This window comes from Streptomyces similanensis, from assembly GCF_039543625.1.
GTDB classification, from domain to species: domain Bacteria; phylum Actinomycetota; class Actinomycetes; order Streptomycetales; family Streptomycetaceae; genus Streptomyces; species Streptomyces similanensis.
This window is the reverse complement of the sequence record NZ_BAABKC010000002.1, coordinates 113205-169295: the sequence shown is the minus strand read 5'-3', so window position 1 is coordinate 169295 and position 56091 is coordinate 113205. Positions and strand designations below refer to the sequence as shown.

Here is a 56091-nt window from a genome sequence, read left to right as displayed (position 1 = left end):
CGGCCCCACCGGAGCGGTGCTCGCAACTGACATCGACACCTCCTGGCTGGAGGGCGTCGGCGACCTCGGCGGCGGTGTCGTCGAGGTGCGCCGCCACGACGTGGCCGCCGACCCGCCGCCGCCCGGCGGCTTCGACCTGGTGCACGCCCGGCTGGTCCTGGTGCACGTCACCGACCGCGCCGAGGCGCTGCGCCGGATGATCCAGGCGCTGCGACCGGGCGGCCGGCTGCTCCTGGAGGACGCCGACCCGGCGTTGCAGCCGCTGCTGTGCCCGGACGAGTCGGGACCCGAGCAGCGGCTCGCCAACCGGTTGCGCTCCGGTTTCCGCGCCCTGATGGCGGAGCGCGGCGCGGACCTCGCGTACGGGCGGACCCTGCCGCGGCTGCTGCGCGAGGCCGGTCTCGCCGACGTGCGGGCGGACGCGTACTTCCCGATCACCTCACCGGCGTGCGCCGTCCTGGAGGCCGCCACCGTGCGGCAGATCCGCGGCCGGCTGGTGGCCGCAAGGCTCGCCACCGACGAGGAGATCGACCGGCACCTGGCGAACGTCGCCACCGGCCGCCTGGATCTGGCCACCGCCCCGATGGTCTCCGCCTGGGGCCGCCGCCCGTAGCGGCCGCTCCGGCCGGGACCCGCAACACCCCTTCGCGCGCACGCGGTTCGACGAGAACGCGCCTGCCCCCGCGCTCGTTGTCACTGGGAAGGTGACCGCACACTCGACGGCCGAAGGGGTTTCTCCATGACGGGTCTCACGGAATCGATCGAATCGATGGAACAGCTCGCCACCGTCTGGCGGGCCATGGTCCTGGACCGGGATCAAGACGCGGATGTGCGGGACCTGCCGGGTCTCGCCGTGCGCTGGGCGGACTGCCGGTTCGCGTTCTGGAACTGCGTCACGCTGACCGAGGCGGGGGCGGACGAGGCGCTCGTGGCGGAGCGGCTGCGCCAGGCGGCGGAGCTCATGCGGTCCAAGAAACGGCCCGGCTTCCTGTGGCTGTTCGAGGACCTGCTCGACGGCGGGGCCCGCGCGGGTCTGGCCGAGGCGGCCGAACGGGCCGGTCTCCAGTACGCCTTCCCCGGCACCGGAATGGCCGGGGACCTGCTCCCCGTCCCCGATCCGGTCCACCCGGACCTGACGTTCGAGCGCGTCCGCACCGACGCACACCTGCGGGCGTACGCGGACATCAACGCGCGCGCCTACGGCTTCACCTCGGAGGACGGCCGCGACGGGCTCGTCGGCTCCACGCTGTGGAAGAACGAGGTGTACGCCTACCTCGGACACCGGGACGGCGTTCCGGTCACCTGCGCCGGGACGGTGGCGGCGGCGGGCCGCCTCTTCGTCGTGCTCGTCGCCACGCTGCCCGAGTGGGAGCGCCGGGGGTACGGCGAGGCGGTGACCCGCAAGGCGCTGCACGAGGGCGCCCGGGCGACCGGACTGACCCGCGCCACGCTGCACGCGACCGCCGCCGGGGCGCCGGTCTACCCGCGCATCGGCTTCGAACCGAACTCGCCGATGCGCTTCTACACCCTGAAGGACTGACCTCGGTCCTCAGCCTGAGGGACTGACCTCGACCCTCCTCCGAGCGGGTCCGCGCCGCCCTGCCCCGGCGCCCCGGCCGCCCTCGCACTCCGCTCGCGTCACCGCCTTGACAGGTGACGTGAGCGGGTGGGACGCTGCCTTCATCGGCATGGGCGCGGAGCGATCCGCCCCCCGGTCAGACGGAGGTTGAACCGTGGAAAGCAACAGCACTTCGGACGTCGCCGCCCAGATCCGCCACGCGCGGTTCGGACAACTGCCCGAGCGCGTCGCGTACGCCGACATGGTCGAGGAGCGACCGTCCGACCCGAAGGACCCGTCCGGCGGCTACAACCCCGAGGGCTCCTGGAACCACTTCTCCTGCCTGGCCCTGGATCTGGGGCTGTAGCGGAGCGCCGGGCGAGAGCGGCGCGCTGCTCCGCCCGGCGGGTTCCCCTGGCGCGGCGCACCGGTGATCGGGCACGTCGATGCCATGCTGGTGCGCCGTGGGCGCGACGCTGCCGCCGGCAGTCGCCGTGCCCTCACGCATGCACTCCGCCGACGGTGAACAGGGGACCGGCTTCTCATGGCAAAGCGAGGACGCACTTCTCCACGGCAGCGCGCGGCCCGGGAGGCGGCTCGGCGAGCCGCCGCCGCCGTACGTCTCGCCGCGGCGGGGCCGCCCCGTCCGCGTCGGCACGAGCAACGGCACGATGCGGTGGCCGAGTTGGCCGGGTTGGCCGAGTTGGCCACGGTGCCCGCACCCGCCCGCGCGGCCGACGACCTCACCGGCGGTACACCGTCCCCCGCGCCGGCCTGCGCCGCCGGGTGCCGGGTCTGCGCCGAGGCCGCCGACGGATTCGGCGCCCTGCGCGCCGGGTCGCTCGCGCAGCGGCGCCGCTTCGCCGGGTCCGGCCGCCCGCCCTACGCCGCCGAGAAGCAGACACTGCACCGCGGCGACTGCAGGAAGGTCGAGCAGTCGGTCGGCCGGGTGGCGGGTGACGAGCGGACCGCGCCGCCGGCCGAGGAGCTGACCCGCTTCGCACACGACGGCCGCCTCAGCCCCGAGTGGGCGACACACGTGCGCCTGCTGGACGCCGCCGAGGCCACGGGGTGGGTCGAGGAGCGGATCGGCCCGCGCGGCGGCGCCCGCTACCGCCTGTGCCGGACCTGCACACCCGAACTCCCCTGAGCCCACCGCACCGCACCGCGCCCTTCAGGCGGTCAACTGTGCTGCCATGCACGCAAACTGATGGGGCATCCGAAAAGTGACAGCGGTATTCCGTCACTTCCGAGGAGGCACGCCGTGCACGCCCTGAGACGTCGGCTCGCCGGCAGCCTGATCGCACAGGCCGCCCTGCTCTTCCCGCTGGCCGTGGGCATCGCGGCCCTGTTCCGCCGGCACGAACACCCGCTCGTCTGGGTGATCAACGGCGCGTTCTACACCGCCGTCGGCATGGCGGCGGCGGCCGTTCAACGGCGCAGGTACAGCCGGAAGGCCGGCGTCGAACCGGGCCGCGTCGCCGACCTGAACCACAAGATCCGCCACCGCGAGGTGCCGCGCGACCCGGAGGAGCGCACGGTCATGCGGCGGCTGGTGGACGCGGAACTGGAGCAGATGCGGCGCTCCAAGCGGTGGGTGCCGTACTCCATGGGCCTCTTGGGACTGGTCGCGGTCGGCCTGCTGGCCCTGGGCGTGGCCACCGGCTCGCTCACGTTCCCGCTGGTCTTCGCGGCGGCCGTGATCGCGTTCGTCTGCTGGATGTTCTGGATGCGCCGCCGCTCGATGGACCGCCTGCACCACATGGAAGCGGCCCTCGGCGGCCGGAACGAAGAGGTCCCGGCGTCCCACGTATGACCCCGCCGTCCGAAGTGGGCGAGGGCGACGCGCGGCCGGTGGGAGCGGGGGAACCGGCCGTGCGCCGCCGGCGCGGGGACGGCCCGTGCGCACGGGCCGTCCCGCCGGGTCACGCGGTGGTGCAGGCGGCGCCGTTCAGGGTGAAGCCGGACGGCTTGGCGAACGTACCGCCGTAGGTGCCCTGGAAACCGAAGGACGCGGTGCCGCCGGGGGCGATGCTCGCGTTGTACGACTGACCGGCCGCCGTGACCGCGCCCGACTGGCCGGACAGCGTGGCGTTCCAGCCGTTGGTGATCCGCTGCCCGGAGGGCAGGGTGAAGGCCAGCTGCCAGTGGTCGACGGCGGCCGAGCCGGTGTTGGTGACGGTGACGTCGGCGGTGAACCCGTCCTGCCACACGTTCGTCGCGTACGCCACCTTGCAGGCGCCCGGGTTGCCCGGGGTGCCCGGGTCACCGCCGCCGCCGGTGTTGACGGACGAGGAGAAGGACGTCACGGCGAGTCCCGCGCCGTTCTGCCAGGGCTCGAAACCGGCCTGCACACTGGTCAGGTACCAGCTGCTCTGGGCCAGGCCGCGGGAGATCGCCTCGCGGGCGAAGTCCATGACGTCGAAGCTCCAACTGGCGATCGCCGACGGGGCGACGAAGGACAGCACGTCGTTGCCGCCGTTGTTGCCGGACCACACCTGCCACTGGCGGCCGGCCACGGTGGCGGTGCCGACCTGCGAGCCCACCGGCTGGACCGAGCCCACGTGGTTGAACCAGACCATGATCTCGGTCTTGTTGACCCCGTCGGTGCGGGGTGTGGGGTCGAGCCAGATGTCGTACGCGGCGTCGTAGACCGCGCCGCTCACATAGCTGTACGAAATGCCGGTCGGCGCACTGGAGATGGTGCTGAGCCGCGCCGGAAGGGCCGTGCCGGGCGAGCAGTTGGTGTAGTGACAGCCGTTGTAGACCGAGGGGTACGACTTCGGGGCGCCGTTGGTGGGCACCGAGCCGTCGGCCTGGGTGACCCGGAAGCCGGAGTCGGTGGCGGTGACGCACTGGGTCTGGTCGGTGCCCCAGCGGTTGTTCTGGACGACGTACCGGCCCTGGATCGTGGTCGATCCGAAGGCGTCGCAGATCTGGGTGTCGGCGCGGGCGGCCGGGGTGGTGGTCACGAGCGCCGCGAGCGCGGCGAGAACGGTCAGCAGCGCGCCGAGCAGGACATGCGTACGGCGCGCATGATGCGTTGACGGGGACATGCGGGTCCTCTCCGAACGGGACGGTGCGGTGCGGTGCGGCGTCACGAGGGGTGCGCGTCCGCTGTCCTCCCTCCGTTTTGGGAGCGCTCCCAACGTGACTCGGTGGGGACTGTAGAGACGCAATCATGTTCCTGACAAGACTGCGGACGGCAGCAGCGCCGACGGGTTTCTAAGGCGCAGGTCATCGACGGGCGCGGGGGTACCGACCTCCGCCACGGTGGCCGGAAGCGCTCCCGCGACGGTGACGTTTCGTCCACGCGGTCGAGGGGGACACCGGACAGATCCGGGCCGACGATCATGCGATCGCGCTCCTCATGGCCCGGGAGGGCTGTCCAGGGAAGGGACACGGGACATGACGTGGGACGAGGCGCCCGCTACGGCCGTGGTGACCGGGGCGTCGTCGGGCATCGGCGCCGAGTACGCGGAGCGGCTGGCCGACCGGGGCTGGGACGTGGTGCTGGTCGCCCGGCGTGCCGACCGGCTCGCCGCGCTGGCCGACCGGCTGCGCCGGGACGCCGGGGTGGGCGTGGAGACGGTGGAGGCCGACCTCGCCCGGTCGGCGGACCTGGCCCGGGTGGCGGAGCGGGTCGCCGCACCCGATGTGGCGCTCCTGGTCAACAACGCGGGGATCAACGGGTACGGACCCTTCACCGAGGTCGACGCCGCGCTGCTGACGAAGGTCGTGGACGTCAACGTCGTCGCGCCCACGGTGCTGACGCGCGCCGCCGTCCCGGGGATGCTGGCGCGCGGCCGGGGTGCGGTGGTCAACGTCGCGTCGCTGCTGGCCTTCGCCGGCTCCCTGCCGCCCGACCGCCTCCCGCAGCGGGCCGTCTACGGCGGCACCAAGGGCTACGTCGTGACGTTCACCAGGACCCTCGCCGCCGAGCTGGCCGGCACTCCGGTACGGCTCCAGGTCGTCTGCCCGGGACTCACGGCCACCGAGTTCCACCTCGGGACGGGCGAGAGTCCGGTGCCGGGCGAGCAGCGGGTCCACGACGAGGGCGGGATGCCCGTGGCCGACGTGGTGAGCGCCTCGCTGGCGGCGCTGGCCACCGGCGAGGTGGTGTGCGTGCCCGGTCTGGAGGACGCGGAGGCCGTGGCGCGGCTGGCCGCGGCGGAACTCGGCCTGCGCGACGGCGCGGGTACGGCGCTGGCGCCGCGCTACCGGGCGGAGACGGACACCGGGGGCTGATCGAGCGGTGGGGACGCCCGTGCGGGTGTGTCGCCGTTCGAGGCCGTGCGGGTGTGTCGCCGTACGGGTCCGCGTAGGTGTGTCGCCGTACGGGTCCGCGTAGGTGTGTCGCCGTGTGGGTGTGTGCGGGGTGGGGCGCTGGGTAGGCGGCTCGACCTGGGACCGCGGCGGTGACCGCCGTCCGTGCTCCCGGGAACACGCGCTGTGCAAGGAGGAAGACCATGAAGAAGCTCACCCGGCAGGCCAGGACCGCAGGTGTCTGCGCCGCCTTCGTCGCGGGCGCCGTACTCTCGGCCGGCGGCTCCGCGGCCGCGGCCACCGGCCGGCCGTCCGCACCCGCCCCGGCCCGGACCGCCGTGACCGGCGCCGCGCCCGCAGCGTCCTTCTCGGTCCACCACTTCCACCACCCCCGGCACCACCACCTCGCCGACCCGCGCACGGACCCCTGGGTGGCGGGCCAGCTGGCGACGTTCGGCCTGACGGCCGACAAGCGCTCGGCCGTCTACGACCCCTGGGTGAAGGACCAGATCGCCCTGTTCGGCCCGAGCGGCCGGTAACCGGCCGGCCGTCTCCACCGCCGGCCGTCTCCACCGCCGGGCGACGATTCTTGCCGGGTGCGTACGTCACCTGTCAGGATGGTGATATGAACCTCGACCATGTCTTCGTGTGCGGGAACCCGGCCCTGGACTTCGCCGCGACGTTGCGTGCGCGCCGTACGGCGCGGTTCGAGATGTTCGTGACGCCCGACCGGCTGGACGCCTGGTTCCTGGAGTCCGGTGTGGTGGACGCGCTCACCCCGAGCACCGAGGCGGACGTCGAACGGGCCAAGGAGCTGCGCGAGGCCGTCTACCGAACGGTCACCGCGCGCCGGCTCGGCGAGGCGTACGACGCCGAAGCGCTGGACCTGCTGAACGGCACGGCACGCGAGCCGGCCGCCGTACCGCAGCTCACCCCGCGCGGGCGGCACACGGAGGCGACGCCCCGGGAGGCCCTGGCCGCCCTCGCCCGGCAGGCGGTGGAACTGCTCGGCGGCCCCGACGTGCCCCTCCTCAAGGAGTGCGGCAACCCCGAGTGCACCCGCGTCTATATCGACCGCTCGCGGGGGACGCGCCGGCAGTGGTGCGGCATGGAGTCGTGCGGCAACCGGATCAAGGCGGCCGCCTATCGCGCCCGGAAGCGGAGCGCGCCCGCCGTCGGCCTGGGCTGAACCGGCTGCGGCGGCGCGGCGCGGTGGGCGCGTTCCACGGACTGGCCCCAGTAGGTTCCGGCGACCATGAGCACGGCGCCGAGCGAGGCCCACAGAGTGAGCCGTTCGCCGCCGAGGCCGATGCCCGCCGCGACGGCCCAGACCGGCTCGGTGCCCAGCAGGAGGCTGGCCCGGCTCGCCGAGGTGCGCTGCACCGCCCAGGTCTGGGCGAGGAAGGCGAACACGCTGCAGAAGAGGGCCAGATAAACCAGCTGACCCCAGGTGGCGGCGTCGGCGTGCGCCAGCGCGGAGGCGTGCACAACGGCGGCCGGCAGGAACAGGACCGAGCCCACGGCGGTCTGGACGGTGGTCAGGTGCAGTGGGTCCACCGGCCGCCCGGCGGTGAGCCGTCCGACGAGTGCGACGTGCCCGGCCCGCACCACCGCGGCGGCCAGCACCAGGGCGTCCCCGAGCCGGGGTGCGTGCAGACCGGCGCCGGCGGTCAGCAGCCCGACGGCCACCACGCACAGGCCGGCCGCGCCGAAGAACGCCGGGGGCAGCCCCGGCCGGCCTCCGGTGCGGTCCAGCAACGGCGTCAGCACGATCGTCAGGCTGATGATCAGCCCGGCATGGGCGGCGCTGGTGTGGGCCACCCCGTAGGTCTCCAGCACCAGCACGGCCGCTTGTGTGACGCCCAGCAGCCCTCCGGTGCGCAGTTCCGCGCGGGTCCAGCCGGGCCGGCGGGGGCGGGCGGCGACCAGCGCGCCGCAGGCCAGTGCGCAGGCCAGGGCGGAGACGGCGTACCGGGCGAACAGCACCGCCAGGACCGGCAGGACGTCGGTGGCGGACTTGGCCACGAGGTAGCTGGAACCCCAGACGAGCGCGACCAGGAGGAGGACCGCGTCGGTACCGCGGCGGGCGAGTGGCATGGGCCCACGCTGCACCAGCCCGAACGCTGTAGGCCAGCACCAACTTCTACACCGACCATGTAGCGGGGCTACAGCGTCGCCCTAGACTTCCGGCATGGACGAACGGCAGCTGCGCATCCTGCGGGAACTGGGCGAGCTGGGGAGTGTCACCGCCGTCGCCGACGCGCTCCAGGTGACGCCCTCGGCGATCTCGCAGCAGTTGCGGCTGCTCCAGCGCGCGATCCCGGTCCCGCTGACCGAGCGCTCCGGACGCCGGGTGGTGCTGACCGAGGCCGGGCAGGCCCTGGCCGGCGCCGCCATCGAGGTGGAGAGCGCGCTCGCCCGGGCCCGGCACACCATCACCGACTTCGCGGGGCGGGAGGACGGCGAGGTGTCGGTGGCGGCGTTCCACAGCGCGGCCGCCACCCTCTTCCCGCTCCTGCTGCGCGCGCTGTCCGGGCCGGACCGTCCCCGGCTGAGACTCGGCGACGAGGACGTGGCCCAGGACCGCTTCCCGGCGCTCACCCGCGACTACGACCTCGTCCTCGCGCACCGCCTCGACCACGGCCCGCCGTGGCCCCGCACGGTGACCGCGGCGACCCTGCTGCGCGAGCCCCTGGACGTGGCGCTCCCGACCGGTCACCCACTGGCCGGCCGGCCGCTGCTGACACCGCGGGAGGTGGCGGAGGAGCCCTGGATCACCGTCCACGACGGCTTTCCGCTGATGGCGACCGTCGAGGCCGTCGCCTGCGTCGCCAACCGCCGGCTCGACATCGTCCATCGCGTCAACGAGTTCTCGGTGGTCGCCGAGATCGTGGCGGCCGGCGGCGGCATCGCGCTGCTGCCCCGCTGGACCGCCCGCGCCCACCCGGGTGTGGTCCTCAGGCCGCTGAGCGGAGTGCACACCCGGCGCCGCATCGACGTACTGCACCGGCCCGAGCGCACCGCGCGCAAGGCCGTCCGGACGGTCCTCGCCGCACTGCACCGGGCCGCCGCGACGATCCGCGTGTGACCGCCCGCGCCGATCCTCACACGCTCGGGCGCGGGAGCGGACGACGCGTCAACTTCTTGCGGATCCCGGTCCCTTCGGACCCTTCGGACCCTTTCCCGGCGCGCTCGGCCGACGGAGCGCGTCGGCGTCCTTCCCGCCCGCTACCCTCGTGCGGACGGACGACGACGCTGAGGAGGCGGTGGCGTGCCGCAGGATCTGCCGGCCGGCGGGGGCGCGCTCCCGGCGGCCCTGGCCGAGGAGCGCCGGCTCCGCCGCGACCTGGGCTTCTGGGCGCTGACGGCGATCGCGTTCTCCAACATCGTGGGCTCGGGATGGCTGTTCGCGGCGATGTACGCGGCGCAGACGGCGGGCCCGGCGGCGCTGCTGTCGTGGGTGGCGGCGGGAGCGCTGTGCGTCCTGGTGGCGCTGGTGATGATCGAGCTGGGCGCCTCCCGGCCCGAGGGCGGCGGCACGGTGCGCTGGCCCCTGTACGCCTCGGGGCGGCTGGTGGGCACGCTGGTGGGCTGGTCCGTGCTGCTGTCGGTCGGCGGCACCGCGGCGGAGATCAGCGCGATCATGCAGTACGCGGGGCACTACCTGCCCGGCATCTACCGCGGCGGTTCGCTGACCGTCACCGGGCTCGGTGTGGCGACGGCGCTGAGCGTGCTGCTGACGGCGCTGAACTGGTTCGCGGTACGGCTGTTCGCGCGGCTGAACAACCTGCTGTCCGTCTTCAAGATCGCGGTGCCGGTCGTCACGGTGGCGGCGCTGCTGGCCTCCGGCTGGCACTCCGGGCGGCTCACCGACCACGGCGGGTTCGCGCCGTACGGGTACGCCGCCTGCCTGTCGGCGCTGGCCGGCGGGGGCATCGTGTACTCGGTGAACGGCTTCCAGGCGCCCCTGGACTTCTCCGGCGAGACCCGCGACCCGCGGCGCACCGTACCGGCGTCGGTGCTGATGTACCTGGCCCTGCAGGTCGCGTTCCTGTTCACGGTGCCGGAGAGCCTGCTCGGGCACGGCTGGCACGGGGTGGACTTCGACTCGCCGTTCGGGCAGCTGGCGCTGCTGCTCAATCTGCACTGGCTCTCGGCGCTGCTGTACGCGGACGCGGTCGTCTCGCCGGGCGGCTCGGCCTACGTCGGGGTCGCGCTGGACGCCCGGCACACCTACGCGCTCGCGAAGAACGGCACGCTGCCGCGCCGGCTCATGGCGGTGGAGGAGCGCTCGGGCATCCCGCGCCGGGCGCTGGTGCTGAATCTGCTGGTCATCGTGGTGTTCCTGCTGCCGTTCGGCGGCTGGCAGGACATCGTGAGCGTGATGGGCGACATGTATCTGCTGATCTACGCGGCCTCGGCGGTGGCGGCCGGGGTGTTCCTGGCCGATCCGGGCAGCGGCACGGCGGGCTGGGTGCCGGGGCTGCGCTGGATCGCGCCGGTGAGCTTCGTGGTGGCGGCGGAGTTCGTGTACTGGTCGGGCTGGCACGATCTGCGGCTGGCGCTGCCGCTGGTGCTGGCCGGACTGCTGGTGTTCCTCGGCATGCACCGCACCGCGATGGCCGGCCGGCCGCTCGCCGCCGAGCTGCGGACGGGGGCGTGGCTGGTGGTGTTCCTGGTCCTGCTCACCCTGCTGTCCTGGCTCGGCTCGTTCGGCGGCTCCGGGCGGCTGCCGGCGCCCTGGGACTCGCTGACGGTGGCGGCGTCGGCGTTCGCGGTGTTCTTCTGGGCGGTGCGCGCGGGCACGGCGTGGCTGCGGGACTCCCGCGGGGCGGGCGGCGGTCTGCCAGGTGGCGGTCTGCCGGACAGCGGTTCGCCGGGCGGCGGTCTGCCGGGTTCGGCGGCGGGGGCGTAGACGCGCCGTACCGGCGGGCGCCGTGGGCGCGTTGTCAGTGGCGGGCTCTACGATCCCGGGCATGAGAGCTTCAGGTACGTTCGACGTCACCGAGTTCACTCCGGCCCCGGTGCCGGCTCCGCCGGTCGAGACCGCCGTGCCCGTCGGCGTGGCCACCATGAGCAAGGAGTACGCCGGCGAGGTCGTCGGCCGCTCGGCCACCTTGTTCACCGCGGCGTTCGACCAGTCCACCGCCACCGGCACCTATGTGGCCATGGAGTCCTTCGAGGGCTCCCTCCACGGCCGTACGGGCTGCTTCAACTTCGCCCACTCGGCGACCACTTCGGGCGAGAGCCGGGAGTCGGAGTTCTTCGTCGTGGTCCCCGGCAGCGGGACCGGCGAGCTGAGCGGCATCACCGGGACGGGAGGCATCGCGATCGACCCGGACGGCACGCACCGCGTCTGGTTCGACTACGCACTCCCCTCGTGACCCGGGCCCGCGGAGAGGCCGGCACGGCCAGGACCCGGCGGTGGGTGTCTGGCGGGTGTGCGGGAGTGACAGCGGGCATCAGATGCGGTCGCCGAACGGTCCGTATCTGACCCGCCCCGGTCAACACAGGTCATTGCCGAAGACCGTCACTCGAACGCCGGTCGGACCCGCCTACGGTGCGGTCACCGGGCGGGACGGGCTCGCCCGCTCCGCCGGACGGGGCGGCGTCGCCCGTCCCGTCCCGACCAGTCGACGATCAAGGGGAGGCACCATGGCGAGTGTGGAAGTGTCGCTGAAGGAGATGATGACCGCGGTCGAGGGGGCGTTGGGCGCGGCGGTCGTCGACTACACCAGCGGAATGGCGCTGGGCACCCTGGGCGGGGGCAAGGACCTGGACATGACCATCGCGGCGGCGGGGAACACGGACGTCATCCGCGCCAAGGTGCGCACCATGGAGCAGTTGGGCCTGCAGAGCCAGATCGAGGACGTACTGATCACGCTCGGCGGGCAGTACCACCTGATCCGCCTGGTCACCGGGCGCAACGGCAACGGCCTGTTCCTCTACCTCGTCCTGGACAAGGGGCGTTCCAACCTGGCGATGGCCCGTCACCAGCTCCGGCGGGTCGAGGAGCAACTGGAGATCTAGCGCCCTCCGGGTCCCGGCCGACGCGTGCCCATGATGTGAAGAGTTCTTCAAGTCACCACATCAACATGCTTCCAATCCATGGCTGCGCCCGGCCGGGGCCGAGAAGGATGGGCCGTGCGGGCCCTTTCCGCGGCGGCGCCCTCCGGGGCGCCGCCCCACATCCGGACCGTCGCGACGCGGCAGGGAGCGAGCACCCATGCAGGTCCCCCTCTACCAGGCCAAGGCGGAGTTCTTCCGCATGCTCGGGCACCCCGTGCGCATCAGGGTCCTGGAGCTGCTCCAGCACGGCCCGGTGCCGGTACGGGACCTGCTGGCCGACATCGAGATCGAACCGTCCAGCCTCTCCCAGCAGTTGGCCGTGCTGCGGCGCTCCGGCATCGTCGTGTCCACCCGCGAGGGCTCCACGGTCCGCTACGAGCTGGCCGGCGGCGACGTCGCCGAACTGCTGCGCGCGGCCCGCCGCATCCTCACCGAACTCCTGGTGGGCCGCACCGAACTCCTCGCCGAGCTGCGGCAGACGGACGGCGCCCCGCCGGAGCCGGAGCCAGGGCCGAGGCCGGAGCCAGGGCCGGGCCCCGCGTCCGTCGGCCGCACGGCCGTCCCGTAGCGCACACGTGTGCCGTGCGGCCGCGTTCCGTGCCCCCGCGGCTTCCGCGACCCTGCGACTTCCGGCCATGCGTTTTACGCATGATGTGTGAGTACCGAGTGCTAAAGTGGCTGCCGTGGGCTTGGGTCTTGACGAACGGGTGCGATCGGCGGTGGCGGCACTCCTGCATGCGACGGGTGAGGCGCAGACCGACCTCGCCCTCGTCCTGGGTGTGAGCCAGGCACAGGTCAGCCGCCGGCAGTCGGGGGCGACCGCCTGGAGCCTGGCCGACTGCGAACGGGTGGCCGCGCACTACGGCATCGATGTCCTGGAACTCCTGGCCGGGCCGACCCGCGCCGTGGAGTCGCTGCCCCCGGACCGCCGGCGCACCCCCGGCCGACAGGCCGGCGGCGAGGTACGCGGCACGGCCGTACGGGACGACGCCGTGCCGGGTGGTGGAGCGCGATGACCGACTTCGAGGCGATCGACGCCCTGCTCGCCGGGGCCCGGCAGGAAGTCCCGCTGCCGCCCGTCGAGGAGCGGCGCGCGCTGCGCGAGGGACTGAACCTCTCGCGCACCCAGGTCGCGCAGGCGCTGAGCGTCAGCCCGTCGACGGTCGGCGGCTGGGAGTCGGGCCGGGACCCCGGCGGTGAAGTGCGCGCGAAGTACGCGTACTTCCTCGACGGCGCGCGCACCAGGCTGGCCGCGATCACGGGCGAGGAGGCCGCAGCGACCGAGACGGACGCGGCGGACGCCACGGACGGGCCGGAGGAGGCCGACACAGTTCAGCCGCCCGGGCAGGACGAGGATGGTCAGGACGACATGGAGGCGCTGGCCGTGCCGCAGCCGTGCGTGCTGTGCGGGCAGCCCGCCGCGCACCAGGTCGCGGGCTTCCCCCAGCACCTGGACCCCGCGGCCTGCGGCACCGCTGACTCCGGACGGATGACCGAACCCGCGGAGACGGCGGAGGCGGTCGCTCCGCAGCGACCGCGCCACCGTCCGGCGCAGCCCGGCCAGGAGGGCGCGGCGGGTCGGGAAGACGCGGCGCGCCGGGAGGGAACAGCGGGCCGGAAGAGCGCGGTGGGTCGGGACGGTGCGGCAGGCCGGAAAAGCGCGGCGGGTGGCGGCCTCAAGGTCGTGCCCGTCGGCCGGCGGGTGCGCGAGGCCGACACCCCGGACCCGGTCGCCCGCGCCGTCGCGGACGCGCTCGCCGAGCACTCCGGCGACGTGGAGGCGGCGACCGCCGCGCTGGTGAAGCGGGCGATCCCGGACGCGATGGCGTTGCTGGACGCCTCGCGCAAGGGCGGCCGCTACGACGTCGTCGCACACCCGTGGCTGCCCGAGATCCTGCGCAAGCAGACCGCCCGCGGCGCCGACCAGATCTGGGAGGCACGCCCGAAGTGGACCCGGCCGGAACTGCCCGCCGGCCGGCACGAGGTGACCGCCCTCGACATCAACGGCGCCTATCTCTCCGCGCTCAAGACTCACCTTCCGCTGGGCCAGTTGGAGCACTCCACCGGCGACCACCACGACCGCCGCCGGGCCGGCGTCCATCTGATCACCCCGCCCGCCTGGGACCACGGGGCGGTCCTGCCCAACCCGATCGGCAACCGCGACGAACCCGGCCCCCTGTGGGTCACCGAACCCACACTGCGTCTGCTGCTGCGCCTGTCCGGGCCGAAGTACGGGCTGTGCGACCCGCCCGTGATCCACGAGTCCTGGACGTCGGGGGCGACGGAGAGCCTGCTGGAGAAGTTCCGCACCGCGCTCAAGGACGCCCGGGACCGGGCGATCGCCGAGGACGACGAGGTGACGCTGGAGTACGTGAAGGCCATGTACTCCAAGTTCGTCTCCACCATGGGCGAGTCGAACTACAACCGGGAGCTGTACCGCACCGACTGGATGCACCTGATCCGCTCCCAGGCCTTCACCAACCTGTGGTGGAAGGCCCACCGGGCCTACGATCAGGGTCTGCTGGTCGTCCGCGTCATGGGCACCGACGAACTCCATGTCACCGGCGACTGGCGGGCGGTCTTCCCCGAGGGCCGCGGCGTCGCCGAGGTGAAGCTCAAGGACACGTATGCCGTGGGCGGCGAGCCCGACCACCCCGACGGCGGCTGACCGAGGCCGCACGCCCGGACCGACGGACGGCGGCCGACCGAAGACCGCACGCCCGGCCAGACCCAGGAACCGGAGACCATGCCCGAGCGGAACAAGCAGTTCGGCCTCTACGGCGCCCAAGGCATCAAGGGCCACCAGGCGGTCGCCCGTCAACTCGACGCGCTCGCCGGGTACATCGCCACCCCGGTCACGGCACGACGCGGTCTGCTCGCCCGGCTGCACTACCTCACCCGCAGCGACCACGCCCGCGCGCGGGCCCACGCGGCGGGCCTGACCGTCACCGACCGCACCCTGAGGGCGTGGCTGGCCGGGAAGAGGTCGCCGTCGAAGGCGAACATCGAACGCGTCGAGCGGGCCTACCGCACGGTGCGGCGCGAGAACGTCGCCCGCTACCTGCTCGCCCGCCTCAACCGGCAGGGCCGCGGCACCCGGGTGGAGATCCACCCGCTGAACCAGTCCCAGGTCGACCGGCCCCGTCAGCGCGCCGTCGAGTTCCGCACACTCAACATCCGGCACTGGGACCGCATCGTGCAGGCGTGGGTGGCCGACGACGAACGCGGGATGGACGACGCCTGGGTCGACCAGATCGTCGACCTCGGCTCGCAGTGGGGACAGTACGAGTACGTCACCAACGTCGGGTTCGCCGCGTAGGACGCCGGGCACCGGACGGCTGGGAGAGAGGTGAGCTGTGACATGCGTCACGGCCGTTCCGCCACCTATGCCCCCGGAGTAGTAGTCGGCGCGCCGTCGACATGGGGGACTTGTCCGTCTTGATCCAGACATGCGCGCCGCGCGGATCCATGACGTTCCCTGCGGTCACTCATCTCGTCGCTTCTGCAAAGCATGGCGGCCTTCTGACGGGCAGCCAGTGAGGTGTGCGGGGCGGGGGCAGCGGGGCAGCACGTTCGCTCGTGACTCCGCAAGGGCAGATCGATCTACGAGTCGCGGTAGTAGCGAGGCCCTTTGCGCTCCATGTGAAGGCTTCCTAAGAATGACGCTCCACAAGGCATCGCCGCAGTTCAGAAGCGCATTGCATACGAGCGAGCCGTATGCGGGGCGCGTGGCGACCACCGAGTGAGGTCACGCATGGGCAAGCATCGTAAGAAGCAGTACTACCGGCGCATAGCCATCGCCGCCGTCGCGGTCGGCGCCGTCGGCATCCCGTCCGTCGCCCTGGCCTGCGGCGACTGGCCGGGCGGCGGGACGGACCAGGCCGCCCCCTCGGGGTCGCCGCTCGCCGACAGGCAGAGCGCCGCGGCCTGGTGGGCCCAGGCCGCATGGCACCGTCCGAGCGGCGAGAGCGCGGGCGCGACGCCGACCGCGCCCGCGTCGCTCACCGTGCCGACGTCGCCCGCCTGGGCCGCCGTGACCGCGACGCCGAGCGCGCCCGCGTCGGCTCCCGCGGCCACGGCGCAGTCGCCGAACACCGCCGCCGGCACGCCGAGCGCCACCGCGTCGAAGACGAAGGCCGCCGCCACGGCGCACCAGAAGCACCAGAAGCACCAGAAGCAGCCGGCGGTCGCCAAGCCCCGGGCGAGCGTCTCCCCGAGCACGCCGAAGCCCACCGCCAAGCCGACCGCCGAGCCCACCGCCACGGCTTCGGCCACCGCGGCCGCGACCACCGCCCCGTCCGTGCCGACGGCCCCCGCCGCGACCACCGCGGCGCCGAGTTCCCCGGCGGCCCAGGCGCCGGCGTCCGGCGACGCCGCACGTGTCGTGCAGCTCGTCAACGCCGAGCGGGCGAAGGTAGGTTGTTCGCCCCTGACCCTGAACGCGACGCTGACCAAGGCCGCGCAGGCGCACAGCGACGACATGGCCGCCCACCAGAACATGTCGCACACCGGGTCCGACGGGTCCGCCCCGGGCGACCGGATCACCGGCGCCGGCTACATCTGGAGCAGCTACGGCGAGAACGTCGCCTACGGCTACGCCACTCCGGAGGCGGTCATGGCGGGCTGGATGGCCAGCCCCGGACACAAGGCGAACATCCTCAACTGCTCCTTCAAGGAGATCGGTGTCGGCCTCGCGCAGCCCGGCTCCTACTGGACGCAGGACTTCGGCACGGCCCGCTGACCGACAGACGTCAGCCGGGCCAGACGGCAGACGAAGGAGCCGAGGGAGCATCCCGGTCGGCCGGCCCCTGACAACAAGGGCCGGCCGGCTCCGGCACGCCGAGGGTCCGCCGCACCGACGGTCCGGCGCCCCGGCGGTCCATCGCGCTCAGCAGCTCTGCGGTGTCGAGCCGAGTGCCACGTCGTCGTACCAGAGGGTGTCGTCGCCCGTGCCGTAGCTCTCCCAGCCCAGCCGGAAGGTGGTGGGCCGGGGGGCGGTGGTGCGGCTGAGCCACTGGGCGTCGACGTCCTGGGTGGGGCTGCCGTCCACGTGCAGCCCGGCGATCTGCTGGTCGTCCAGCCAGGTGTCCATGCTCTGCCGGGTGGTGTCGACGGCGAACCGCAGACACACCCAGCGGCCGGTGGGCAGCGGGGTGCTCAGCGCCACGCCCGCCGGGCTCTGCGCGGGCAGGGTCGCGTCGTCGGACTGGCGGTTCCACTGGAGGGCGCCGTTCTGGCCGCCCATCCTCAGGTCGCGCCCGCCGTCGCGCGCGTCGGCGAGGGTGAGCATCGCGATGTGCGCGGCGGGCAGCGGCGTGGTGTGCCGCACCCACACCCGGCCGTACACCACGGGGCCCACCGCGGAGACGTCCTTGGTGGTGGCCACGAAGACGTGGTTGCAGTAGCCGGCGGCTCCGTCCACCCGCACCGAGCGGCTCCCGCTGTGGGCGACCGAGGTGTCCACCGTCGCCTTGCCGGAACCGGCGCAGTCGGGGGCCGCGACCGTCCAGTCGCCCGACGGCGCGCTCCCGGTCTGGTCCTCGAAACCGGAGCACACCACCGCACCGCCGCACCCCGGCGTGGGAGTTCCGCCCGACGGCGTAGGAGTTCCGCCCGACGGCGTGGGCGACGGCGAACCGGGCGGCGGCCCCGAGGGCGTCGGGCTGCCCCCCGAACCCCCCGCGCACGAAACGCCGTTGAAGGTGAAGTCGGCGGGTGCGGGATTGGCGCCGGACCAGGTGCCCTGGAAGCCGAAACTCGCGGCGGCGCCGGTGGCCAGTGTCCCGTTGTAGTCGAGACTGCCCGCGGTGACCGCCGCGCCGCTCTGGCTCACCCGGGCGTTCCACGCGGAGGTCACCCGCTGACCCGCGCCGAACGTCCACCCCAGCTCCCAACCGCTCACCGCGGGCCCGAGGTTGGTCACCGACACCTGCGCCGTGAAGCCGCCCGGCCACTGGTCCGCCGTCCACGCCACCCGGCACACCGCGCCGCCGTCCGCCGCCCGAGCGGTGCCGCGCACCCCGTAACCGGCGAGACACGCCAGCACCGTACCCACCACGGCCAGGAGAGCCGCCACCCGTAACCCCCGCCTGCCCGGCGGCCGGACCGTCCTCGTCATCGTCCGTTCTCCTTCCACCACGGGATTTGATGATCAGAGCATGACAAAAAGAGGAGACTATGGGAGCGCTCCCATAAACTCACGGTAGCGATCCGGGAGACTGATGTAAACGGCTCACGAAGCCTCGGCCTCCGTACAGCCGAGGGCCTCCGTACAGCCGAGGGCCTCCGTGCAGCCGAAGGCCGCCGCGGCGCCGACGTCTCCGACGGTCACCGGGCGGCCGGGCTGACGGACTGACGACCCGTCAGATATGCGCCCTTTTCAGAGCGCTCCGCCGGAGATGCCGCCGGACGTACCGCCGGCGTCCGCGTCCCCCGGCGTGATCCGTCCCCGCCAGGCGCCGCTCTCGCCACCGCGCTTCTCGATGTACTCCTTGAAGCGCTTCATGTCTCCCTTGATCTGCCGGTCCGTGACCCCCAGCAGATCGCCGGCCTTCTCCGCCATGCCGCTGGGTTCGATGTCCATCACGAGCTCGACGCGGGTGTGCCCGTCGTCCACCCGCTCGAAGCGGACGGTGCCCTTCTGCTGGGTCTCACCGCTGGTCGTACGCCACGTGATCCGCTCGTCGGGGAGCTGGTCGACGATCTCGGTGTCGAACTCCCGCTTGACGCCGGAGACCTTCGTGACCCAGTGGTTGTGGCGGTCGTCCAGCTGCCTGATCTCCTCGACCCCTTCCATGAAGTTCGGGAAGGACTCGAACTGCGTCCACTGGTTGTACGCGATGCGGACGGGGACCTCGACTTCGACCGTTTCCTTGACCGTGCTCATGTACAGGTGCCTCCAGTTTCGTCGATCGGCCGCGGCGGACCGCAGCCCGCCGATCGGCTCTCGGCACCGCCGCGAGTACCCGTCGGGCACGGCTTTACGACTCCGTGTCCGAAAACCGGCCGTCACTCCTGTCCCGCCTGGCCTGCGGCGGGGCGTACCGGGCGGTCGTCAGGGTCGCTATGCGGACGCTCATGTCCGGTTTCCGCTCTTGACCGGGGGTCGGCCGCCCCGCCACGATCCCAGGCACCTCACACCGATCGTGGACATGTCATGCACCAGGTACCGGCACTCCCCGCCGGTCCCGCATGCCGCCACCTCGAACAGACGGAGCCCCACATGACCCACTCCGTTCGCCCCCGCAGGCGTGCCGCCACCGCCCTCGCCGCCACGGCCGCCGTACTCCTCGTCGCCGGCGCCACCACCGGGGCAGCGTCCCCGGCGTCCCGGGCGGCGGCCGCCGCACCCGACATCGCCGTGGCCGACGTCAAGGCCGACCTGGCGCAGTTGCAGTCGATCGCGACCGCCAACGGCGGCAACCGCGCCCACGGGCGCGCCGGCTACCAGGCCTCGCTCACCTACGTGCAGAACAAGCTGAACGCGGCCGGCTTCACCACGAGCGTCCAGCAGTTCACCGCCTCGGGCCGTACCGGCTACAACCTCGTCGCCGACTGGCCCGGCGGCGACACCAGCCGGGTCCTGATGGCCGGCGCCCATCTGGACAGCGTCACCGCGGGACCCGGCATCAACGACAACGGCTCCGGCTCGGCGGCGCTCCTGGAGGTCGCGCTCGCCGTCTCCCGCACCGGCTACCAGCCCGCCAAGCACCTCAGGTTCGCCTGGTGGGGCGCGGAGGAACTGGGCATGGTCGGCTCCCGGAACTACGTCAGCGGCCTGTCCAGCGCCAACCGCGCGAAGATCAAGGGCTACCTCAACTTCGACATGATCGGCTCGCCCAATCCCGGCTATTTCGTCTACGACGACGACCCCACGATCGAGAAGACGTTCAAGGACTACTACACCGGGCTGGGCGTCGCGACCGAGCCGGAGACCGAGGGCGACGGCCGCTCCGACCACTCACCCTTCAAGAACGCGGGCATACCCGTGGGCGGCGTCTTCAGCGGCGCGGACTACATCAAGTCCTCGGCGCAGGCGGCGAAATGGGGCGGTACGGCCGGTCTGGCCTTCGACCGCTGCTACCACTCGTCGTGCGACACGTCGGCCAACATCAACGACACCGCGCTGAACCGCAACGCGGACGCGATGGCGTACGCGGTGTGGACACTGTCCGCGTAGCCGACCGGGCAGCCGGGCCGATCGACCCCGCCGGGCCGACCGCGTCAGTTCGCCGGGGTGCCCGTCCGCCGCGTCAGGTGGGCGGGGGCCTCGGCGTCCTCGGGCAGCAGCGGGTCCGGCTCCAGCTCGCCCCACGTCGCACGCAACGGCAGGACGCCCGCCCACAGGCCGAGCCGGGCGTCCTCGCCGTCGCCGTCGTCCGGGCCGCCGGTGCGGATCTTGACGGACGCCTCGTCCAGCGGCAGGGCGAGCAGGGCCGTGGCGGCGAGTTCCCGGGCGCTGGGGCGGCGGGCGTAGTCCCACTGGCCGGGCGTGGCCTGCTCGGTCAGGCACCGCAGACCGGCTAGCTTCTCCTGCGGGTCCGTGACCGGGCGGGGGACGCCGAAGATCATGGCGCTGCGGTAGTTGACCCCGTGCTCGAAGACCGAGCGGGCCAGGACGAGACCGTCGACATGGGTGACCGTCACGCAGACCGTGGCGTCGGGCGACGCGACCAGGCTGCGGCTGGCGACCGAGCCGTGGAAGTACAGGGTGCCGCCGTCGGAGCCGTACACGGTGGGCACCACCAGCTGGTTCCCGTCGACGGTGACGCCCAGGTGGCAGAGGAAACCGGCGGCGAGGATCGCGTCGAGCCGGTCGCGGTCGAGGCTGCCCTGCTGCCGCAGCCGACGGTGCCGGGTCCGCTCGGTAACCGTCAGCCGCCGCTCGGGGGAACCGGAGTCCATGGGGAGCCGCCTCTCTCACATCCGGCGTGGAACAACGGCGGCCACACTACTGTTTCCGTCACCTAGACGCCATATATCTACGCAATCAGTTGCCAGAAGCCAGCGTGTCAACGAATTCCATCGCCCTCCTGACATCACCGCCGTCCGGCCGGTACCACGGGTCCCGGGCCTCTCCCCCTCGCCTGGTCGAGGCATCCCGGTGGTGCGACGCTGAGATGTGCAGGATGTCCGTCGAGAGGCAACCCGGGAGGGCCGATGGGACGCGACGTCCCGGCGCTCGTCTTCACCCGTGAGGACCGCCGCCGCTACCGGATCAAGATGCAGGAGTGCCTCGACACCTTCGCTCAGATGCTGCGCGACGCACGGTTCGATGCCGAGCGGCCGCAGGTCGGGCTGGAGATCGAACTGAACCTGGTCGACGGCCGGGCCGAGCCGACGATGCGCAATTGCGACGTACTGGAGGCGATCGCGGACCCCGCCTGGTCCACCGAGCTGGGCCGGTTCAACCTGGAGACCAACATTCCGCCGCGCCGGCTGACGGCGGGCGGCCCCGACGCCTGGGAGTCGGAGATCCGCGCCGCGCTGAACCACGCCGACCACCGGGCCGGGACGGTCGGCGCCCACCTGATCATGATCGGCATCCTGCCGACGCTGCGGCAGGAGGACGTCGGCCACGCGGCGCTCTCGGAGAACCCGCGCTACCGGCTGCTCAACGACCAGGTCTTCGCCGCCCGGGGCGAGGACCTGCGCATCGAGGTGGACGGGGTGGACCGGCTGCGGACGTACGCGGACACCATCACGCCGGAGGCCGCCTGCACCAGCACCCAGTTCCATCTCCAGGTCTCCCCGGAGGAGTTCGCCGGCTACTGGAACGCGGCCCAGGCGGTGGCCGGCGTCCAGGTGGCGCTGGCGGCCAACTCGCCGTTCCTGTTCGGCAAGGAGCTGTGGCACGAGACACGTATTCCCTTGTTCGAACAGGCCACCGACACCCGCCCCGAGGAGATCAAGGTGCAGGGCGTGCGGCCCCGGGTGTGGTTCGGGGAGCGGTGGATCAACAGCGTCTTCGACCTCTTCGAGGAGAACCTGCGCTACTTCCCGGCCCTGCTCCCGCTCTGCGACGACCAGGACCCCGGGGAGACCCTGGACCGCGGCGACATCCCCGAACTGGGCGAACTGACCCTGCACAACGGCACCATCTACCGCTGGAACCGGCCGGTCTACGCCATCGCCCAGGACAAGCCGCACCTGAGGGTGGAGAACCGGGTGCTGCCCGCCGGACCGACCGTCGCCGACACCCTGGCCAACGGCGCCTTCTACTACGGGCTCACCCGCGCCCTGGTGGAGGAGGACCGGCCGGTGTGGTCGCGGATGTCCTTCTCGGCCGCCGAGGACAACCTGCACACGGCCGCCCGGCACGGCATCGAGGGACGGCTGTACTGGCCCGGCATGGGCGAGGTGCCGGTGCCCGAACTCGTCCTGCGCCGGCTGCTGCCGATGGCGCACCGGGGACTGGAGCTGTCCGGCATGGACGACGCCTGGCGGGAGCCGCTGCTCGGCGTGATCGAGCAGCGGTGCGTGACCGGACGCAACGGGGCGGTCTGGCAGAAGGAGATGTTCCACCGCCTGGACGCCACCGCCCGCTCCGGCCGCCATGAGTCGCTGCGGCGGATGACGGAGCAGTACATCGAGTACATGCACCTCAACGCCCCGGTCCACACCTGGCCGGTCGACTGACCCCGACACGGGGCCAATTCCACCCGCCGCAGGCCGTGACGGACAGGGGACGGCCTGCGTTGTTCCTATTACCTGTTACCTGTCCGCAGCACACTCCCCGGAGCAGCAGCATGGACCCCTCGCCCCGCACCGCTGCCGTACCCCGCCCGCACCGGGGCGGCCGGGTCTGGCTGCCGCCCGAGCAGTACGCGGAGACGGTGATGAAGGCGACCGGCTTCTCCGCCGTCCTCCTCACCGACGAGTGCGACCGGCCCGTCCAGCTGCACTCCGTCTACAGCCCGACCCACCCGTGGCAGCTGGCGGGCGGCACCATGGACCCCGGGGAGCGCCCCTGGCAGACGGCCGTCCGGGAGTGCCGCGAGGAGACCGGCATCACGGTGGCCGGGCCGCCGCGGCTCCTCGCGACGGTGTTCGGGCTGCCGGGCGCGGAGTGGCCGTACAGCACGATGGGCACGGTCTTCGACGGCGGGCGGCTCACCGGGGAGCAGATCCGCGGCATCGTCCTGGACCCCGAGGAGCACGACGAGGTGCGGGTCCTGCCGTTGCGGGAGTGGCGGTCGCTGATGCCGCCGCGGGACTTCGAGCGGCTGGAGGCCGTGATGGAGGCCCGCCGGACGGGTGTGGGCGCCTACTTCGACACCTGGGACTGGGACCAGGAGTGAGCGGCGTGCGGTGTCGGCGGGGTCAGGGGCGCCGGCGGCGGCGTGAGGTGTGCTCCTCGTAGGGCTGGGGGTCCGGGTAGGTGATCAGTTCGAGGGTGCTGCCCCATGGGGTGTGCGTGTAGACCATGCGGTTGCGCGGGCCCGCTTCCGGCCCGGGCAGCGGGCCGGGTTCGGACAGGGCGCGGCCGCCCGCCGCCTCGACGCGGGCGACGGCGTGTTCGAGGTCGTCGACGTAGACGGCGAGGTGCTGCCAGCCGAGGTCGCACGGCAGTGCCGGGGGCCGCTGCTCCAGCGCGTCGAACTCGAAGAGTTCGAGGCCGGGGCCGTGCGGCAGGGACAGCATCCGGATCGCCCGCTGGGCGGTGCCCGGCGGCACACCGAGCCGCTGTTCCATCGCGGCCCCGCTGTTCGGCCCGTCCGCCCGGCGCAGGGTGTCGTAGAGCACCTCGGCGCCCAGGGCCCGGGTGAAGAAGTCGGTCGCGGCCTCGATGTCGGGCACGGTGACGCCGACGTGGTCGATCCCGCGTACGGGGGGCCGCCCGGGGGCGGGGGCGCGGCTGTTGTCCATTCCCCCACCGTCGCATCCGCCGCGACCGGCCCGGTACCCGAAGGGGGGCCGATCGGCCCTAACCATCGGTGCGGCGGCTGGGGACGATGGAGGGATGCTGACGAACGACGGCTTTCGCTCCCTGGACCGGCCGGAGTGCCTGCGCCTGCTGGCCGAGGTGCCGGTCGGCCGGGTGGTGTACACCCGGCAGGCGCTGCCCGCCGTACTGCCGGTGAACTTCGCCCTGGACCCGGACTCGTCCGTGCTGCTGCGCACCTCGGCCGGTTCCGACCTGGTGCGCGCGGTCGACGGGGTCGTGGTCGCCTTCGAGGCGGACGCGTTCGACGCGCGGAGCCGGTCCGGCTGGAGCGTGGTCGTCACCGGGCAGGCCGGCGTCGTCACCGATCCGGCCGAGCACGAGCGTCTGCTGCGGACCGGGCCGCACTCCTGGATGCCCATCAGGGACGACGTGTTCATCAGGATCGAGTCCGCGATGGTCACCGGCCGCGAACTCGTGGACCTGCGCACCACGGCGGGCTGAGCCCGGCGCCCGGCGGCGTGGGAACCGGTGCCGCCGGGTCAGCCGGTCGCCTGCCCGGGCAGCAGCCGTACGGCGGGCTCCCAGCCCAAGTGCGCTGCGGCCACCCGCAGGTTGAGGACGGCCGCGCCCACCGCCAGGTGCTGGGCGCGCTGTCGCGGATCGGACAGGGGCAACCGTCGCGCCCGGTCGGCGCGGACGTGGATCGAGCAGGTGTCCGGCTCCAGGCCGAACCGCCAGGGCTGGGTGTTGTGCATCGACGGCGCCGCCACGGCCGCGTACAGCAGGTTCTCCACGGCTGTCGCGTCGACTTCCGGTGTCCGCATGCCGGCTCCTTCACGCACTCCCACGGCTTTGGTTCCACCGCCACTCTGCGCCGCCGCGTCCGTGCGGGGCGAGGGCTCAGCGGTCCTCTCGCGGGGCCGCGGGTCCCGGGACCGACGGGCCGCCGTCGGGAGGGACGGGAGTCGTCCGCGGCCGTGCGCGCGAGGCAGGTCGTATCGTTCGCGGCCGCCGGACGCCGAGGACAGGTGCGTCCGGCCGGGCGGCAGTCAGGGCAGACGTGGCCGCCGGCGGCCGGACGGGGACCGAACCGGAGGACGACACAGGCGCCACGCCGCGCCCGTCCGGCTTGGGACGGGGGATGCCGGGCCGGTCGGGGATGCGGTGGTGCGTGCGCTGCCTCCGATTCGATCAATCTCACCGTACGCCGCGCGGGCGGTGCGGTCACAGCGCCGAGCGGCCCCGGCCACAGGGCCGTTGGTCCCGAGCGGGCCCGTCCCGAACACCTCGTACGGGCCCCGGTCCGCACGGAGGGCGGGCTTCCGCACACCCGGGGGTCAGCCTGCGGGCGCACGCTCGCGGTGGCCGTACGACTCCGGTCCGACGGGCGTTGACCTCCGTGGGCTGACGCGTCCGGCACATCCGGTCCGCAGGATGACACCAGACGAGACGGCGACCCGCCGCCGCGCGCACCTCGCGACGACTGGAGACTTCTGTGAGTCCTGTATGTCCTTCACATCCTTCACATCCCTTACGTCCTGTACGCACCGCGAGCACCGTACGTCTCGCGCGTTCCCCCCGGCACACCCGCAAGGTCGTGGTCGTGGCCCTGGCCGTGGCGGTCGCGGCCACCGCGATCACCGGCGTCACCGTGGCGTCCGGCGGTCCGCGGGAACGGCCGGTGCGAGCGAGCGTCACCGGGTCCGCCGAGTTCCGGCTGCCCTACCTGGCCGACGACGACGTCCGTTCGCTGACGTTCGACGCGTACGCCGCCCCCTTCAGCCGGCCGATCCCCGGCCTGCCCGGGACCGGCGGGCTGCCGACCGACGCACGCGGCACGGTGAAGGTCTCGCACTACTCGGCGCGGGAGCACATCACCTACACCGCCGAGGGCGCGGTCGACTGTCTGGTGACCGCGCCCGGCTCCGCCTCCCTGACCGCGGTCATCACCAAGGTGAGCCCCGGAGGGCCGCACTGGCTGGGCGAGCGGATGGGGTTCAGCGTGTACGACGGCGGCACGGACGAGCGGGGGAGGGCCTCGGGGGACCGAGTCGGGTACTCCTGGGACGACACGGTGAACTGGACCACCGGCACGCCGCGGCACGAGGACGCGGTGAACTCCTGCATGGCGCCCGCCCCGTTCGCGCCCGTCACCGAGGGCGGGTACCGGGTCCGGCACGCCGACCTGCCGAACTGGCCGACGAACTGAGCCGAGGTGACGAAGCGGCCCGAAGTGACGAACCGGGCCGGGGTCACAAGAAGCGTCCGAGGCCGTACGCGGTGAGGCCGCCGACGAGTTCGCGGCCCGTGACGAGCTCCGGCTCGATGCGGACGAACACCTCCCGCGGCGAGGGCGCCCAGGAACACGGCACGTCACGGTCCAGGCGGCGCCGCTCGCCGGCGTCGCCCACCACCGAGGCGGTGCCGGTGACCACGACGCTCCACCCGGAGTGGGCCGCCGCGTCCACCTCGTCGGCCTCGAAGGCGACGATCGCGCCGTCGACCGCGCGGACCAGCCCGGAATCCGCGGCCGTGCGCAGCACCACCGCCCCGTCGTCGTCCAGCCAGAAGTTGACCGGGAGCACGGCGGGCAGGGCATGACGCGTGTGGACCACACGGCCCACCGGCGCCTTGGCCAGCAGCCGCAGGCACTCCGGTCGTTCGAGTTCGCGGAATCCGTCGTTGCGGTACATCAGCGGGTCCGTCTCTCCACCTCGTACGGCCACCGCGGCCGTTTCGCCTGTCCCCCCCATCCTCGGCGCCCGCGGCCCGCCGGACGAGGGCCGTGGGTCCCGTCCGGCGCGGAGAACGGCCCGGTCCCGGCGTCGCCGGAGCGCCGGTCGCGGCCGGTGGTCCCGGCGGGACGGGCCCGTCCGGCCCCTGTCCCACCGCGCCCGCCGCCGGAACATTCGCGGGCAGGGACCGAGGAGGTGGGGCCGTGCGCGGCAGCAGGGTCACGAGGACCGGCGCGGGCATCGGGAAGGCGTCCGCGCGGCGGGCGGCGGGGCGACGAGCGGCGACGAGCGGCGGGGCCGTCTTCTTCGGCGCGTCGGCCGCGCTCGGGCCGGCCGCGCTCGTCCACGGGGCCGCCGCCGTGCCGCGCCGGCGGCTCGACCGGCGGCGCGCTGAGCGGTGGGCCACGGAGTGGGACCTGACCGGCCCCAGATGGGACCAGAAGACGGGCGGAGACAGACGGGACGAGGCAGGAGGCTGAGGGCTGCGAGCTGAGGGCTGAGGCGGACGCGACGGGGCGCACGAGTGGGGCGTACGCCGGTGCGAGGGGGCGGTGGCTCCGCGCGCCGCCCCGCGCCCTCGTGCTCCTACGCGCTCTGCGGGCCGCCGCCCACCGGGGCGTGCCAGGACAGGGTCGTTCCGCCGCCCTCGGGCGTGGTCCACTCCAGGTCGCCGCCGAGCTGCCGGGCGCGTTCGGCCATGTTGGCCAGCCCGCTGCGCCGGCCCCCGGCCGGGATGCCGACGCCGTTGTCGGTGACCGTGAGGCGCACGGTCCTGCCGTCCGTCTCCAGCGCCACGTCCGCGCGTCCGGCCCGCGCGTGCCGGGCGACGTTCGTCAGCGCCTCGGACAGCACCGCCACCACATGGTCGGCGGTCTCCCGGGTCACATGGGTGTCGAGCAGCCCTTCCATGCGCAGGCTGGGGGCGAAGCCGAGTACGGGCGCGACCTCGCCCACCACCCGTACGATCCGGGCGCGCAGCCCGGGGGCCGTCTCGTCGTCGCGGGTGCGCAGCCCGAAGATGGTCGATCGGATGATCTTGATCGTCTCGTCCAGGTCGTCCACCGCCCGCAGCACCCGCTCCTTGGCGCCCTCATGGTCGATGAACCGGCCCGCGCTCTGGAGCGTCATCCCCGTGGCGAACAGCCGCTGGATGGCCAGGTCGTGCAGATCGCGGGCGATCCGGTCGCGGTCCTCCAGCAACGCGATCTGCTCGGCGTCCTGCCGCCGCTCGGCCAGTTCCATCGCCAGCGCCGCCTGCCCCGCGAAGCTCTTGAGCGGTTCGAGTTCCTTGTCGGAGAAGTCGGTGGCCCCGGCCTCCCGGGCGAGCAGCACCACGCCCCGGATGTGGTCGCCGGCGCCGATCGGGACGGCCACGGCGGGTCCGAGGCCGGTGAACCGGGGCGGTCCGGCCGAGACCCGCTCGTCGTGCGCGACGTCCGGGCTGCGCACGGGCGCGCCGTCGGCGAACGCCTTGCCCGTCAGGGTGCCCTCCACGGACAGCACCAGACCGCGGTGTGCCTCCGCCTGCTGTCCGATGGCCACGTCCACGGTGAGCGTGTCGGTGCCCCGCACCGGGGTGGACATCGCGGCCAGGGCCGCGCCGGTGATCTCCCGGGCGCGTTCGGCGATCAGCTTGAGGACGTCCGTCTGGGCGGCGCCGGACATCAGGCTGCGGGTGATCTCCGCGTTGGCGCGCAGCCACCGCTCCCGCAGCCGCGACTCCTCGTACAGCCGCGCGTTGTCGATCGCCACCCCCGCCGCCACCGCCAGCGTGGACAGGACCGACTCGTCCTCCTCGTCGAACTCCGCGCCGCCCCGCTTCTCCGTCAGGTACAGGTTTCCGAACACCTGCTCCCGCACCCGGATCGGCACACCCAGAAACGTGCTCATCGGCGGATGGTGCGCCGGGAACCCGTACGACGACGGGTGCTCCGACAGCTTCCCCAGCCGCAACGGCTCCGGATGCCGGATCAACTCGCCGAGGATCCCGTGCCCTTCCGGATACGGTCCGATCCTGGCGATCTGCTCCTCGCCGACCCCGATGGTGTGGAACGCGGACAGCCGCCGGCCGTCCGGGCCGATCACCCCGAGCGCCGCGTACTCCGCGTCGACGAGTGTCGCCGCCGCTTCCACGATGCTGTGCAGGACCTGTTCGAGATCGAGCTCCCGGCCGACGGAGAGCACCGCCTCCAGCAGGCTGTGCACCCGGTCCCTGGTGCCGCGCGCCGCGTCCAGGCGGGCCTGGAGTTCCTCCAGCAGCTCGTCCAGGCGCAGCTGCGGCAGGCGGACGCGGGCGGCCTCCCCGGAGCTTCCCACCGCTGTTCCTCCATGCCACGACGTGCCGAAATACGTACTGCTCTGCGGTCACAGTAGCGGCTGGCGCAGGGGAACCGCACGGCGATGGGGCACCGCGCGGACGGGCCCGCGCGGGATCGTCAGTGGTGGTCGCCGCGCAGTCGGTCCCGGGCCTCGGTGGCGATGACGGCGGCCTGGATACGGCGCTCCACGCCGAGCTTGGCGAGCAGCCGGGAGATGTGGTTCTTGACCGTCTTCTCGGCGAGGTAGAGGCGCTGGCCGATCTGCCGGTTGGTGAGCCCCTCGCCGATCAGCGCCAGGATCTCCCGCTCCCGCTCGGTCAGGCCGGGCAGCGCGTCCGGCTGCTCCTCCTGCCGTGGTCCGCCGCGCAGCCGGGCCATCAGCTTCGTGGTGGCGCTGGGGTCGAGCAGCGACTGGCCGCGGGCCACGGTGCGCACCGCCGAGACCAGGTCCGAGCCCTGGATCTGCTTGAGCACATAGCCGGAGGCGCCCGCCATGATCGAGTCGAGCAGCGCTTCCTCGTCGTCGAAAGAGGTCAGCATCAGACAGGCCAGTTCCGGCAGCCGGGAGCGCAGCTCGCGGCAGACGGTCACCCCGTCGCCGTCCGGCAGCCGCACGTCCAGCACCGCCACGTCCGGGCGCAGCGCGGGCACCCGCACCAGGGCCTGTTCGACGGTGCCGGCCTCGCCGACCACCTCGATGTCCGTCTCGTCGCTCAGCAGGTCGTGCACCCCACGGCGTACCACCTCGTGGTCGTCGAGGAGGAAGACCCGGATCGGGGTGTCGGGGTCTGCCTGCTCGCGGTCCGCCATCGGTCACTCCTCGTGATGTGTTCTGCCTACCCTGGCATCCTTTCCCCGATCGGGGCCGGAAGGCCAGGGCCGATCGGCCCTGTTCCCGAGCGGTCCGGTGCTCGAGGGTCCCTGTTCCCGGACGGTCCGGGCGGTGCGGGGTTCGTGCGGACCGGAGTCGGTCACTACGGTGTGACACCGCACGTGTCCGCCCCGCCCGTCGACTGCCCCGGAGTTGCCATGCCCCCGTTGATGAGACCGACGGCGATCACCCTCGACTGCCCCGACCCCGAGGCGTTGATGGAGTTCTACCGGCGGGCCACCGCGCTGGAGCCGCATCCCGGGTCCGACGCCGACTTCGCGGGTCTGGTCCAGGAGGGCGGGCTCATGATCGGGTTCCAGCGGGTCGACGACCACCGTCCTCCGAGCTGGCCCGGCCAGGGCGTGCCGCAGCAGATCCACCTCGACTTCGAGGTGGACGACCTGGACGAAGCGGAAGCCAGGCTGCTGGAGTTGGGCGCGACCAAGCCGGACTGCCAGCCGGGCGGGGCGAGATGGCGCGTCCTCGCGGACCCGGCGGGCCACCCCTTCTGCCTGACGAGCGCACTCCCCCGGCCGACGACGGCCCCGTAGCCCCCGCACGGCGCGCCCTTCGGACCACACACCCGACCCCCGCCGGACACACCCGCCTTCCGCCTCTCGTGTGAGGTCGTCACCCGTCTGCGCGGCACCGCGCGCCAACGGCGCGCGGATGTGAGCACCTTGGTCCTGACCGCAGGACGGGAATCACCTCCCGTCCGAGTGGAAGGGACTGAGATGACCGGGCACGTCGACACGGCAGGCGACCTCGAGCGCCTCCTGGGCGAAGCACTCCGCGCCACCGCCACCGGCGCGCGCTGGCGGAGCGTCGCCGACGGGACGTGGTGCCATGTCACCCCCCTCTCCGCGACGACGCCCGAACAGGGCTGGAAGCTGCACCTGTCGGCGACGGTCGCCTCCGCGCCGGCGGTCCTCACCCAGGCACTCGGCGTGCTGCTCGCGGAGGACTCCGCGTTCAAGTTCGCCCGGTCGCGGGAGAAGGTGAGCGTGCTCAACTCGCGCAGCACGCCCCGGGGCAGCTCGGGGAAATTCCTCACCGTCTACCCGCGGGACGAGGCCGCCGCGGTCCGTCTGGCGCAGGAACTGCACCGGGCCACGGACGGGCTCGCCGGGCCGCAGATCCTCTCCGACCGGGCGTACGCGCCGGGCAGCGTGGTGCACTACCGCTACGGTGCGTTCGTGGCCCGGCGGCGGCTGTCGGACGAGGGCCTGTTGGTGCCGTACATCAAGGACCCCGACGGCAACCCGGTGGAGGACCGCCGGACCGGCCAGTACCTGCCCCCGTCCTGGGCCGTCTGCCCCTTCCCCGTCACACCCGCGGCGCCCGCCGCCACACCCGCCGCGGACCGGCCGGCCGCGTCCGCCGCCCCTGACGAGCGCGCCGCCGCCGACCCGGCCGCCGCGGCCCGCGCCGCCGGCCCGCTGACCCTCGGCGGCCGCTTCACCGTGCGGGAGGCGATCCGGCACACCAACAAGGGCGGTGTCTACCGGGGCACCGACCTGCGCACCGGTGACCCGGTGGTCATCAAGGAGGCCCGGCCGCACGTGGAGGCGGACGCCGACGGCCGCGACGTACAGGCCTGGCTGCGGGCCGAGGCGCACGCGCTGGAGCGGCTCGACGGACTCGGTCTCGCCCCGGCGCCGCTGGCCCTGTTCGAACACGGCCGGCACCTGTTCCTGGCCGAGGAGGAGGTGCCCGGGGGCACGCTGCGCACCTGGGTGTCGGAGCGGTTCCGCCGCTCAGGCGCCGACCGCTACCGGGCCGACGCGCTCGCCGTGGTCGAGCAGCTGGTGGACCTGGTGGCCGCGGCGCACGCGCAGGGCTGCGTGCTGCGCGACCTCACTCCCGGCAACGTCATGGTCCGACCGGACGGCAGCCTGTGCCTGATCGACCTCGAACTCACCGTCCTGGACGAGGCGTCCGCGCCGCCGACCCGGCTGGGCACCCCCGGCTTCAGCGCGCCCGAGCGCCTGGTCGACGCGCCCGTGGCCCCGACCGCCGACTACTACAGCGTCGGCGCCACCGCCTGCTTCGTCCTGGTGGGCCGGGTGCCGATCCTGCTGGACGACGAGCCCGCCGGCCGGCCCGTGGAGCAGCGGCTCGCCGCCTGGCTGGCCGCCTGCGCCCCCCGGCTCGGGCTGGCCGACGGGCTGGTGGCGATGATCCTCGGGCTGATGCGGGACGAGCCCGCCGCCCGCTGGGACCTGACCAGAGCGCGCACGGCGCTGCGCACCCTCACGGCGGCCCCGCCGGTACGGCACACCCCGGGCGGCCGTCGCCCCGCCGCGCCGCCCGCGCCGGAGGGCGAGCAGGACCCGGTGGCCGGGATCGTGGACCATCTCGTCGCGACGATGGCACCGGGTGAGGGCGGCCGGCTCTGGCCGGTCTCCACCACCGCGGGGGAGACCGCCCCGTGCACCGTCCAGCAGGGCGCGGCCGGTGTCCTGGCCGTGCTGACGCGGTACTTCGAGCTGACCGGCGATCCCCGTCTGCCCGAGGTGATCGCCACCGCGGGCCACTGGATCGCCCGGCACACCGACCCCGGGCAGGCGCGCCCCGGTCTGCACTTCGGCGAACGCGGCACCGCGTGGGCGCTGTACGACGCGGGCCGCGCCGTGGAGGACCGCCGGCTCACCGACCACGCCCTCGCACTGGCTCTCGCGCCGCAGGCGGCCACACCCAGCCACGACATCACGCACGGCACCGCGGGCAGCGGGCTGGCCGCGCTGCACCTGTGGAACCGCACCGGCGACGCCCGTTTCATGGAGCTGGCCGTCGCCGCCGCCGACGAACTGGCCGCGGCGGCGGAGCCCGAGCCGACCGGAGTGAGCTGGGCGGCGCCCGCCGAGGCCGTCTCCCGGCTGGCCGGCAAGCGCTACCTCGGGTTCGCGCACGGCGTCGCCGGGATCGGCACGTTCCTGCTGTCCACCGCGCTGGCCGCCCGGCGGTCCGACCTGCTGGACCTGGCCGTGGACGCGGGCGAGCACCTGATGGCCAACGCCGTGCTCATCGGCGAGGCCGCGCACTGGCCCGCCCAGGCCGCCAACGAGCCCACGACCCCCTACTGGTGCCACGGGTCCGCCGGCATCGGCGCCTTCCTGGTCCGGCTGTACCAGGCCACCGGCGACGACCGGTTCGGCGACCTCGCGCACCGCGCCACCCGTGCCGTGGCGGAGTACGCCTCGCGCGCCCCGCTCACCCAGTGCCACGGGCTGGCCGGCAACGGCGACTTCCTGCTCGACATGGCCGCCGCCACCGGGGACGACGCCCACCGCGCCCTGGCCGAGGAGCTGGCCCGCCTCCTGCTCACCCAGCGCGCCCGGCGACACGGCCACCTCGTCTTCCCGAACGAGTACGGGGACGTCTCGACCAGCTGGAGCGACGGGTCGGCCGGGATCCTGGCCTTCCTGCTGCGGCTGCGGCACACCTCGCCCCGGCTCTGGACGGTTCCGCCGCCGGTCCGGGACCACCACCCCACAGACCCCCGGGTGGCGCGTACCGCGCTCCATCCGGTCGCCACAACCTGAGCAGCGTCCCTTCGCCGCTCACCTCCCCACAGAAGGAAAGGAACCCCCCATGGAAAACCTGGACCTCGAGCTGCTGGCCGAGCTGCACGCCCTGCCCGAGACGGAGCCCGTCGAGATGGACGGCGCCTCGTACGGCGGCACCTGTGCCTGTGTCGGTCTGCTCACGGCGCTGAACACCATCTGCATCGGCATAACCTGCGCCTGATCGCTTGTTATCGCGAACCCTGGTAGCCGTCGTCCGTGACGGCAGCCGGTCGGAACGCCCCTGAGGGGCTCGGATCCGCATATGGGATCCGGGCCCCTCAGCCGTGCCCGCGACGCCGCCGCCCCGCGAGCACGGTGGTGTCGGCGGGGTTCAGTCGCGCCAGGTGTCGTTCAGGGTGACCAGGCCGCCGGAGCCGACGGTGGCGGTGCGGTTGGCGCCGCTCTCCCAGGTGACGTTGCCGTTCGCGTCCTTGCGCAGGTACTTGTACGCGAAGGACGTGCCGGCCGGCAGGGACACCGTCAGCTTCCAGACGGGGTAGCTCGCCGGGTCCAGCTTGAGGGCGGCGCCGGTGTTCCAGCCGCCGAGGGCGGCGTTGTCCCCGGTGACGTAGATGTTCTGGCCCCACTGGGTGGTGGCGTTGACGTTGAACGACGCGCCTGTGGCCGTGCTCCCGCCGCTGTCCCCGCCGGTGCCGCCGCCGCAGGTCCTCGCGCCCACGTGCAGGGCGAGGGCGGTGTCGGCGCCGAGGGTGGCGGTGAACCGGCCGGCGGAGTTCACCGTGACGCCCTTGCCGCTCTGCACGTCGCAGTAGTCGCCGGCGGGCAGCGAGGTCTGGAAGGTGCGGGTCAGCGAGGCGCCCTCGTGGTTGATGGCGACGTACGCCTTGTCGCCGCGGCCGAAGGCGATCTGGTTGCCGCCGTCGTCCCACCAGTTCGTCACCGCGCTCCCGGCGGCGGTGTTGCGGAACTTGACCATGCTCGCGATCTCGCGCCAGGCGTGCTGGCACTTCCAGCCGTCGGTGTAGCAGGCGCTCACCTGGCCGTTGTCCGGTCCGGCGGCATCGTTGTCGGTGAACTCGTAGCCGGAGTGCACGTCGGGGGAGCCGTAGGGCCAGGCCAGCATGAAGACGTGGGCGAGGGTGTAGGCGGCACCGTTCTTGTAGGTGAGGGTGGTGCCGTTGCGTTCGGTGTCGTGGTTGGTGACGAACACCGACGCCTTGCCGCTGGGCACGTAGCCCCACGCCTCGCCGAAGTTCTTCAGCTCGGCGAGCTTCTCGCTGCCGAAGACCCGCTTGAGGTCGTAGGCGTAGTGGAACTCCTGGACGTCGCCGGTGTTGTAGTACTCGGACGGCTGGACGGCCTCCCCGGCGGCGCCGATGGTCTCCTGCTTCCAGTAGACGCCGGGGTCGGTGAGCCGGGACTTGATGTTCGCGAGGTCGTCCTCGGCGATGTGCTTGGCGGCGTCGATCCGGAAGCCGTCGACGCCGAGGGAGAGCAGGTCGTCGAGGTAGCCGGCGATGGTCTTGCGGACGTACTCCTCGCTTGTGTCCAGGTCGGGCAGGCCGACCAGTTCGCAGTGCTGCACGTTCCAGCGGTCCGCGTAGTCGGTGACCGTCGACGTGCAGTCGTCCATGTCGGCGGCCGAGTAGAGGCCGGGGTAGTCGTACTTGGTGAAGGACGAGCCGGCGGTGCCGGTGCCGGAGCCGTTCGCCATGTGGTTGACGACGGCGTCGGCGACCACCTTGACGCCGGCGGCGTGGCAGGTGTCGACCATCTTCCTGAAGGCGGCGCGGTCGCCCAGCTTGGTGCCGATCCGGTAGCTGACCGGCTGGTACGCCGTCCACCAGGTGCTGCCCTGGATGTGCTCGTTGGGCGGCGAGACCTGGACGTACCCGTACCCGTCGGGGCCCAGTTCGTCGGTGCAGGCCCTGGCGACGGAGGCGAAGTTCCACTCGAACATCACCGCGGTGACGTCCTTGCCGCCGGGCGCGCTCGCCTGCGCCGGCGTGGGTGCCGTGACGGCCGCAGCGGCTCCCGCCAGTACGGCGAGTGCAGCGGCCACGGTCTTTGAGGCCATGGTGTCTCCAGTCGTGGAAGTGGGGTGTACCGGAGCAACGGCCCCGATGGCGACGCGCCGTGCCGCGGGAGGCCGGGTTCCGTCCCTTGCCGCGCTGGTTCTTGCTGCAAGAGATTGCGGCCGAGACCGTACGGCGCGCGTCACAGCCGGTCAACCCCTCGCGCAGTGAGAGAAGTTCGGCAGGAGAGAGCCGGGCCGAGCGCCTCGCAAACTCTTTCGCAAAACTTTCAACGGTGCTACGTTCATCGAACTCCGGTCCCCGGCCGCGGGGTTGCCGGTGCACACCCGCGGCCCCGACGCGCCCGGCCGGCGGACCGGAGTGCCCGGTCGCGGAAACCCGCTCCGTCAAAGCCCGGGTGACACTCGAAACGGCGGTTTTTCAGCGGCCGCCACACGGCCCGGAACCGGCTCGGCACACCTCGGCGGCCCACGTGGCAAGGGGTGATGCGGGTTCGCGACGCGGATCGCGTTCATCCCCGGCACTCGGCACGGCCCTGACACCCCAGTAGCATGCGCAGCGTCATCCACCCAAAGGAAGTGAACGGCTGTGCCCACCCAATCAGCCACCGCCACGGTCCGGTCGCGGTATGCCGAGCAAGCCGCGTCGGATCTCGCGGAGAACCGGCGCCACCAGCAAGAGCTGACCAGTCAGTTGGAGGCCCTGCGGCAGGAGGAGACCCTGCTGCTGGACATCCTGAGCCTCGCGGGACACCCCGCCGCCGACTCGGCACACGTGCCGCAGCAGGCGCGGCACGAGCCCGAGCCCGCCGCCGAGCAGGCGCCGCGGTCCGTCCCGGCCCCGGCCGCACCGGACACCTCCGCCGAGGCCCCCGCCGAGGAGACCCCGGCCGAGCGGCCCGCGCCCGCCGAGGGCGAGGACGCCGCCAAGGCCGCGGCCAAGCCGGCCAAGACCGCCGCGAAGAAGCGGGCCGCCAAGAGCACCCCGCGGGCCGCCGGCAAGACCGCCGCGAAGGGCGCCCCGAAGAGCGCCGCGAAGACCGCGGCCAAGGCCACCGCCGGCAAGACCGCCGGCAAGGCCGCGGCGAAGAAGGACGAGTCGCAGGCCCTGCTCCGCGACCTCCTGCTGGGCCTGCTCGACGGACACAGCGAGCCGCGCCTCGCCGCGGAGCTGCGCGAGGAACTGCTGCGCGCACACCCGGACCGTGAGCCCACCCCGCAGGTCGTGCGCAACACCCTGGAGGCGCTGGTCGCCAAGGGACGCATCCAGCGGCACAAGCAGGGCCGGTCGGTCATGTACACCGTGGTGGGCCAGGCGAAGGACGAGGAGCGGGCCGGCGCCGCCTGATCCGGCGGCGCGGACACATGTGGCCGCGGCCGCCGACGGCCACACCCGGTCGTCGTCCGCCGCCGGATGCCGCACCGCGCGGTGCACACACGTGGGGCTGGGCGTGGGCCGTCCGTACCGGCACGGCCCCCGCCCCGGCACACCGCCCACGGCGACCGGGCCGGCCCGCGCCCGCCCTCAGGAGCTGGTGAGGACGACGAGTTGCCGGGTCGCCCGGGTCATGGCGACATAGCGGTCGACCGCTCCCTCGACGCCTTCGCCGAACTCCTCCGGGTCGACCACCACGACCAGGTCGAACTCGAGTCCCTTGGCCAACCGCGGGGTCAGCGACCGCACCCGGGACGTCGCCCGGAACGCGGGCGCGCCGATGACGCAGGCGGTCCCGTCGGCGTTCTCGGCGAGCCACGTGTCGAGCACCGACTCCAGCTCCGCGGCGGACCCGTGGCGGACGGGGATGCCGCTGGCGCGGATGGACGCCGGCACGTTGGCGTCCGGCAGCGCGGCCCGGATGACCGGTTCCGCCTCGGTCATCACCTCTTGCGGTGTGCGGTAGTTGACGCTCAGCGAGGCGATGCCGATCCGGTCGAATCCGACCCTTTCGAGCCGCTCCCGCCACGACTCGGTGAATCCGTGCCTGGCCTGCGCGCGGTCACCGACGACGGTGAAGCTCCGGGACGGGCAGCGCAGCAGCAGCATCTGCCACTCCGCGTCGGTCAGTTCCTGCGCCTCGTCCACGACGACGTGTGCGAACGGCCCGGCGAGCACGTCGGGTTCGACGGCGGGCAGCGCGTTCTCGTCGACCAGGCTGTTGCGCAGGTCGGCGCCGTGCAGCATCGTCACCGCCCCTTCGCCGTCGTCGTCGGCGGCGAGCACGGTGTCGATGACGGCGGCCATGCGTTCGCGTTCGGCGGCCAGGGAGGCCGCCCGCCGGCGGGCGCGGCGGGCCGCCGCCGGGTCGCCGAGCCGCTGCCGGGCCGCGTCCAGCAGCGGCAGATCGGACACCGTCCAGGCCCGCGCGTCGGCGCGTTGCAGGGTGCGGACCTCCTCGCGGCTCAGCCAGGGGGCGCACATGCGCAGATACGCGGGCACCGTCCACAGGTCCGAGACCAGGTCGGCCGCTTCGAGCAGCGGCCAGGCGCGGCCCAGGGCGCCGGTCAGCTCCTCGTCGTTCCGCAGCGCCCGGCGCAGCAGGGCCGGGGACACCTCGGCGTCGTGCTTGTCCGCGATTATGGTGAGCAGGGCCTCCCAGATGTGCTCGCGCGCCTCGTTGTGCGGGGTGCCCGGCTCCGCCGCCGCGAACGCCTCGGCCCAGTCGTCGGCCGTGAGCCGGACGTCGGACCAGGGGGTGGTGACCGTCAGCGGCTCGGTGGGCGGCTCCTCGTAGAACGCGACGGCCTTCTCGATCGCCTTCACCAGGTCCGCGGACGACTTCAGCCGGGCCACCTCCGGGTCGGTCTCGTCGGCTGCCGTGGCTCCCTCGGCGACCAGGTCCCGCAGGACGCAGGTCTGCACGCCCTCCTCCCCGAGGCTGGGCAGGACGTCGGCGACGTAGGCCAGGTAGGGCCGGTGCGGGCCGACGAACAGCACGCCGCCGCGGCGGTGCCCGAGGCGCGGGTCGGAGTAGAGGAGGTAGGCGGAGCGGTGCAGCGCGACCACGGTCTTGCCGGTGCCCGGGCCGCCGTCCACGACGAGGGCGCCGCGCGAGCCCGCCCGGATGACCGCGTCCTGGTCGGCCTGGATGGTGCCGAGCACGTCGCGCATCTTCGCCGACCTGGTGCCGCCCAGGGTGGCGATGAAGGCGGACTGGTCGTCGAGCGCGGCGTGCCGCTCCAGGCCGTCGGCGGTGAACACCTCGTCCCAGTAGTCGCTGATCCGGCCGCGGGTCCAGCGGTACCGGCGCCGGCTCGCCAGGCCCATCGGGTGGGCGTGGGTGGCGCCGAAGAACGGCTCGGCGGCCGGGGAGCGCCAGTCGATGAGCAGCCGGCGGCCCGTGCTGTCGGTGAGGCCGAGCCGTCCGACGTAGACCGGCTCGGCGTCGTCCGCGCCGACCATGCGGCCGAGGCAGAGGTCGGCGCCGAAGCGGCGCAGGGTGCGCAGCCGGGCGGTGAGCCGGTGCACCTCCGCGTCCCGGTCCATCGCGTGCCGGCCCACGCCGCCGGGGGCCCTGCGTTCGGCGTCGAGGAGGCCGGTCAGTTCGTCGATCGTCTGTTCGAGGGTGGTCGCGATGGCCGCGAAGTGCCGCTCGTCGCCGGCGATCAGCGCCGGGTCGGCCTTGGCGGTGAGGCGGTCGGGCAGGTCGAACACACCGGTGGTCAGGGAGGTCATGTCAGCAGCTCCGATCAGAGGTCCGTCCGCGCCGGCGGCGCTGCCCGGTGACAACAGAGAACGCACTCGGTGGATCCCTCGTTTCCGCAGGTTCTGGGGGTCGGCGAGTGATTCTCCGGTATGACGGGGGCCTTGCCGCAAGCCCCCCCGTGCGCTATACGTTGAGAGTGGCGAGGAGTGGCCGCTCCCTCGCGAGCGCCCGCGCCACGTGTGAGCGGAGCCTCCCGCGGACGGCGGACGTGACCGCGGCGTACAGGATCCGCCCCCCCTTTTTATTTTTCCGGGTGCTTCGCGGTGCTGCCCGGGCCGGTGGCGGGCTCCGGCGACACTCCGGTCGACGTCGGCGGCGACCGCCTCGAATCGGCCCCCTTAGAAAGCCTGACTGCCTTTCAGACGCGGCCCGTTGATGGGCCAATGGGGACAAATGAGGAGTAACTCATCGTCTCTTTTTGCTTTCTAACGTGTCGCTGGGGCGAATGATCAAGCACGTTAGTAAGGTGTCCCCCATGAGTTCGCCAGCCACGTCCAGCGACCGCGAGAAGGTCGTCTCCAAACTGCCGGGATGGCTCCGGCAGCATCTCAAGGTAAGGGCCGCACAGCACGGCGTCGAGATCCAGACGGCCGTGGAGCAGGGCATCGACGCCTGGCTCGCCCTCGCCTCCACCCCCGCCACCGTCGACACCGCCGGGGCCGACTCCTTCTCCACCTTCCTCCCCGAGGGCCAGTGGGAGAGGTTCCGCGACGTGGCCGCCGACCGGCGGGTCTCCCTCATCCAGGGACTGGCGCAGTCGGTGCAGCTGTGGCTCGACACCACACCGGCGCCGGACATCGAGCGGCCGGCCGTCACCCGCCGCATCGTCGTCTGCAACCAGAAGGGCGGCGTCGGCAAGACCGCCATCGCGGCCGGCGTCGGCGAAGCCCTGGCGGAGGACCCCGGCAGGCTGCATCCGGTACGGGTCGCCAAGGCGCTCTCCGCGGCCCTGCGCGCCAGCGACCAGATCGCCGACAGCGACCCCCTGGACGTGGAGAGCCTGCCCGGTCTCGGACTGCGGGTGCTCCTGGTGGACTTCGACCCGCAGTGCCACCTGACCAATCAACTCGGCGCCACCCCGCTGCCGATGAACGGCGACAGCCTCACCAACCACATGGCGGGCGACCCCAAGGGCGATCTGCGCGACCTGCTCGTCTCCATCGACGAGAGCACCTTCGGCGGCCGGCTCCACCTGCTGCCCGCCTGCCACGACGCCTTCCTGCTGGACGTGCGCCTGTCGGCCGTACGGGCCAGGGAGGCCGCGCTGGAGCGGGCGCTGCTGCCGCTGGAGAGCGACTACGACGTCATCCTCGTCGACTGTCCGCCCAGCCTCGGGCTGAGCATGGACGCCGCCGCCTACTACGGCCGGCGCCGCGAGGGGGAGCGGCCCGGCCAGTCCGGCGCCCTGATCGTGGTCCAGGCGGAAGACAGCTCGGCCGACGCCTACGACCTGCTCACCAACCAGATCGAGGACCTGCGCGGCGACCTCGCCCTGGACCTCGACTACCTGGGCATCGTCGTCAACCTCTACGACGGCCGCCGGGGCTACATCGCCACGTCGTCCCTCCAGGGCTGGGTCGACATAAAAGACCCCCGCGTGGTCGGACTCATCAGCGACCTCAAGGAACAGAAGGAGGCCGTGCGCATGAAGCAGCCCCTTCTGTCGTACGCACCCTCCTCGCAGCAGGCGGTGGGCATGCGGGCCCTCGCACGGGAGATCTCATGAGCAAGGCCGACCAGCTCGGAACGGGCCGTTTCGGCGCCTCCGCACGACCGGTCAGCGCACGCCGGACGGCGATCGGCGCGGCGACCGGCGTCCCCACGGAAGGCGTCGCCCCGCCCACCCGGCTGCCCCTGGACCGCATCAGCGCCAACCCGGACAACCCGCGCACCAGCCTGGGCGACCTCACCGAACTCACCGGCAGCCTGCGCGAACACGGCCAGAAGCAGGCCATCACGGTGATGAACCGCGACGCCTACGTCAAGGCCAACCCGGAGCGCGAGCACGAACTGGCCGCCGACGCCACGCACGTCGTCGTGGACGGCAGCAGCCGGCTCGCGGCGGCCCGCGAAGCCGGAATGACCCATCTGAACGTGATGGTTGACGACGACCAGGGCGCCGACTCCGAGGCGATCCTGGAGTCCGCCCTCGTCGCCAACGTGCACCGCCAGGGACTGGAACCCCTGGACGAGGCCAGGGCGCTGCAACGCCTCCTGGCCATTCACGGCACGCAGACCCGGCTGGCGAAGCGGCTGCACAAGTCGCAGGGCTGGGTGTCCCAGCGGCTGGCCCTGCTCAACCTCGCGCCCGAACTCCAGGAGCGCATCGGCGAGGAGCGCATCGACCTGCTGCGCGCCGTGGGCAACAAGCCCCCGGAGGAGCAGGAGGCCGCCCTGGAGGCGCTCAAGCGCGAGCAGGCGCGCGCGGAGGCGGAGAAGGCGGAACGGCGCAAGGAGCGGCAGACCACGGCCGCGGAGGAGCCCGCTGACGCCGAGCGGTCCACGGCGGTCCACCAGGCCGCCACGACCGCACAGATGTCAGCCGCCGGCGACACCGACGCCGCCTGGTCCGTCGAATCCACCGCGTCCGACGCCGACGCTGCGGGCACCGCGAACGCCACCGGCACCGGCACCCCCGACCAGGCGCCGGACGGGGCTTCGGACCGCGCTTCGGACCGCGCTTCGGACCGGAGCGACACGCCCGGCCGTACGGCCGGCCTCTCTCCCCTCTCCCGCGGGGAGGGCGGGGAGCCGGGGGAGGGGGAGTGGGAGGCCGCCTCCGAGCCGGCCGACGACGACGCTCGCACCGGCTCCGGCTCCGGCGCCCGGTACGCGACGGCGTCCGAGACCGAGAGCACGGAAGGACCCGCCCGATCGCCGAAACCGGCGGAAACCGCACGATCGACGGATTCGGCGGATTCGGCGGATTCAGCGGTTCCGATGGATTCGATGGATCCGGCGGAACCGTCGGCCCCCGCCGTACCGGCCGCGTCGGCCGCCGCGTCGGTCCCCGGGCCGACGGAGTCCGAGGACGACGACGAGCGGCGGCCGACGTCCCCCGCACGCCTCACCCCGGTCCCTGCCGCGTCGTCGTCGGCCCACGCCCCGTCCGCGCCCCTCGCTCCCGCGGACGGCGTCCCCGAGCCCCGGGGCGCCCTGGGCTCCCTGGGCGACGACGACGGCGATCACGCGGAGAGCGAACACGCGGACGACGACCGGGCCAACGGCGACCACACGGGCCCCGACCTGGCGGTTCCGCCCCGGCTCCCGTACGACGACGGGGTCTTCCTCGCCCACCACCTGATCCGCAAGATGCCGGACCCCGCGTTCGACAGGATGCTGGAGCTGCTCAACGAGCACCAGCGGCAGCGCGACGCGGCCCGTCAGGACAGTGCCTGAGCCGAGGGGGACGGGGAACCAGGGACCGAAAGGCCCGCGTCCCTGCCCGGAAGGGTCGCTGCCCATGTGTCGTTCGCGCCGGTCAGGGGCCCGATACAGTCCCACCCAGGGACCGGAGGGACCCGTTCTTGAAGTGGAGGACGTCGCTCCGGACAGTTCCGGAGCGACGGAATCCAGGGTGCCGGATACCCGTCAGCAGGGTGAAGTGCGGTCAATTCACCCGCATGGTGACTCCCACCCAGGGACCAAGGGACTCAAGGGACCGAGAAAACTGATAGAAACGGCACGCGGGGGGGCTGCGGGATCCTTTGGGCCAGTGAGCCCTACACTCTTTCTGGATTACAGTCCCTTCGGTCCCTGACAGGGCATCACCTTCCAGCCGGGCCGCCGTGGAGTGACCGAAGACGAGATGTGACGAGGACGATTCGCGTGCCGCGCCATGGTGAGATCAGCGAACGCACCGCTGCGGGCGGCCCCGTGCCGCCGCGCTCGGTCGCGCGGTGGTGCGCCGCCCAGGGCTGGCCGGTCCATCCGCTGGCCCCTGGACGGAAGACCCCCGCGGCCAACTGTCCGGAGTGCCGCAGCCGCCGGCACACCCCGGCGGCCTGCCCCTGCCTTCCGGCCGGGCGTCCCTGCCACGGCTTCCACGCGGCCACGACCGACACCGCGCGCATCGACGCCTGGTGGACCGCCACTCCGTCGGCGGGCGTGGGCGTCGCCTGCGGCCCGGCCGGCCTGGTCGTCATCGACATCGACGCCCACGCGGCCGAGGTGCCCGACCGCGGCCGGCTGCTGCCCGGCATCCCCATCCCCGAGCAGGTGAGCCTGGACGGGCTGGCGTCCGGCTTCGACACCCTCGCCCTGCTGGCCGCCTACCGCGGCCGCCCCGATCCGGCCGCCGACGAGGACACCCTGCGGGTCCGTACGCCCTCCGGCGGTCTGCACGTCTGGTACCGCAACCCCGATCCGGCCACCCGGCTGCGCTGCTCCACCGGTTCCGGCAGCAGGGCGGCCCTGGCCTGGCAGGTGGACGTCCGCGCCGACGGCGGCTACATCGTGGCGCCGACCACCCGTACCGCACAGGGCGTGTACCGGCCGCTGGGCTCCACCCGCACGCCGGCGCCGCTGCCCGGCTGGCTACACGACGAACTCGTCCGCACCGGCCACCTGATCGCCCAGACCCCGACCGAAAACCCTGAGGTGGCACCCCATGCAGGAGCACGCAGGGCGCCGGACGGCACGGCCCCCGCGCCGTCCCCCCGGCCGGACCACGTGCCGACGGCCCGGCCGAACCAGGTGCCGACGGCCCGCCGGGCCCCGCGGACCGGCGCGGCGCACCGGATCCTCGATCCGCTGATCGCCCAGGTCGCCCGCTGCGCCGAGGCGCGCGAGGGGACCGCGTTCACGGAGAAGCTCAACCGGGCCGCCTACACCGCGGGCGGACTGATCGCGGCCGGGCACCTGGACCACAGCGTGGTCCGGGACCGGCTCGTACGGGTCGCCCAGCACGCCAGACCGTGGCAGCAGGCGCGCAACGAGGCGATCGTCGACGATGCCCTCGCCGTGGGGTCCGCCCGTCCGCTCCACCTCGAAGGACGTTCATGAGCAGCGCCGAGAGCACGCCGCGGTTCGACCCACAGGCCGCCGCTCAGCAGATGCTCGACCTGCAGATGCTCGAGCAGACGGTCGAACAGTCCTCGCCCGCCCTGGTGCCCCCGCAGGCCTACCCGGACGCCGCCGCGACCGCGTCCCGCGCCGTGGGCACCGGACTGCCGACCGCTCCCCTGCCGCCGTCGCTGACCGACCGCGGCAACGCCCGGCTGTTCGTGCGACTGCACCGCGACCAGTTCCGGCACGTGGAGGGACTGGGCTGGTTCGTGTGGGACGGCTACCGCTGGAAGCGCGGCGGCGGCGAGAAGGCCGCGCTGTGGGCGGCGGGCGAGATGGCCGAGGACATGCCCGACAGCGACCCGCGCGGCGTGTACAGCGAGCGGGAGATCGCCCACCACAAGCGGCGCACCCTGTCCACCGCCGGCATGAAGGCGCTGCTGACCCAGGCCAAGGCCTCCCCCGACCTGTCCGTCGACCCCGACGAGCTGGACGGCGACCCGTACGCGCTGTGCACGCCCGCCGGCGTAGTCGACCTGCACAACGGCTACATCCGCAAGGCGGACCCGACCCGCGACTTCCACTCCCGTGCCACCAGTGTGGCCCCGCAGCGCATGGAGACGCCCCGCTGGCACCGGTTCCTCGCCGACACCTTCGGCGACGACGACGAGGGCCGGGAGATGATCGCCTTCCTGCACCTGATGCTGGGCTACTCCATCACCGGCGACGTGGGCGCGCAGGTGCTGCCGTTCCTGCACGGTGAGGGCAAGAACGGCAAGTCCGTGCTGCTGGACACGATGATCCAGATCCTCGGTGACTACGCCGACGCCGCCCCGCCCGGCTTCCTGATGGACCGCGGCGCCTTCTCCGAGCACTCCACGGAGCTGACCGAACTGCACGGGCGGCGCCTGGTGGTGTGCAGCGAGCTGAAGCCCAACGACAAGTTCGACGAGGCCCGGGTGCGGCTGCTGACCGGCGGCGACAAGATCAAGGCGCGCCGGATGCGGCAGGACTACTTCTCGTTCACGCCCACCCACCACCTGTGGCTGCTGGGCAACCACCGGCCCGAGGTGTCCACCGGCGGCTTCGCCTTCTGGCGCCGTATCCGCCTGCTGCCCTTCACGCGGACGGTGCCGGCCGAGCGCCGGATCGACAACCTGGCCTTCGAACTGGTCCGCGACGAGGGGCCCGGTATCCTGCAGTGGCTGATCGAGGGCGCTCAGCGCTACCTCGCCACCCGGGACCCGCTGGAGGGCCCCGACCGGGTGCGCATGGCCACCTCCGCGTACGCCTCGACGGAGGACCACATCGGCCGGTTCCTGGCCGAGTGCTGCACCCGGGACGGCGAGAACGCGCGTGACCTGCGGGTCGAGCAGGGTCTGCTCTACACGGAGTACAGCTCCTGGTGCCACGCGGGCGAGGGCATCCGCCCCGCCACCCCGCGCGCCTTCGCCAACCGGGTCCGGCAGGAGGTCGGAGTGGCTTCCCCGGCCGACATGATCAAGTCCAACGGGCGCAAGTACTACCCCGGTATCGCCCTGGCGGAACAGGCATGATGACAGTCGCATTCGGGCACTCCCTAGCATGCGGCCTACACCGTCGTCCGCATCCGCTCTACCATGGGGGCCGGGCCCCGCACACGGCGACCGCCACGGAGCGGACCGCCACTGGCCGGTGCGCAGGCCACCGTGAAGCGCACACGCACACATGCCGGGCCACGTCCTCGACGTCGGGGACCGAGCCGATGAAGGAGGGGCTGCAGCCATGAGTTCGCTGTTGACCGAGAGCGACCTCATCCACGAGGAAGAGGTGGTGTGGCTGGAGAACCCGGAAAAGCTCGACTACGTCCGTCAGGCGCTCGACAAGACCAAGCGCCGCAACACCAAGCCTCCCTACGCCCGTGACGGCCGCATGGTCGGGTACGCCCTGCTGGACGACGAGGCCACCCCCGACCCGGACAGCGGCCTGTACAAGCGGCGGGTCTTCTTCCTGCTGCCGCACGACCGGGACAGCCTGCCGGACGGCCTCTACCGTGAGGGCGCCCCGGGCGAGGCCATCGACCCGCGCACCATCAAGCCCGGCAAGCCCGGTGCCAAGACGCCGCGTTCGCAGCGGGGTCCGGTGGCGATGGCGTCCTCGACGCCGTGAGGACGCCTGCGGCGTAACGACACGCCACCAGCCCCTCCCCCGGCGTCCTGCGGGCACGCTGGAGGGCCTGAGGGGCGCTGTGAGGGCCGTACAGAGGGCCAGGCGAGTGAGCGGCCGCCAGCCGGGATCCCACGGCTTCAGGAGCGCCTGAGAGCCCCTGTGCCGCGTGTCAGCCATCGAGGAGAGGCCGCCGTGCTGAGCCTGGATCTGCATCCGCTGTTCCGCAACAACCGCGACATCGAACTGGCGCTGCGGCAGTTCGTCTTCCGAGCCCATCAGTCGGGCGAGCCCGTCGTGGAGATCATTCCCGGCAAGGGAACAGGGCAGCTGCGCAACCGCGTCCTGACCTTCCTGGGGCAGAAGCACATCAGGAAGCTGTACGACCGGGTCGAGGTCAGCGAGGCCAACACCGGCCGCGTCCTCGTGCACTTCACCCCCCGCTGAGCCATCGGATGTCCCATTTTTCCGACGCCGGTCCCTTCAGCCCCTCCCCCGGCCGACGGCCCCTCCTCGGAAGGGCGCGCCTAGCCTGTAGGCGTGACCCAGCAGCCCGGTCGTCAGGACCGATCCGCAGAAGCCGCAGAAGCCGCAGAAGCCACCGAGGCCACCGAGGCCACCGAGGCCGCAGCAACAGGTGAGGCCAACCTCGGTGGTGCGCTGTACGACGCCATCGGCCTGGTGGCGCGGCGGCTGCGGCACAGTCGGGCGCCGGGTGAGCTGTCACTGCCCGAGCGTTCGGCCCTGTCCCGGCTGGCCGCGGCGGGGCCGGCTTCAGCGGCCGAGCTGGCACGGGCCGAACAGGTCACCGCACAGGCCATGGGCACCGTCGTGAACGGGCTGGAGACGCGCGGTTTCGTCCGGCGCCGGCCCGATCCCCATGACCGCAGGCGGATCATCGTGTCGCTCACCGAGACCGGCGAAGATGTGCTGCGGCGCAAGCGGGAAGCCCGTGGCCGGCAACTGGCCACCGTGCTGACCGAGCGGTTCACCCCCGCCGAACTCCAGACCCTCGCGGCCGCCGCTCCCCTGCTGGAACGTCTGGGCGAACACCTCTGACACCCCACGGCAACCACTCCCCCACCGCCGGTCTTCGCCCCCCACCGTATCGACCAGCTGAACACGCCACCCGAAAACCCGGCGGATGAACGCTCGCCGGGAATGGGCACCCGTCCCGCATGAGCAACAGCACCATGCGCGCCGTCGGCTACCGCAAGAGTCTGCCGATCGGCGACGAGGACAGTCTGATCGACCTGGAGCTCCCCCTTCCGGAGCCGGGCCCCCACGACCTGCTGGTGGAAGTGGCGGCCATCGCCGTCAACCCCGTCGACTACAAGATCCGGCAGAGCAACGATCCCGGCGGGGAGCCGAAGGTGCTCGGCTGGGACGCGGCGGGCACGGTCGTCACGGTCGGCGAGAAGGTGGAAGGGTTCACGGCCGGCGACGAGGTGTACTACGCCGGCGCCCTCAACCGGCCCGGAGCGAACTCGGAGTACCACGTCGTCGACGAGCGTCTCGTCGCGCACAAGCCGACCACGCTCTCCTTCACCGAGGCCGCCGCTCTCCCGCTGACCTCGCTCACCGCCTGGGAGGGGCTGTTCGAGCGGCTGGGTCTGGAGAACGGCGGACTGAACCAGGACGGCGCGCTGCTGATCACCGCGGCGGCCGGCGGCGTCGGGTCCATCGTGGCCCAACTGGCCCGCGCCCTGACCAGCCTGACCGTCATCGGGACCGCTTCCCGCCCGGAGACCGTCGAGTTCGCCACCCGGATGGGCGTGCAGCATGTCATCGACCACCACAAGCCACTGGTCCCCCAGCTCGCCGAGGTGGCGCCGGACCGCCTGACCCATGTGTTCGGCACCGCCCACACCGACCGCAACCTGGCCGACTACGCCGAGGCGATGCGGCCCTTCGGCCGGATCGTCGCCATCGACGACTTCGAGTCCCTGCCGATCGGGGTGCTGAAGCCCAAGAGCATCTCGTTCCACTGGGAGTTCATGTTCACCCGCTCCCTCTTCCGGACTCCGGACCAGGCCCGGCAGCAGCACATCCTGGAACAGGTCGCCCGCCTGGTGGACGCGGGCGTTCTCACCACCACCGCCACCAGGGATCTGGGCCCGGCCAACGCCGCGGCCCTCCGGGAGGCGCACCGCATCCTGGAGTCCGGCTCGGCCATCGGCAAGATCACTCTCACCGGCTTCTGACCAACATCCTGCCCCTCCCCCGCCCCTCCCCCACCGACGGAGCACAGGGCCAGGAAAGACATGAGGCCGGTGCGACACCCGGAAACAAGGGTGTCGCACCGGCCTCTCATCGAGCCGACGTCTCCTGGGGGCGGCTGTTAGGGCTGTCTTCCCCACCGCCGGACCGCTCAGTCGGTGCCGAACTCCATGGCGGCGCGGTCCAGCATCTCGTCCTCGCCCGAGACCTCACCGCGGGAGGCGATGGCCTCGGCGCCGCCCTCCGGCATGGTGCCGATCAGACCGGTCGCGGCCGCCTGCGCCGCGCCGATGGCGGGATTGGCGGTCCCGATCAGACCGATGGCGGCGTACTGCTCCAGCTTGGCGCGCGAGTCGGCGATGTCGAGGTTGCGCATGGTGAGCTGGCCGATCCGGTCCACCGGGCCGAAGGCCGAGTCCTCGGTGCGCTCCATGGACAGCTTGTCCGGGTGGTAGCTGAAGGCCGGGCCCGTGGTGTCGAGGATCGAGTAGTCCTCGCCGCGCCGCAGCCGCAGCGTCACCTCACCCGTGACGGCCGCGCCGACCCAGCGCTGCAACGACTCGCGGACCATGAGGGCCTGCGGGTCGAGCCAGCGGCCCTCGTACATGAGGCGACCCAGACGCCGGCCCTCGTTGTGGTACTGGGCGAGGGTGTCCTCGTTGTGGATCGCGTTGACGAGGCGCTCGTAGGCCGCGTGCAGCAGGGCCATGCCGGGGGCCTCGTAGATGCCCCGGCTCTTGGCCTCGATGATCCGGTTCTCGATCTGGTCGGACATGCCCATGCCGTGGCGGCCGCCGATGGCGTTCGCCTCGATCACCAGGTCGACGGGGGACGCGAACTCCTTGCCGTTGATCGTCACCGGGCGGCCCTGCTCGAAGCCGATGGTCACGTCCTCGGTGGCGATCTCCACCTCGGGGTCCCAGAACCGCACTCCCATGATCGGCTCAACGGTCTCGACACCGGTGTCCAGGTGCTCCAGGGTCTTGGCCTCGTGGGTAGCGCCCCAGATGTTGGCGTCGGTGGAGTACGCCTTCTCCGTGCTGTCGCGGTACGGGAGGTCGTGGGCGACCAGCCACTCCGACATCTCCTTGCGGCCGCCCAGCTCGGTCACGAAGTCCGCGTCCAGCCACGGCTTGTAGATCCGCAGCTGCGGGTTGGCGAGGAGGCCGTAGCGGTAGAACCGCTCGATGTCGTTGCCCTTGAACGTCGACCCGTCGCCCCAGATCTGGACGTCGTCCTCGAGCATCGCCCGGACCAGGAGGGTGCCGGTGACGGCGCGACCGAGCGGGGTGGTGTTGAAGTACGCCCGCCCGCCCGAGCGGATGTGGAACGCCCCGCAGGTGAGCGCGGCCAGACCTTCCTCGACGAGCGCCGCGCGGCAGTCGACCAGGCGCGCGACCTCCGCACCGTAGGTCTTCGCGCGTCCGGGCACCGACGCGATGTCGGGCTCGTCGTACTGGCCGATGTCGGCGGTGTAGGTGCAAGGGATGGCGCCCTTGTCACGCATCCAAGCGACCGCGACCGAGGTGTCGAGGCCGCCCGAGAAGGCGATGCCGACGCGCTCGCCGGCGGGGAGGGAGGTGAGAACCTTGGACATAGGAAGATTATGCAGAATCTCGCATGGTCATGCAAAGAGGGGGGTCAGAGGGTGCGTCGGGACGCCTCCCGCCCTCCCCCACCTCCCCTCGGCTATTACGGCGTAATAATCGACGGCGACCACGAGACAGGGACCGAGCTCAAGCTCCGCGCGCTCTGCGCGAGATTCCAGGCCAAGCACAGGACGGTGTCGGTCGTGGTCGATCAGCCGGCCTTGATCAGCACCCTGCCGCTGGTGGTCACGCGGGACACGGGCTGCCCGGTCGCCTACCTGCCGGGGCTGACGGTGCGGCGGATCGCCGAGTATGAACCGAGGCCGTCGGCCGCAGTCACCTGACCTGTGAGTCTGCGAGGAGGACTACTCGATCGGCTTCGACGTCGAAGTCGACTTCATCAGCAGCATGGAAGCGGAAGATCGCCAATACATCGGCGGTCGGCCAGACCCGCAGGTCCGGGCACTCGGCATCCGCTGGGCGGGACAGCACGACCTCCGCCCGGGGCGCTGGAAGCACCGTCCCTCCCTCGGAGTACTGGCACTTCCAGCCCTTCTCCGCGACAAGGTCGGGGACCGTCTGCCAGTCCTCGATCGAGGCATCCGGGACACGCACGTCCGGCAGCGATCCCATCAAGTCCGGATCGAAGAAGCACTTCACGTCATCCCACAGCAGATCAGCCACCCCGCCATGCTCCCGGCTCACCGACTCGACACACCCCCGTTCCCTTGACCAAAGAACATAGGGGCACCCCCCACAGGGACCACAGGGACCAACAACTCCAACTAACGCGCGGAGGCGGAGCCAGGCCCTCCGCCTTCCTATTACGGCGTAATAAACCGAGCCTCAGGGAGGGGTCTCCCCGCGGGGGCTTCGGTCCCTGTGCCGCCGGTCCCTGGCGGCTTGCGCAGGCCGGCGGCGGGCGGCGGGCGGTGTGGGCCATACGCGCGGATCACTGCCCCTACACGGCTCAACGATCCGGCGGGGCTGAGTCCCTGGTCCCTGCACGGGGAAAAGCTGCATCGCAGGGACCAACAGGGCCAGGGACCCAGCGCAGGGGCGGAACAGGGTCTGCGGGTTTTTGGTCCCTGAGCCTTGGTCCCTGGTATTTATGCAGGTCAGAGGCTTGCGAGACCTCCAGAAGGGACCAGAGGGACCAAACTCGCTAATTATGACGTGCTCAACTACTTGTTTGTATGCGCGCGTGCGTATGAACACACAAACAAGATTCAGCTCATAATTGGCGAGTTTGGTCCCTACAGTCCCTCAGTCCCTGGGTAAAAACCCTCTGACCTGCGGAAACGTAGGAGGGACCGAGCCCGGACCGAGCCCCGGCCGGGCCCTGTCTTTTGGTCCCTGGTCTCTGATAGTCCCTACAGGGACCGACCGTGTCGTCGCCGCTGCCGCAGGCCGGCCGTTTTTCCGCTGGGAATCCTTGGTCCCTGGTCCCTGCTTCTCCGCCCTTGGGACCATGAGCTTGGGTCCCTGTGCCTTCAGCCCCTTGTGGTCGGTCCCTGCCCTCTGGCTCCTTTCCCGATTCCGTCCCTCGACGCCCCGAACCAAGAACCGAGTCACTTGGGTCCCTTCGGTCCCGGTCCCGTAGGCGTGGCCTGACTGCTGCCGAAGCAGGCTGCTTTGACGGTGCGTCGGGGAAGCTGGGCTATTACGCCGTAATAGCCCAGCCCCCCTGAAAGACCGAGGCCAGCCCCCCCCAGCCGGCCTTGACGTGCTCTCAGCAGAAGCAGTTTCACAGTATGTGAATCTCACGCTGTCGGGCAGACTCCTCTGTATGGCGAAACGCAGGCAGACAGTGACCAGACCCACAAAGCCGCTGGTCAAGCCGCCTATCCGAGTCGGTTCCCTGGACGCCGGCGCAGTGGTCGCCGAGCTGAGGCAGGTGCACGAGGCCGCCGGAGACCCGGACGTCGAACGCATGCCGAGCGACGAGGAGATCTACGGAGCACTCCTCTACACCGAGAAGCATGCCTCCGCACTTCGGCGTTGTGCTGCTGAGGTACAGCAGTCCGCTGCCCTGAAACGCGTTCAACTGTGGGAGTACCTGAGGGAGCAAGTGGATGTACATCAGCTCCGTGCCCTGACCGATGCCCGCGGCGCGGGTGCTCCGTGGGTGCGACTCGCCCCCGCGCTGGCCGTGGCGGCCCCCAGCGCGGCGTACAACAAGGCGAAGCGTTTGCAGGCCGTCACTTTGGTTGATGGCACAGCCGAGGCGCGCCCGGTCCGCCGGACCCCTGAGGCGGTGCTCGAAGCGGAGCGCCGCCAGGCGCTGGAGGCAGAAGCCGAGCGGCGCCGGCAAGAAGCCGCCGAGCGCTCTCACCGGTTGCTGCTCCCTGTCGCGCGCCGACTTGTCGAGCAGCGTGAGGCGCTGGTCCTGGACGAGGATGCCGAGTACTGGTTGGACGAGATCTCAGCCGTGCTTCCCGACTGTGTCACCCCTACCCAGATGCTCAGCCTCAGCCGTTATCTCGCAGCGGCTGTTCGGTCCCTGCGGAAGCAGGAACAACGCACCGCCGTTCCTGTCGCCTCGACGCAGGAAGCCCACGCGGCGTATCTGGCAGCGGCCGCCCTCCAGGCCGAGCCAGGTGCTTCGTCCGGCGCCTGACCCGCCGGGTTATTACGGCGTAATAGAGAAGTGCCGCTGCTGCGGGGCCGTAGCCGTCTCCACGCGCCCGGACCGCGAGGGTCCCTCACGATCGCGCCGCCCGTCAGGCCGCGCCGGAGTCGCGCCGATTATTACGCCGTAATAGCCAACAGGGACCGCGAGGGCTCCGACACCGAGTCCCCGGTCGGCCAGGAGGGGCGGACGGGCACCGCTCAGTCCCTCCGAACTATTACGCCGTAATAGCTTTACGGACTGGGCTGTAGTGCGGAGACCGCAGATCAGCGCCCTCTGCGGTTGCGTCTGCCGAGCCTGGCGACACCCCAAACCGGCGGTTTGGGCACCTTTCGATTCTGAGGCCCTTCAGACCCTTCGGCCCCTGCTCCCAAGAGGGTCTTGAGCCTCGTAGTAATTGAGTGCTAACTTACTAGCATGGTCAGGATGAGCGCGCAGGAACGGCGCGAGAGCGTGATCCGTGCGGCGACGTACGAGTTCGCCCGTGGCGGCTACTACGGCACCTCCACCGAGGCGATCGCCCGGCGGGTCGGGGTCTCGCAGCCGTATCTGTTCCGACTCTTCCCGGGCAAGAAGGCGATCTTCCTCGCGGCGGTCGACCGCTGTACGCAGGACGTGATCCGCATCTTCGAGAAGGCCGCGGAGGGACTGGAGGCTGAGGAAGCCCTGCGCTCCATGGCCAACGCGTACAGCCAGGTGATCGTCGAGCGGCCGGAACTTCTCACTCTCCAGTTGCAGACGTACGTCGCGGTGGCCGCCGCCGAGGCCGACGGAGACCACGACTTCGGCGAGACCGTCCGCGCCGGCTGGATGCGGTTGTGGGAGGCGGTACACCTTCCGCTCGGCGCGGACGCGGCCGACACGATGACCTTCCTGGCGCACGGCATGCTCATCAACGCGCTGGTGGCGATGGGCTTTCCGCCCGAGCACCGGGTGTGGGAGGGGCTGTACCCGTCCGCTCACATCACTGGCCGACTGGAGAAGTAGAAAAGCGTCGAGAGTCGAGAGGGGGGCGGCGTCCTTGGGGAGGGGCGTCTCGGGCAGTTCTCTGCCCGGATGAGTTAGTCATTCATCACTAACCAAAGACATCACACGCAACACTGGGGGAGAGATGGCACAAGAGAACACACCACGTCGTGGAGCCATGGCCTGGGCCCTGGTCATCACCAGCATCGCCGGGTTCATGGCGGCCCTGGACAACCTCGTCGTCACCACCGCCCTGCCGTCCATCCGCAAGGATCTCGGGGGAGCCCTGGACGACCTGGAATGGACCGTCAGCGCCTACACGCTCACCTTCGCCGTCCTGCTGATGTTCGGCGCCGCCCTCGGCGACCGTTTCGGCCGGCGGCGGCTCTTCATCGCCGGGCTCGCCGTCTTCACCGGCGCTTCCGCCGCCGCGGCCATGGCGCCCGGCATCGACTCCCTGATCGCCGCCCGTGCGGTGCAGGGGGTCGGCGCGGCCGTGATGATGCCGCTGACCCTGACTCTCCTCACCGCCGCGGTGCCGCCCGCCAAACGAGGAACGGCGTACGGCATATGGGGCGCGGTCAACGGTCTGGCCGTCGCCTCCGGTCCGCTGATCGGCGGCAGTCTCACCGAACACGTCTCCTGGCACTGGATCTTCTGGCTCAACGTTCCGCTCGGTCTCGCCGTCATGCCGCTCGCCCGGCTGCGGCTGTCCGAGTCCCACGGCACCGGCGCGCCTCTCGACATCCCCGGCACCCTTCTCGCCAGCGGCGGCCTCTTCGGCATCGTCTACGGCCTGGTGCGCGGCCCCTCCGACGGCTGGACCAGCGCCCTGGTGCTGACCGGCCTGTGCGCGGGCGCCGCACTCCTGGCCGGCTTCGTCCTGCACGGCGTCCGTGCGAAGAACCCGATGCTGCCGATGCGGCTGTTCCGCTCCCGCGCCTTCGCCGGGATCAACGCCGCGAGCTTGCTGATGTTCCTGGGCATGTTCGGCTCGATCTTCCTGCTGAGCCAGTACATGCAGGGCGTGCTCGGTTACTCGCCCACCCAGGCCGGCCTGCGGATGCTGCCCTGGACCGGCATGCCGATGCTCGTCGCCCCGGTGGCCGGCATCCTCTCCGACCGCATCGGCGGCCGCCCGGTCGTCGCCACCGGACTTTTCCTCCAGGCGGCCGGCCTCGGCTATCTGGCCTACGTGGTCACCACCGACGTCTCCTACACCGCCCAGCTGCCCGGTCTGATCATCAGCGGGGTGGGCATGGCGCTGTACTTCGCCCCGGCCGCCAACCTGGTCATGTCCAGCGTCCGCCCGCAGCAACAGGGCATCGCCTCCGGCGCCAACAACGCCCTGCGTGAGGTGGGCGGGGCGCTCGGCATCGCGGTGATGTCCTCGATCTTCTCCGCACAGGGTGGCTACGAGAGCGCGCGGAGCTTCGTCGACGGGCTGCGTCCCGCGCTGGTGGTCGGCGCCGCGATGGTGGCCCTCGCCGCAGTCGCCGCGCTGCTGATCCCGCGTCGCCGCGCCGCCGGCCAGGATCCGGCTCCGGTGATGCCCCCGTCGCCCGTGGCCGGACCGGAGAACGCCGACCACGTCCCCGTAGAACCGACGCTCACCTGACCTGACGTACCCGACCGGCGGCCCGTCCGCCGGCGGGCCGCCCAGGGAGCGGCAACAGTCGAGGCCACGGTCCGGCACCCCATTCGGGTGCCGGACCGTGGCCTCATGGTTCGTCGTCCGCGGACCGGACCGTCATACGGTCACGTCCCCCCGGCCGCCGAGCGGTCTTCAGGACGCGTTGTCCTCCGTGTCGAAGTAGTGACCGGCCTCGATGTCCGCGATCAGTCCCGGCCGCTCCGGCCGCCAGGCCAGCAGTTCTTGGGTCCGGCTGCTTGACGTCGGGTTGTCCAGGGAGGCCATGGTGCCCAGGAAGCCGAAATGGGCGTCGGCCTCCTCGCGGGTGATGCCGGCCGTCGGAACCCCGATGTGACGGCCGATGGTCTCCGCGATGTCCCGGAAGGGCACCCCCTCGTCGGCGGTGCCGTGCAGCCGGGTCCCGGCCGGGGCCTTCTCCAGCGCCAGCCGGAACAGCCGCGCCGCGTCCAGCGTGTGCACGGCGGGCCAGCGGTTGGCGCCGTCCGCGATGTAGGCGGACACGCCCTTCTCCCGGGCGGTCTCGATCAGACGCGGCACGAAGCCGTGCAGGTCGAGCGAGCTGTGCACGGACGGCGGCAGCCGTACGACGGACGAGCGCACCCCGCTCTCGGACAGCGCGATCGCGGTGTTCTCCGCCTCGATGCGGGGGACCGGCGGTGCGGCCACGTCCGCCTCCGTGCCGAGCTGACCCGGCGGCAGCACGAACGCCAGCATCAGCGTGCCCGAGGTGACGACGAAGGGCTTGCCGGAGCCCTCCAGCGCGGCTCCGATCGTCTGGACGGCGCGCAGGTCGGCGGTCACCGCACCCTGGTAGTCCGAGAAGTCGTGCTTGAAGGCCAGGTGGATGACGCCGTCGGCCGTCGCGGCGGCCTCGTGCAGCGTGTCGAGGTCGTCGAGGGAGCCGC

52 protein-coding genes and 2 pseudogenes (2 of these 54 running past the window's edge) are annotated in these 56091 nt (G+C 72.3%); 39 read left to right on the top strand and 15 right to left on the bottom strand.

Features of this window, described 5'->3' with window-relative positions; translation table 11 throughout:
* The 5 genes from ABEB07_RS01230 to ABEB07_RS01210 form a co-directional block, all read left to right on the top strand.
* Positions 1 to 613, top strand: partial view of a methyltransferase domain-containing protein gene (locus ABEB07_RS01230; protein ID WP_345666623.1) — the 3' portion only. The gene continues 242 nt to the left of window position 1, outside the view; only the last 613 of its 855 coding nucleotides appear in the window; its start codon lies off the left edge, out of view; the stop codon is at positions 611 to 613.
* Positions 614 to 739: 126 nt separating this feature from the next.
* On the top strand, positions 740 to 1540 hold the full coding sequence (locus ABEB07_RS01225; RefSeq protein ID WP_345666622.1) for a GNAT family N-acetyltransferase: 801 nt from the start codon (positions 740 to 742) through the stop codon (positions 1538 to 1540).
* Between the two features lie 193 nt (positions 1541 to 1733).
* A complete protein-coding gene (locus tag ABEB07_RS01220) occupies positions 1734 to 1925 on the top strand; it encodes a hypothetical protein (RefSeq protein ID WP_345666621.1) in 192 nt (63 codons plus the stop codon).
* A gap of 309 nt (positions 1926 to 2234) precedes the next feature.
* On the top strand, positions 2235 to 2708 hold the full coding sequence (locus ABEB07_RS01215) for a hypothetical protein (protein ID WP_345666620.1): 474 nt from the start codon (positions 2235 to 2237) through the stop codon (positions 2706 to 2708).
* A 114-nt stretch (positions 2709 to 2822) separates the two neighbouring features.
* Complete coding sequence (locus ABEB07_RS01210; RefSeq protein ID WP_345666619.1) at positions 2823 to 3374, top strand: hypothetical protein; 552 nt, start codon at positions 2823 to 2825, stop codon at positions 3372 to 3374.
* A 109-nt stretch (positions 3375 to 3483) separates the two neighbouring features.
* Here the strand turns inward: ABEB07_RS01210 and ABEB07_RS01205 are convergent, their stop codons facing one another.
* Positions 3484 to 4614, bottom strand: coding sequence for a GH12 family glycosyl hydrolase domain-containing protein (locus ABEB07_RS01205; protein WP_345666618.1), 1131 nt, complete (start codon positions 4612 to 4614; stop codon positions 3484 to 3486).
* A 352-nt stretch (positions 4615 to 4966) separates the two neighbouring features.
* Here ABEB07_RS01205 and ABEB07_RS01200 point away from each other — a divergent pair, with 352 nt between their 5' ends.
* The 3 genes from ABEB07_RS01200 (at position 4967) to ABEB07_RS01190 (ending at position 7013) form a co-directional block, all read left to right on the top strand.
* A complete protein-coding gene (locus ABEB07_RS01200; RefSeq protein ID WP_345666617.1) occupies positions 4967 to 5806 on the top strand; it encodes an SDR family NAD(P)-dependent oxidoreductase in 840 nt (279 codons plus the stop codon).
* Between the two features lie 221 nt (positions 5807 to 6027).
* Positions 6028 to 6363: a hypothetical protein gene (locus tag ABEB07_RS01195; RefSeq protein WP_345666616.1), complete on the top strand. Its 336-nt coding sequence runs from the start codon at positions 6028 to 6030 to the stop codon at positions 6361 to 6363.
* Positions 6364 to 6449: 86 nt separating this feature from the next.
* Positions 6450 to 7013: a CGNR zinc finger domain-containing protein gene (locus tag ABEB07_RS01190; RefSeq protein ID WP_176147173.1), complete on the top strand. Its 564-nt coding sequence runs from the start codon at positions 6450 to 6452 to the stop codon at positions 7011 to 7013.
* Here the strand turns inward: ABEB07_RS01190 and ABEB07_RS01185 are convergent.
* Positions 6968 to 7921 carry a DMT family transporter gene (locus ABEB07_RS01185; protein WP_345666615.1) on the bottom strand — a complete coding sequence of 318 codons (954 nt, stop codon included), beginning with the start codon at positions 7919 to 7921 and terminating at the stop codon, positions 6968 to 6970. The two genes, ABEB07_RS01190 and ABEB07_RS01185, sit on opposite strands and share 46 nt — an antisense overlap.
* Before the next feature lie 94 nt (positions 7922 to 8015).
* Here ABEB07_RS01185 and ABEB07_RS01180 point away from each other — a divergent pair, with 94 nt between their 5' ends.
* The 9 genes from ABEB07_RS01180 (at position 8016) to ABEB07_RS01140 (ending at position 16634) form a co-directional block, all read left to right on the top strand.
* Positions 8016 to 8912, top strand: a complete 897-nt coding sequence (locus ABEB07_RS01180) for a LysR family transcriptional regulator (protein WP_176147175.1) — start codon at positions 8016 to 8018, stop codon at positions 8910 to 8912.
* Between the two features lie 183 nt (positions 8913 to 9095).
* Positions 9096 to 10739 carry an APC family permease gene (locus ABEB07_RS01175; RefSeq protein ID WP_345666614.1) on the top strand — a complete coding sequence of 548 codons (1644 nt, stop codon included), beginning with the start codon at positions 9096 to 9098 and terminating at the stop codon, positions 10737 to 10739.
* A 61-nt stretch (positions 10740 to 10800) separates the two neighbouring features.
* Positions 10801 to 11208: a DUF3224 domain-containing protein gene (locus tag ABEB07_RS01170; protein WP_176147177.1), complete on the top strand. Its 408-nt coding sequence runs from the start codon at positions 10801 to 10803 to the stop codon at positions 11206 to 11208.
* A 271-nt stretch (positions 11209 to 11479) separates the two neighbouring features.
* Positions 11480 to 11854 carry a roadblock/LC7 domain-containing protein gene (locus tag ABEB07_RS01165; RefSeq protein ID WP_164585118.1) on the top strand — a complete coding sequence of 125 codons (375 nt, stop codon included), beginning with the start codon at positions 11480 to 11482 and terminating at the stop codon, positions 11852 to 11854.
* Positions 11855 to 12050: 196 nt separating this feature from the next.
* Complete coding sequence (locus ABEB07_RS01160; protein WP_345666613.1) at positions 12051 to 12461, top strand: ArsR/SmtB family transcription factor; 411 nt, start codon at positions 12051 to 12053, stop codon at positions 12459 to 12461.
* 115 nt (positions 12462 to 12576) lie between these two features.
* The gene (locus tag ABEB07_RS01155) at positions 12577 to 12909 is read left to right on the top strand and encodes a helix-turn-helix domain-containing protein (RefSeq protein ID WP_345666612.1); all 333 of its coding nucleotides are present in this window, start codon (positions 12577 to 12579) and stop codon (positions 12907 to 12909) included.
* Positions 12906 to 14561 carry a helix-turn-helix domain-containing protein gene (locus ABEB07_RS01150; protein WP_345666611.1) on the top strand — a complete coding sequence of 552 codons (1656 nt, stop codon included), beginning with the start codon at positions 12906 to 12908 and terminating at the stop codon, positions 14559 to 14561. Before ABEB07_RS01155 ends, ABEB07_RS01150 begins: the two co-directional genes overlap by 4 nt.
* Before the next feature lie 78 nt (positions 14562 to 14639).
* Positions 14640 to 15212 (top strand): transcriptional regulator, encoded by a 573-nt coding sequence (locus tag ABEB07_RS01145; RefSeq protein WP_345666610.1) that lies wholly within the window; start codon positions 14640 to 14642, stop codon positions 15210 to 15212.
* 435 nt (positions 15213 to 15647) lie between these two features.
* Positions 15648 to 16634, top strand: a complete 987-nt coding sequence (locus ABEB07_RS01140) for a CAP domain-containing protein (RefSeq protein WP_345666609.1) — start codon at positions 15648 to 15650, stop codon at positions 16632 to 16634.
* A 147-nt stretch (positions 16635 to 16781) separates the two neighbouring features.
* Here the strand turns inward: ABEB07_RS01140 and ABEB07_RS01135 are convergent, their stop codons facing one another.
* Positions 16782 to 18011: a cellulose-binding domain-containing protein gene (locus ABEB07_RS01135; protein ID WP_345666608.1), complete on the bottom strand. Its 1230-nt coding sequence runs from the start codon at positions 18009 to 18011 to the stop codon at positions 16782 to 16784.
* A 261-nt stretch (positions 18012 to 18272) separates the two neighbouring features.
* Complete coding sequence (locus ABEB07_RS01130; protein WP_176147182.1) at positions 18273 to 18779, bottom strand: SRPBCC family protein; 507 nt, start codon at positions 18777 to 18779, stop codon at positions 18273 to 18275.
* A 336-nt stretch (positions 18780 to 19115) separates the two neighbouring features.
* Between ABEB07_RS01130 and ABEB07_RS01125 the strand changes: the two genes are divergently transcribed.
* Positions 19116 to 20072, top strand: coding sequence for a M28 family metallopeptidase (locus ABEB07_RS01125; RefSeq protein ID WP_345666607.1), 957 nt, complete (start codon positions 19116 to 19118; stop codon positions 20070 to 20072).
* Between the two features lie 44 nt (positions 20073 to 20116).
* On the opposite strand, the gene ABEB07_RS01120 is transcribed toward ABEB07_RS01125, so the two are convergent.
* Entirely contained in the window at positions 20117 to 20797 is a 681-nt protein-coding gene (locus ABEB07_RS01120; RefSeq protein ID WP_176147184.1) for a pyridoxamine 5'-phosphate oxidase family protein, read from the bottom strand.
* A gap of 255 nt (positions 20798 to 21052) precedes the next feature.
* On the opposite strand from ABEB07_RS01120, the gene ABEB07_RS01115 reads away from it, so the two are divergent.
* Both ABEB07_RS01115 and ABEB07_RS01110 read left to right on the top strand, forming a co-directional pair.
* Entirely contained in the window at positions 21053 to 22531 is a 1479-nt protein-coding gene (locus tag ABEB07_RS01115) for a glutamate-cysteine ligase family protein (protein ID WP_164588842.1), read from the top strand.
* A 110-nt stretch (positions 22532 to 22641) separates the two neighbouring features.
* Positions 22642 to 23193: an NUDIX hydrolase gene (locus tag ABEB07_RS01110; protein WP_345666606.1), complete on the top strand. Its 552-nt coding sequence runs from the start codon at positions 22642 to 22644 to the stop codon at positions 23191 to 23193.
* Positions 23194 to 23215: 22 nt separating this feature from the next.
* On the opposite strand, the gene ABEB07_RS01105 is transcribed toward ABEB07_RS01110, so the two are convergent.
* Complete coding sequence (locus tag ABEB07_RS01105) at positions 23216 to 23761, bottom strand: VOC family protein (RefSeq protein ID WP_345666605.1); 546 nt, start codon at positions 23759 to 23761, stop codon at positions 23216 to 23218.
* 94 nt (positions 23762 to 23855) lie between these two features.
* On the opposite strand from ABEB07_RS01105, the gene ABEB07_RS01100 reads away from it, so the two are divergent.
* A complete protein-coding gene (locus ABEB07_RS01100) occupies positions 23856 to 24281 on the top strand; it encodes a pyridoxamine 5'-phosphate oxidase family protein (RefSeq protein ID WP_345666604.1) in 426 nt (141 codons plus the stop codon).
* Positions 24282 to 24319: 38 nt separating this feature from the next.
* Here ABEB07_RS01100 and ABEB07_RS01095 read toward each other — a convergent pair whose 3' ends face one another.
* On the bottom strand, positions 24320 to 24604 hold the full coding sequence (locus ABEB07_RS01095; protein ID WP_425588929.1) for a hypothetical protein: 285 nt from the start codon (positions 24602 to 24604) through the stop codon (positions 24320 to 24322).
* Positions 24605 to 25383: 779 nt separating this feature from the next.
* Here ABEB07_RS01095 and ABEB07_RS01090 point away from each other — a divergent pair.
* Positions 25384 to 25989: a hypothetical protein gene (locus ABEB07_RS01090; RefSeq protein WP_345666603.1), complete on the top strand. Its 606-nt coding sequence runs from the start codon at positions 25384 to 25386 to the stop codon at positions 25987 to 25989.
* 43 nt (positions 25990 to 26032) lie between these two features.
* On the opposite strand, the gene ABEB07_RS01085 is transcribed toward ABEB07_RS01090, so the two are convergent.
* Complete coding sequence (locus ABEB07_RS01085) at positions 26033 to 26473, bottom strand: pyridoxamine 5'-phosphate oxidase family protein (protein ID WP_345666602.1); 441 nt, start codon at positions 26471 to 26473, stop codon at positions 26033 to 26035.
* 245 nt (positions 26474 to 26718) lie between these two features.
* On the opposite strand from ABEB07_RS01085, the gene ABEB07_RS01080 reads away from it, so the two are divergent.
* Entirely contained in the window at positions 26719 to 26994 is a 276-nt protein-coding gene (locus tag ABEB07_RS01080) for a hypothetical protein (RefSeq protein WP_345666601.1), read from the top strand.
* A gap of 106 nt (positions 26995 to 27100) precedes the next feature.
* On the opposite strand, the gene ABEB07_RS01075 is transcribed toward ABEB07_RS01080, so the two are convergent.
* Positions 27101 to 28831, bottom strand: a complete 1731-nt coding sequence (locus tag ABEB07_RS01075) for a sensor histidine kinase (protein WP_345666600.1) — start codon at positions 28829 to 28831, stop codon at positions 27101 to 27103.
* Between the two features lie 119 nt (positions 28832 to 28950).
* Positions 28951 to 29643 (bottom strand): response regulator transcription factor, encoded by a 693-nt coding sequence (locus tag ABEB07_RS01070; RefSeq protein ID WP_345666599.1) that lies wholly within the window; start codon positions 29641 to 29643, stop codon positions 28951 to 28953.
* Positions 29644 to 29862: 219 nt separating this feature from the next.
* Here ABEB07_RS01070 and ABEB07_RS01065 point away from each other — a divergent pair, with 219 nt between their 5' ends.
* The 3 genes from ABEB07_RS01065 (at position 29863) to ABEB07_RS01055 (ending at position 33454) form a co-directional block, all read left to right on the top strand.
* On the top strand, positions 29863 to 30255 hold the full coding sequence (locus tag ABEB07_RS01065) for a VOC family protein (RefSeq protein ID WP_345666598.1): 393 nt from the start codon (positions 29863 to 29865) through the stop codon (positions 30253 to 30255).
* A gap of 183 nt (positions 30256 to 30438) precedes the next feature.
* Positions 30439 to 33249, top strand: a complete 2811-nt coding sequence (lanL, locus tag ABEB07_RS01060) for a class IV lanthionine synthetase LanL (protein ID WP_345666597.1) — start codon at positions 30439 to 30441, stop codon at positions 33247 to 33249.
* A 49-nt stretch (positions 33250 to 33298) separates the two neighbouring features.
* Positions 33299 to 33454: a VenA family class IV lanthipeptide gene (locus ABEB07_RS01055; RefSeq protein ID WP_009192482.1), complete on the top strand. Its 156-nt coding sequence runs from the start codon at positions 33299 to 33301 to the stop codon at positions 33452 to 33454.
* Between the two features lie 150 nt (positions 33455 to 33604).
* Here ABEB07_RS01055 and ABEB07_RS01050 read toward each other — a convergent pair whose 3' ends face one another.
* Complete coding sequence (locus ABEB07_RS01050; RefSeq protein ID WP_345666596.1) at positions 33605 to 35311, bottom strand: carbohydrate-binding module family 20 domain-containing protein; 1707 nt, start codon at positions 35309 to 35311, stop codon at positions 33605 to 33607.
* A 547-nt stretch (positions 35312 to 35858) separates the two neighbouring features.
* Between ABEB07_RS01050 and ABEB07_RS01045 the strand changes: the two genes are divergently transcribed.
* Positions 35859 to 36617 carry a hypothetical protein gene (locus ABEB07_RS01045; RefSeq protein ID WP_345666595.1) on the top strand — a complete coding sequence of 253 codons (759 nt, stop codon included), beginning with the start codon at positions 35859 to 35861 and terminating at the stop codon, positions 36615 to 36617.
* A gap of 177 nt (positions 36618 to 36794) precedes the next feature.
* Here the strand turns inward: ABEB07_RS01045 and helR are convergent, their stop codons facing one another.
* Positions 36795 to 38942, bottom strand: coding sequence for an RNA polymerase recycling motor ATPase HelR (helR, locus tag ABEB07_RS01040; RefSeq protein WP_345666594.1), 2148 nt, complete (start codon positions 38940 to 38942; stop codon positions 36795 to 36797).
* 506 nt (positions 38943 to 39448) lie between these two features.
* On the opposite strand from helR, the gene ABEB07_RS01035 reads away from it, so the two are divergent.
* The 8 genes from ABEB07_RS01035 (at position 39449) to ABEB07_RS01000 (ending at position 48329) form a co-directional block, all read left to right on the top strand.
* The gene (locus ABEB07_RS01035) at positions 39449 to 40699 is read left to right on the top strand and encodes a ParA family protein (protein ID WP_164587654.1); all 1251 of its coding nucleotides are present in this window, start codon (positions 39449 to 39451) and stop codon (positions 40697 to 40699) included.
* On the top strand, positions 40696 to 42372 hold the full coding sequence (locus ABEB07_RS01030; RefSeq protein ID WP_345666593.1) for a ParB/RepB/Spo0J family partition protein: 1677 nt from the start codon (positions 40696 to 40698) through the stop codon (positions 42370 to 42372). Before ABEB07_RS01035 ends, ABEB07_RS01030 begins: the two co-directional genes overlap by 4 nt.
* A gap of 429 nt (positions 42373 to 42801) precedes the next feature.
* Positions 42802 to 43977, top strand: a complete 1176-nt coding sequence (locus tag ABEB07_RS01025) for a bifunctional DNA primase/polymerase (RefSeq protein ID WP_425588928.1) — start codon at positions 42802 to 42804, stop codon at positions 43975 to 43977.
* The gene (locus ABEB07_RS01020) at positions 43974 to 45536 is read left to right on the top strand and encodes a DNA primase family protein (RefSeq protein ID WP_164587653.1); all 1563 of its coding nucleotides are present in this window, start codon (positions 43974 to 43976) and stop codon (positions 45534 to 45536) included. Before ABEB07_RS01025 ends, ABEB07_RS01020 begins: the two co-directional genes overlap by 4 nt.
* A gap of 208 nt (positions 45537 to 45744) precedes the next feature.
* Positions 45745 to 46128 carry a DUF6009 family protein gene (locus ABEB07_RS01015; protein ID WP_345666592.1) on the top strand — a complete coding sequence of 128 codons (384 nt, stop codon included), beginning with the start codon at positions 45745 to 45747 and terminating at the stop codon, positions 46126 to 46128.
* A 192-nt stretch (positions 46129 to 46320) separates the two neighbouring features.
* Positions 46321 to 46572, top strand: a complete 252-nt coding sequence (locus tag ABEB07_RS01010) for a Smr/MutS family protein (RefSeq protein ID WP_164587651.1) — start codon at positions 46321 to 46323, stop codon at positions 46570 to 46572.
* A 93-nt stretch (positions 46573 to 46665) separates the two neighbouring features.
* Entirely contained in the window at positions 46666 to 47184 is a 519-nt protein-coding gene (locus ABEB07_RS01005; RefSeq protein WP_345666591.1) for a MarR family winged helix-turn-helix transcriptional regulator, read from the top strand.
* 119 nt (positions 47185 to 47303) lie between these two features.
* Positions 47304 to 48329 (top strand): zinc-binding alcohol dehydrogenase family protein, encoded by a 1026-nt coding sequence (locus tag ABEB07_RS01000; RefSeq protein ID WP_345666590.1) that lies wholly within the window; start codon positions 47304 to 47306, stop codon positions 48327 to 48329.
* Positions 48330 to 48496: 167 nt separating this feature from the next.
* On the opposite strand, the gene argG is transcribed toward ABEB07_RS01000, so the two are convergent.
* Positions 48497 to 49942, bottom strand: a complete 1446-nt coding sequence (gene argG / locus ABEB07_RS00995; RefSeq protein WP_176147198.1) for an argininosuccinate synthase — start codon at positions 49940 to 49942, stop codon at positions 48497 to 48499.
* A 132-nt stretch (positions 49943 to 50074) separates the two neighbouring features.
* On the opposite strand from argG, the pseudogene ABEB07_RS00990 reads away from it, so the two are divergent.
* A pseudogene (locus ABEB07_RS00990) lies at positions 50075 to 50254 on the top strand (IS110 family transposase); the annotation flags it as partial.
* Between the two features lie 58 nt (positions 50255 to 50312).
* Here ABEB07_RS00990 and ABEB07_RS00985 read toward each other — a convergent pair.
* A pseudogene (locus ABEB07_RS00985) lies at positions 50313 to 50618 on the bottom strand (hypothetical protein); the annotation flags it as partial.
* A gap of 1105 nt (positions 50619 to 51723) precedes the next feature.
* On the opposite strand from ABEB07_RS00985, the gene ABEB07_RS00980 reads away from it, so the two are divergent.
* The 3 genes from ABEB07_RS00980 (at position 51724) to ABEB07_RS00970 (ending at position 55150) form a co-directional block, all read left to right on the top strand.
* Positions 51724 to 52554 (top strand): hypothetical protein, encoded by an 831-nt coding sequence (locus tag ABEB07_RS00980; RefSeq protein WP_345666588.1) that lies wholly within the window; start codon positions 51724 to 51726, stop codon positions 52552 to 52554.
* A 429-nt stretch (positions 52555 to 52983) separates the two neighbouring features.
* A complete protein-coding gene (locus ABEB07_RS00975; RefSeq protein WP_345666587.1) occupies positions 52984 to 53553 on the top strand; it encodes a TetR/AcrR family transcriptional regulator in 570 nt (189 codons plus the stop codon).
* A 124-nt stretch (positions 53554 to 53677) separates the two neighbouring features.
* Positions 53678 to 55150: a DHA2 family efflux MFS transporter permease subunit gene (locus ABEB07_RS00970; RefSeq protein WP_176147202.1), complete on the top strand. Its 1473-nt coding sequence runs from the start codon at positions 53678 to 53680 to the stop codon at positions 55148 to 55150.
* A 168-nt stretch (positions 55151 to 55318) separates the two neighbouring features.
* On the opposite strand, the gene ABEB07_RS00965 is transcribed toward ABEB07_RS00970, so the two are convergent.
* A protein-coding gene (locus tag ABEB07_RS00965; protein WP_345666586.1) for an SDR family oxidoreductase crosses the window boundary here: on the bottom strand, positions 55319 to 56091 show its 3' portion. Its footprint extends 145 nt past the window's final position; only the last 773 of its 918 coding nucleotides appear in the window; its start codon lies beyond the right edge, outside the window; the stop codon is at positions 55319 to 55321.

Excerpts from the sequence above, each read along its gene's own strand:
- ABEB07_RS01225 (WP_345666622.1), top strand. The coding sequence starts at position 740 with ATGACGGGTCTCACGGAATCGATCGAATCGATGGAACAGCTCGCCACC.
- ABEB07_RS01205 (WP_345666618.1), bottom strand. The coding sequence starts at position 4,614 with ATGTCCCCGTCAACGCATCATGCGCGCCGTACGCATGTCCTGCTCGGC.
- ABEB07_RS01200 (WP_345666617.1), top strand. The coding sequence starts at position 4,967 with ATGACGTGGGACGAGGCGCCCGCTACGGCCGTGGTGACCGGGGCGTCG.
- ABEB07_RS01195 (WP_345666616.1), top strand. The coding sequence starts at position 6,028 with ATGAAGAAGCTCACCCGGCAGGCCAGGACCGCAGGTGTCTGCGCCGCC.
- ABEB07_RS01190 (WP_176147173.1), top strand. The coding sequence starts at position 6,450 with ATGAACCTCGACCATGTCTTCGTGTGCGGGAACCCGGCCCTGGACTTC.
- ABEB07_RS01185 (WP_345666615.1), bottom strand. The coding sequence starts at position 7,921 with ATGCCACTCGCCCGCCGCGGTACCGACGCGGTCCTCCTCCTGGTCGCG.
- ABEB07_RS01180 (WP_176147175.1), top strand. The coding sequence starts at position 8,016 with ATGGACGAACGGCAGCTGCGCATCCTGCGGGAACTGGGCGAGCTGGGG.
- ABEB07_RS01170 (WP_176147177.1), top strand. The coding sequence starts at position 10,801 with ATGAGAGCTTCAGGTACGTTCGACGTCACCGAGTTCACTCCGGCCCCG.
- ABEB07_RS01165 (WP_164585118.1), top strand. The coding sequence starts at position 11,480 with ATGGCGAGTGTGGAAGTGTCGCTGAAGGAGATGATGACCGCGGTCGAG.
- ABEB07_RS01160 (WP_345666613.1), top strand. The coding sequence starts at position 12,051 with ATGCAGGTCCCCCTCTACCAGGCCAAGGCGGAGTTCTTCCGCATGCTC.
- ABEB07_RS01150 (WP_345666611.1), top strand. The coding sequence starts at position 12,906 with ATGACCGACTTCGAGGCGATCGACGCCCTGCTCGCCGGGGCCCGGCAG.
- ABEB07_RS01145 (WP_345666610.1), top strand. The coding sequence starts at position 14,640 with ATGCCCGAGCGGAACAAGCAGTTCGGCCTCTACGGCGCCCAAGGCATC.
- ABEB07_RS01140 (WP_345666609.1), top strand. The coding sequence starts at position 15,648 with ATGGGCAAGCATCGTAAGAAGCAGTACTACCGGCGCATAGCCATCGCC.
- ABEB07_RS01135 (WP_345666608.1), bottom strand. The coding sequence starts at position 18,011 with ATGACGAGGACGGTCCGGCCGCCGGGCAGGCGGGGGTTACGGGTGGCG.
- ABEB07_RS01130 (WP_176147182.1), bottom strand. The coding sequence starts at position 18,779 with ATGAGCACGGTCAAGGAAACGGTCGAAGTCGAGGTCCCCGTCCGCATC.
- ABEB07_RS01125 (WP_345666607.1), top strand. The coding sequence starts at position 19,116 with ATGACCCACTCCGTTCGCCCCCGCAGGCGTGCCGCCACCGCCCTCGCC.
- ABEB07_RS01120 (WP_176147184.1), bottom strand. The coding sequence starts at position 20,797 with ATGGACTCCGGTTCCCCCGAGCGGCGGCTGACGGTTACCGAGCGGACC.
- ABEB07_RS01115 (WP_164588842.1), top strand. The coding sequence starts at position 21,053 with ATGGGACGCGACGTCCCGGCGCTCGTCTTCACCCGTGAGGACCGCCGC.
- ABEB07_RS01110 (WP_345666606.1), top strand. The coding sequence starts at position 22,642 with ATGGACCCCTCGCCCCGCACCGCTGCCGTACCCCGCCCGCACCGGGGC.
- ABEB07_RS01105 (WP_345666605.1), bottom strand. The coding sequence starts at position 23,761 with ATGGACAACAGCCGCGCCCCCGCCCCCGGGCGGCCCCCCGTACGCGGG.
- ABEB07_RS01100 (WP_345666604.1), top strand. The coding sequence starts at position 23,856 with ATGCTGACGAACGACGGCTTTCGCTCCCTGGACCGGCCGGAGTGCCTG.
- ABEB07_RS01095 (WP_425588929.1), bottom strand. The coding sequence starts at position 24,604 with ATGCGGACACCGGAAGTCGACGCGACAGCCGTGGAGAACCTGCTGTAC.
- ABEB07_RS01085 (WP_345666602.1), bottom strand. The coding sequence starts at position 26,473 with ATGTACCGCAACGACGGATTCCGCGAACTCGAACGACCGGAGTGCCTG.
- ABEB07_RS01070 (WP_345666599.1), bottom strand. The coding sequence starts at position 29,643 with ATGGCGGACCGCGAGCAGGCAGACCCCGACACCCCGATCCGGGTCTTC.
- ABEB07_RS01065 (WP_345666598.1), top strand. The coding sequence starts at position 29,863 with ATGCCCCCGTTGATGAGACCGACGGCGATCACCCTCGACTGCCCCGAC.
- lanL (WP_345666597.1), top strand. The coding sequence starts at position 30,439 with ATGACCGGGCACGTCGACACGGCAGGCGACCTCGAGCGCCTCCTGGGC.
- ABEB07_RS01055 (WP_009192482.1), top strand. The coding sequence starts at position 33,299 with ATGGAAAACCTGGACCTCGAGCTGCTGGCCGAGCTGCACGCCCTGCCC.
- ABEB07_RS01050 (WP_345666596.1), bottom strand. The coding sequence starts at position 35,311 with ATGGCCTCAAAGACCGTGGCCGCTGCACTCGCCGTACTGGCGGGAGCC.
- helR (WP_345666594.1), bottom strand. The coding sequence starts at position 38,942 with ATGACCTCCCTGACCACCGGTGTGTTCGACCTGCCCGACCGCCTCACC.
- ABEB07_RS01035 (WP_164587654.1), top strand. The coding sequence starts at position 39,449 with ATGAGTTCGCCAGCCACGTCCAGCGACCGCGAGAAGGTCGTCTCCAAA.
- ABEB07_RS01030 (WP_345666593.1), top strand. The coding sequence starts at position 40,696 with ATGAGCAAGGCCGACCAGCTCGGAACGGGCCGTTTCGGCGCCTCCGCA.
- ABEB07_RS01020 (WP_164587653.1), top strand. The coding sequence starts at position 43,974 with ATGAGCAGCGCCGAGAGCACGCCGCGGTTCGACCCACAGGCCGCCGCT.
- ABEB07_RS01015 (WP_345666592.1), top strand. The coding sequence starts at position 45,745 with ATGAGTTCGCTGTTGACCGAGAGCGACCTCATCCACGAGGAAGAGGTG.
- ABEB07_RS01000 (WP_345666590.1), top strand. The coding sequence starts at position 47,304 with ATGAGCAACAGCACCATGCGCGCCGTCGGCTACCGCAAGAGTCTGCCG.
- argG (WP_176147198.1), bottom strand. The coding sequence starts at position 49,942 with ATGTCCAAGGTTCTCACCTCCCTCCCCGCCGGCGAGCGCGTCGGCATC.
- ABEB07_RS00980 (WP_345666588.1), top strand. The coding sequence starts at position 51,724 with ATGGCGAAACGCAGGCAGACAGTGACCAGACCCACAAAGCCGCTGGTC.
- ABEB07_RS00975 (WP_345666587.1), top strand. The coding sequence starts at position 52,984 with ATGGTCAGGATGAGCGCGCAGGAACGGCGCGAGAGCGTGATCCGTGCG.
- ABEB07_RS00970 (WP_176147202.1), top strand. The coding sequence starts at position 53,678 with ATGGCACAAGAGAACACACCACGTCGTGGAGCCATGGCCTGGGCCCTG.